We start from the raw sequence: 54,347 nt of genomic DNA on the forward strand, positions 1-54,347 counted from the left end.
TCTGGGTGGTGGCCAGAAACGCATCGACAACCAGCACAGCAAGGGCAAACTGGCCGCCCGTGAACGTATCGAGCTGTTGCTCGATTCCGGCTCTTTCGAAGAGTGGGACATGTTCATGGAGCACCGCTGCACCGACTTCGGGATGGCCGACCAGTCGGTCCCGGGTGACGGCGTGGTCATCGGCTGCGGAACGATCAACGGTCGCCTGATGTTCGTCTTCTCGCAGGATTTCACCGTTTTCGGCGGGTCGCTCTCCGAGGCGCATGCCGAGAAGATCTGCAAGGTCATGGACCACGCGATGAAGGTCGGCGCACCGGTGATCGGCCTCAACGACTCCGGAGGTGCGCGCATCCAGGAAGGCGTGGCCTCTCTGGCCGGCTACGCCGAGGTCTTCCAGCGCAACGTGCTCGCCTCGGGAGTGATCCCGCAGATCTCGCTGATCATGGGACCGTGCGCTGGAGGCGCCGTGTACAGCCCGTCGATGACCGACTTCATCTTCATGGTCAAGGATTCCTCTTACATGTTCGTGACCGGTCCCGACGTCGTGAAAACGGTGACCCACGAGGACGTTACTGCCGAGGAACTCGGTGGGGCGGTGACGCACACGACCAAGTCCGGAGTCGCCGACCTCGCCTTCGAAAACGATGTCGAAGCGCTGATGATGCTGCGCCGCTTCATCAGCTTCCTGCCCTCGAACAACCGCGAGAAGCCGCCGCACGTTCCGGTGCAGGATCCCGCCGAGCGGCTCGACTTCTCGCTCGACACGCTGGTCCCTGACAACCCCAACAAGCCGTACAACATCAAGGAACTGATCATCAAGGTCGCCGACGACGGTGACTTCTTCGAACTGCAGAAGGAATACGCCAAGAACATCGTCATCGGCTTTGCGCGCATGGAGGGTTCGACCGTCGGCATCGTCGCCAATCAGCCTCTGGTCCTCGCTGGCTGCCTGGACATCAGGAGTTCGATCAAGGCGGCGCGCTTCGTCCGTTACTGCGACGCGTTCAACATCCCGGTGATAACTTTCGTCGACGTCCCGGGCTTCATGCCCGGCACCGCCCAGGAATACGGCGGGATCATCAAACACGGCGCCAAGCTGCTTTATGCCTACGCCGAGTGCACGGTACCGAAAATCACCGTGATCACCCGCAAGGCCTACGGCGGAGCCTACGACGTGATGGCCTCCAAGCACCTGCGCGGTGACGTGAACTTCGCTTGGCCGTCGGCGGAGATCGCCGTCATGGGTCCGAAGGGCGCGGTCGAGATCATCTTCCGCGAGGAGAAGAACGACCCGGCCAAGCTCGCTGCCCGTGAGGCCGAGTACAAGGCCAAGTTCGCCAACCCCTTCGTCGCCGGCGCGCGCGGTTTCATCGACGACGTGATCATGCCGCATGAGACGCGCAAACGCATCTGCCGCTCGCTGGCCATGCTGCGCAACAAGAAACTGGAGAACCCGTGGCGCAAGCACGGCAACATTCCGCTCTGATACCCGGGGAGAAACCGAGATGTTCAAGAAGATTCTGATCGCCAACCGCGGCGAAATCGCCTGCCGGGTCATGAGAACCGCCAAGAAGTTGGGCATCCGGACGGTTGCCGTCTACTCGGAGGCCGACAAGGACTCGATGCACGTGCTGATGGCCGACGAGGCCGTGTGCATCGGACCGGCACCCTCCAAAGAGTCGTACCTGGTGATCGACAAGATCATCGACGCGTGCAAGCAGACCGGCGCCGAAGCGGTCCATCCCGGCTACGGCTTCCTCTCCGAGAACGAAGAGTTCTCGCGCCGCCTCGAAGAGAGCGGCGTCGTGTTCATCGGACCCAAGCACTACTCGGTCGCCGCGATGGGCGACAAGATCGCCTCGAAGAAGCTGGCCCAGGAAGCGAAGGTCAACACGATTCCCGGCTACAACGCCGAAATCGCCGACTCGGCTCAGGCGGTGACCATCGCCCGCGGAATCGGCTACCCGGTGATGATCAAGGCCTCGGCCGGCGGCGGCGGCAAGGGGCTGCGCGTCGCCTTCAACGACCAGGAAGCCGCCGAGGGCTTCGACTCGTGCCGCAATGAAGCTCGCAACAGTTTCGGTGACGACCGCGTGTTCATCGAGAAGTTCGTCGAAGGGCCGCACCACATCGAGATCCAGGTCATCGCCGATTCGTTCGGCAACACGGTCTATCTCTTCGAACGCGAGTGCTCGATCCAGCGCCGTCACCAGAAGGTGCTCGAGGAAGCGCCTTCGCCGTTCATCGACGAAAGCATCCGCAAGGCGATGGGCGAGCAGGCAGTCGCCCTGGCCAAGGCCGTCAAGTACCAGAGCGCGGGTACCGTCGAGTTCGTCGTCGGCTCGGACAAGTCGTTCTATTTCCTCGAGATGAACACGCGGCTGCAGGTCGAACACCCGGTCACTGAAATGATCACTGGTCTCGACCTCGTCGAACTGATGATTCGCGTCGCCGCCGGCGAGAAACTGCCGTTCACCCAGGACGATCTGAAAATCAACGGCTGGGCGATCGAGTGCCGGATCAACGCCGAAGACCCGTTCCGTGGCTTCCTGCCGTCGGTCGGCCGGCTGGTCAAGTACCGGCCGCCCGAGAACGTCGAAGGCCAGGTGCGCGTCGATACCGGCGTTTTCGAGGGCGGCGAGATCTCGATGTATTACGACTCGATGATCGCCAAGCTGATCTGTCACGGCGCGACACGCGATCAGGCGGTCAGCCGCATGCGTGACGCGCTGAACGCCTTCGTGATCCGAGGCATCGACTCGAACATCCCCTTCCAGGCGGCTTTGATGCAGAGCCCTCGCTTCCTCTCGGGGATCTTCACGACGTCGTTCATCGCCGAGGAGTTCCCGAACGGCTTCGACGCCAGCAACGTCGTGCACGACGACCCAGGCCTGCTCGCGGCGATCGCCGCTTTCGGGCGTCGCCGCTACATCGATCGGGCAGTCAAAATCAGCGACCAGATGCCCGGACACGAGCGCAAGGTGGGGACCGGCTGGGTCGTGCAGATGGAAGGCAAGGACTATCCGGTCTCGCTCGTACCGATTCCAGGCGGCTACTCGGTAACCCACGGCGTCGACCGCTACGATCTCGTCTCCGACTGGAAGTTCGGCGAACTGGTCTTTCGCGGCACGTGCAACGGCACGCCGATCTGCCTGCAGCTCGAAAGGATCGGTCTGCTCTATCGCGTCGTACACTTCGGCAAGCACGTCAAGGTCACCGTGATGACCGCCAACGCCGCCCGGATGCTCGCGCTGATGCCCAAGAAGGTGCCGCCGGACCTCTCGAAGTTCCTCCTCTCGCCGATGCCCGGCCTGCTGCGCGAGATCGCCGTAGCCGAAGGACAGGCGGTCAACGCCGGCGAGAAGCTGGCGGTCATCGAAGCGATGAAGATGGAGAACGTGCTCAAGGCCGAACGCGACTGCAAGGTCAAGAAGGTCGTCGCCGCTCCGGGCGACAGCCTGTCGGTCGACCAGGTGATCCTCGAATTCGACTGAGCCTGGCCCTGACCGGGCTCTCCGGCAGCTGGAACGCCCACCGCCTGGTGGGCGTTCCTGTTTCAGCCTGATGCCTCCGCGTGCTCGCTGAACTGCATCGCGTGCAGGCGCGCATAGTAGCCGTCTGCGGCGAGCAGATCGGCATGGTTGCCACGTTCGACGATCCTGCCCTGGTCCATGACTACGATCAGATCTGCCCTTTCGATCGTCGACAGGCGGTGCGCAATGACCAGCGTGGTTCGCTTGGCCATCACACGGTCGAAAGCATTCTGGATGTGGCGTTCCGATTCCGTATCGAGCGCCGAGGTCGCCTCGTCGAGGATCAGGATCGGCGCGTCCTTGAGCAGAGCCCGGGCTATCGCCAGCCGCTGGCGCTGTCCGCCGGAGAGCATCACCCCGTTCTCGCCGACAAGCGTGTCGAAACCGTCGGGCAACAGGTCGATGAACTCGCACGCGTGCGCCGCCGCAGCTGCTTCCCGGACGGCTTCGTGCGGCGCGTTGGCCAGGTCACCATAGGCGATGTTGCTCGCCACCGTGTCGTTGAACAGAACGACCTGCTGGGTCACGAGTGCGATGTGCCGCCGCAGGTTGCGCAGTGTGTAACTCTCGACGTCGATCCCGTCGATCAGAATCTGCCCGGAATCATGCTTGTAGAAGCGCGGAATCAAGCTCGCCAGCGTCGACTTGCCGCTCCCCGAGCGGCCGACGAGAGCCACCATCTGCCCCGGCGCAACCGTGAAGCTGATGTCCTCGAGTACCGGCTGGCTGCTGCCCGGATAGGCAAAGGAGAGGTGTCTGACCTCCAGGTGGCCGGCAACGCGGTCGCGCTCTATCGTCCCATGATCCTCTTCGGGCTCTTCGTCGAGCTGGGCGAAAATGCTCTCCGCGCCGGCGAGACCGCGCTGGATCGTCGAACTGACCTCGGAAAGCTGGCGGACAGGTTTCGGCAGCATCCCCGCCGCGGTCAGGTAGGCGACCAGGTCGCCCGCCGAAGCGTCGCCGCGCAAGAGCAGGACGAGCATCAGCAGTGCGGCCATCGCGCTGAAGGTGACCAGTTGGAGAATCTGCGTGTAGCCGGCCGTCGTACGCACCATGCGCAGTTGCTTCGCCGTGTTCTCCGCGCTCGCCGCGTGAAAGCGTCCCGACTCGTACTGCTCGCCGCCGAAGCTGCGCACGACCCGGTGCCCCTGGATCATCTCGGAAGCGACGTGGGTCAGGTCGCCCATCGCCGCCTGGATCTTCCGACTCTGACGGCGATATTTGCGGCTCGCGCGGATGACCACCGAGCCGATCAGCGGCAGGATGGCGACGAGGACCAGCGTCAGCTTCCAGTTCATCCACAGCAGGTAGCCGAAGAGGAAGCCGATCGTCAGCCCTTCGCGTATGACGACCTTCAGCGCATCGGTCGACGCGCCGGTGACCATCGTCACGTCGTAAGTGATGCGCGAAATCAGGTGACCCGAGTTGTGATGGGCGAAATACGCGTCGGGCAGGCGCAACAGCGCGTCGAAGAGCCTGCACCGGAGGTCGTCGATCAGCCCGAGAGAGACTTTCGCGAGATAGTAGCTGCCGAGGAACGAGCCGATTCCCTGCCAGGCGATGACCACCACGACGAGCAGCGGAACGGCGTGCATGAGGTCCAGGGGCCCGAGCCAGGGAACCGCCTGCCTCGTCGCTCCGGGGGCGGCGAGGCCATCGACGAAAAACTTTAGAATCCCCGCGAGCATCGGTTGCGAGGAGGCGAAGATCAGGTAGCCGACGATGCTGACCGAAAACAGGCCAACGAGCGGCCGCAGATGGCTCAGCAACCGCAGATAGATGCGCAATGAAGGGAGAGGGCCAGGATCTACTGGCGACATGGCTGAACGGGGGGCGGCCTCAGGGCGTGATGGCCGAGTGTACCATGCCGACGGGATCGGACGCCGTGCTGAACGGGTCAATAACGCTCTGAGACACGTTTTGCTGGTCGCGTGAGCAGGCTCGCAGCCGCGGCGCTGCTGGCTCTTTCCCGATCCCTGCGGCCCGGAGGTTGGTTACGGACTGGCCGGGCGCGTTCCGCTCGCACGAAGCACCAGCAGGCCGGCGAAGAGCAGATAGAGATACAGGGAGAACTGTTTCGACGCATACGAGAAGCTGAGCAGACCGGCAGTCAATAGCGCCGCAACCGCAGCAAGCAGCGCCGCAGCAGCACGACGGTTTTCCGTGTCCAGCTTCGGCCAGACGCGGGACACGTGACGGATGACGACGGCAAGGAGGACGAGAAAGGCGGACAGGCCGACGAGGCCCGTTTCGAACCACGCGTCGAGCACGAAGTTGTGCAGGTGTTTCACAGCCACCTCGTCTATGTCGATTCGCGTTCGCAGGATGTCGAGATGGCTCGAAAGATTGCCAAAACCAACGCCGAGCCAGACGTTGTCGGGCGGACTGCTTAGCGCCTGCCACCAGATGCCGGCCCTCCCCGAGAAGAACCGGTCGACGGTCGCAAAGTTGAAACCGATCGCCGTACGGACACGAAAGAATCGCTGTCCGAGGAGAATCCCGATCACCAGAATGCCGACGCCGGTGATCACCCAGTAACGCCTGCGCATCGGGAAGCCCAAGGCCGAAAACACGGCCAGCGCGACGAGCATGGCAAGAAGAGCAGCGCGCCCCTGCGACAGACCGATATAGACGGCAAAGGCAACGATCGTCGCCCCGATCAACCAGCGGCGGTACCCACGGTTCGCCAGGGCGAGCAGGAGAAATGGCAACAACCAGGGCAGGTTGTCCTCGCGAAGCTGCATCGTCGGGTCGAAAGGGACGGCCCACAGGTAGTAAGGCAACTCGAGATAGAGCAGCACGATCAACAGTAGCGCTGCCAACGCCAGTGCACCAGCCAGCCGGGCCAACTGCCGTGGACTCTGCTGCAGGGCGACGAGCGTAAACACACCGGTCAGGCTGAACTGGACGTAGCGCAGCAGGTGGTAGGCTCCTCCGCCCGCGTCGGCTGCCTGGGTGAGGCTCAACACCCAAGCCAGCAGCATCAGCGCATAGGCGACGAGAAACGCTCGCTGCTCGCGGAAATGAGCGGCGAGCCCCGGGGTCGCGGCCATCGACGCGGCCGCCCAGAGGAAATAGATCCCGCTGACGACATTGAAGGCCGCGCGACCGGCGACTCCTGCCAGCGGCAGATAGACGGCGATCAGCCATCCCCACCGATAGAAGCCGTTGCGCAGAGTTTCGCCGACCGACTGTCCGATCATTCAAGGACTCCTAGCCTTTCGATCGCCTGCAGGACGAGCTGCGGCCTGATCTGTCGAACACCTTCAGTCGACAGGCCTGCCGGCGGATACACGGGATGGATGCACGGCGAACTGCTCGCCACCCAGGCGGAGATCGGATGACCGAAGAGGCCGATGCTCGGCACGCCGCAAGCGGCGGCGAGATTGAGCATGCCTGTATCGTTTCCGACGAACAGCCGTGCTTCGGCGAGCAGCGCGATGATCTCTTGCAGAGGCTGCTGGATCAGCGGCACCACGGCGCCCTGGCTGATCGCCGAGTGACGAATGCTTGCGGCCATGTGCTCTTCCGAACGGCCGCCGAGCAGGAAACAGCTTCCCCCGTAGCCATTGAGCAGCGCGCCGGCCAGCATCGAGAAGTTCTCGGCACCCCATTGCTTGTACGCTTCGCTGCTGCCGATGCCGAGGATCAGCCACGGCCGGGCGAGGCCGCTGAAGCGCAGGCGAACCTCCGCACGACTCTGCTCCGGCGGCACGACCAACGGCACCGGACGGCTGATCTGCAAGCCCAGCCCCTGTAGCAACCGGTTCGCCCGTTCGACGCTATGAACCCCGGCCGGTACCGGTCGCGCCGGGCGATCGGTCAGCAGAAGACGCTGCCAGCCAGAAGCGATGCCCGCCCGGTGGGGAATTCCCGCCAGCCACGCGGCGATCGTATAACGGCTGCTGTCGTGGAGGATCCACACCTTGCGGTAGCGCCTGCCACGCAGCTCCGAGGCCAGTCGCAGCAACCCGCGAACTCCGTCGTGCCGACCGGGCTTGCGTTCGACCCAGAGCACTTCCGACACCTCGGACAGTCCGGCGAGCAGCTGATCGGACAGCGATCGAGCCTTGGTCAGCACCGAAACACGACCCTCGGGTTCGTGACGTGCGATCGCCAGCAAGTGCGGCACGTGCCAGACCATGTCGCCTATGCCCGGCAGCGGCTGGACGACCAGAACTCCTTCCCGGACAGACGGCTCGCTCATCCCGGACCTCGTCTGCCGGCTGGTCGACGGCCCCGCCGGGCAGGCGCCTCGCGCGGCGAAGCCGATTGCCCCGCCGATCTTGCCGCGAAGGACCGCGGCCGGCAGAGGACCAATTCAGCCCGCCACCGCGCGACGTTCATCAGCCCCCCCGATCGATCTGTTGATCGAGCAGGGCGACCACGTCTTCAGGAGTGATCGCCTTCATGCACGAATGGTGACTGCAGGTCTTCAGATAGCAATTCCGGCAAGGCAAGTCCGCCTGGATCGCGACCACTCCGTCTCCGACCGGCTTGACCCGTCGCGGATCGGTCGGACCGCAGATGACCAGCATTCGCGAACAGCTGGCCGAGGCGAGATGTGCTGTCCCGGTGTCGTTGGCCACGACGAAGCGAGCGGCTGCGGCAATCGGCGGCAGCTCGAGCAGCTTCGTCCGGCCGCAAAGGTCGACGACGCGCTCCTCGAGTCCGCGTGCAATCGCCGCGCACTCGTCGATCTCGTCGGGCCCGCCGAGCAGAACGATACGACCCAGACCTCGCCTGGTCAACAGTAGGGCGAGCCGGCGGTAGTTGTCTACCCCCCAGCGTTTGGTGAGCCCGGCCGCATGGCTGCCGGGAAGAAAGAGGGCGAACTCCCCGGGTACGACGCCGTGTTCGACGAGGATCGCGCGCGCACGCTGGCTCTCCTCGTCGGACCAGTGAACAACCGGTCGCGCGGTCAGCGCGGGAATGCCCGCCGCCGCGAGACAGGCCCGCAGGCGCTGAAAGACGTGCGTCTCCTGCGGCATCCTCGCTGCCGAGAGATTGTACGGAAAGACCGGCAGATTGCCGATCCGCCAGCACGTTCGGCACTTCGAGCAGATCAGCGCGGACAGCAGCAGGCGCGTGCGGTCGTTGCACTGCAGGTCGACGATGAGATCGTAGTCCCCGCCACGCGCGAGCTGCAGCCAGCGCCAGGCGCCGCGAATACCCCGTTCGCTCCTGCGCAGGTCAACCGTCCAGACTCTCGAGAAGCGTGGGTCGCGGGCGAACAGCCGGTCCCACGGCGGCATCGCGTTGAGGTCGAGCTCACGGCCAGGGAACGCTCTGCAAATGTCCTCGATGATCGCCGTGCTGATCACCACGTCGCCCATACCGCCCCACTTGACGATCAGGATTCGCCTGATCTCCGTGCGGGCCGGCAGATTCTCGATCGGCGGAGCCCCCTGCACCGGGGTCGACTCGCGGAACAACAGAACAGCCGGACGCGATGACTCAGGCATCAGCCGCACTTCCCGCCAGCTGGCGGTAAAGCGCCCTGTACTGATCGACGACCGCTTGTCGGCCATGGTGAAGCCGAACCGTCGAGCGGCCGGCTTCACCCAGGGAAGACCGCGTCCGCTCGTCGGCGGTCAGCAACTCGCGCAGGGCACTCGCCAGATCGTCAGGTCTGGCGCAGGGAACGATCAGTCCATTGTGTTCATCGATCACGATCTCGAGAGCCCCCTGGGTTGCTGTCGATACGACGGGTTTTCCGTGAGCCCAGGCCTCGAGGATCACGTTGCCGAGCGTTTCCTGACGCGACGGACAGACGACGATGTCGGCGATGTCGAGCACCTGCCCGATGTCGCGCTGCCAACCGGCCCAGCACAGGCGTTGACCTATGCCCAGATGCCCGGCCTGATCACGCAGCGCAAACGCCATCTCGCCAGCTCCGGCGATCAGCAACCAGACCGGTCGCTCGCCGACCGATGGCGGCAACACTGAAAAGGCTCCGAGCAGATCGGAGAAGCCCTTGATCGGGTGCAGTCGTCCGGCAGAGACGATCAGCATCGCCTCCTCCGGAACACCGTATTGCTGGCGCAGATCGAGTCTGCGGAGGGGATCCACGTCTTGGGCGAGATCGACGAAATTGCCGACATGGTGCACGCGACCGGCAGGGAAGCCGTTGCGCACCAGGTAGTCGCAGACTCCGGCGGTATTCCCGACCCAGGCATGCGCGTGGCGATACCCGCGCAGATTGTAGTAGCCTCCCAGCCTGGCCAGGTGAATCGGACGCCTGCCCCGTGGCAGCGAGACCAGCCGCGTCGCTCGACCCATCCAGGTCTGCACGATGGCTGGCTGGACCTGCCCGATGATCCGTTTCAGGCACCACCGCGCCCACAAGTCCCACACCCCGCGCATCCTCACATGCTGCTGCGGCAGGCCCGGCAGCAGTTCTCCGGCAACCTGGCTACACGGCTGACTGACCGCGACAAGATTCTCCCCAGCCTCGTGCAGGGCATTCGACAGCCGGACGAAGAACGCCTCGGCACCGCCCCCACCGGTACTCCCGATGACCTGGATCACGCGCATCGACCCGGACGATGCCTCAGACCTGGCGGGCAAGTCCGCTATCCTCTTGTTGGCGACCCGGCGCCCGACCGGGCAGGCTGGCCGCGCAACCAGCGCTCCGCCTGCCGTCGCCCGCGAGCGCCTCATAGACGGCTAGCGTCCTGCGCAGCATGCAGGCCAGCGTGAAGCGCTCGGGGAGAGCGGTAATCACCGGTGGCTGGCTCAGAAAGCGCAGGCAGACTTCGTGCAGCCTGGCCAGATCATTGACCGGAACGGCACCCGAGGGAAGCATCGCGGCCATGATCTCGCCGACCCCGCCATGAGCGTAGGCGACGACCGGCACGCCGAGCGCCAGCGCCTCGGTGACCGTCCGCCCGAACGACTCGGGCCTCGACGACAGCGACACGACCAGCGACGAGACGCTCATGATCTCCCTGAGATCCGCGCGATGGCCGGTGAAGCTGATCTGCGATTCGAGCTGGCGCCGGGAGATCGCCCGCTCGAGCTCGGCAACGTATCCGCGGTGCCTCTCCTCCTGCCCGCCGACGATCAGCCCATGGACGTTGGGCACGGCGCTCTTCAGGCGGGCGATCAGCTCGACGAAGTCGTGATGTCCTTTGAGCCGGCTAATCCTCCCCGGAAGCGTGACGAGGCATTTTCCGCGCAGCCGGGGGTACTCGTCGGCCCAGGCCTGCGCCCATTCTTCGGCTGGACGATAGCCTGCCGGGTACTCCGCCGGGTCGATGCCACGATGGATCGTCGTCACCGGAGCCTGAGGCCGGTACTCTCGGGCGACGTGCTCGGCGATGCTCTCGGACACGGCGATGATCTGCTCGCTGCGGGCCATGATCGAACTGTAGCGGCCGACCGAGTAGAAGCCGTGAAAGGTGCTGACCAGATGCGGCCGCACTGCCGGATCCATCGCCCGCCAAGCGAGGTAGACGAGCCAGGCGGGCAAGCGCGAGCGCACGTGCACGATGTCGATCTGCTGCTCGGCCAGGAAGCGGCGCAGGCGCGGAATCAGCAGCAGCGTGCGCGGCGCCTTCTCGCCGACCGGCCAGCAGAAGTGCTCCGAGCCCTCGGCGATCAACGTATCGACCAGGCGCCCGCCTGCCGACATGACCAACGAGCGATGCCCCTGTCCGGCGAGATGGCGCCCAACCTCCAGCGTGCCGCGTTCGACCCCGCCGCTCTCCAGAGAAGGCAGGACCTGCAGGACGCTCAGCGATCGGGAAACCATCTCTGCCTTATCCAGCGCGCACAGCGTGCGGCCTCGTCGAATTCTTCCGCCGGTCGCTGCAGGCGCCGGCCCGCCAGCCAGTCCGCGTAGCCGGTCACCTTGCCGTCGCGGAGCAGATCGTTCACTCCCCGGACGACCCGTCCGTTCCCGGTCGGCTGCAGGTCGAGCACACCGACCGCAGCACCGGAGGTCAGCGCTTCGTAGAGCATCGACACGCTGTCCGGCGAAACCCAGACCTGCCCGGCCTCACGCAACTGGTTCGTGAGCCAGTCGAGAGGAGCCTCGTCGAAGGCCGTCAACTGCAAGTTGCCGATCTCGAGTCCGCGGAGCAGCGCTACGGTGGCCTCCGGCGTTCGCGGAGAAGTCGTCGCCCGCCAAGTCACTTGTGCGGCCGCACGGCACAGGGACCGGACTTGCCCCGCGACCGCCGCGTCGTCCCAGCGATAGTGGGCCGAGCGCCCACCGAGCAGGATCAGGCCGATTTTCAGGTCGAGTTCGCGCGAAGGCTCTACCGCATTGAGCGCGCCGACGGTGAGCAGCACGTTCGCCGCCTCGAGCACGTCGTCGTGCCGCGGGACGATGCACAGATCGAAGCACGAACGGGGCAGGCTCGGGTTCATCAGGACAATGGTCCTCCCACCCCGGGCGCGTTGCGCAGCGAGCATCGTCAGGTGGGTACGATGACCGGCGCCGACGATCAGGTCCGGCGCTTGAGCGCCTTCTGCGCAGGATGGCCAGCGCCCGGTGACGAGCGACCACAAGGCCCGTCCGCGCGGAAGCGCGTGGACTTCCCGCACGATCACCGGCAGCAGCCGCGCCAGCGCCCGAATCAGGCCCTCTGTCTGACGCTCGTGGCCCCGCTTCCCGTCAACGACACGCCAGATAACGCAGGGTAGGGACATGGCCCTCTTCGGTGAGTTCGGCCCGGAATGCCCGTCCCGGCCGACGGTCGTCCCGGCTATTGTGAGCGGCGGCAAGTATAGCCGCTTTCCCGACTGCCCTGTGGCGCCGTTCGGCCGAACCGGCATGCGGCTACGGATCAACGGCCGCCTTGCTCGCTCAGCCGAGGATGATCACTTTCAGCTTGCCGAGGAAGCTGAGCTCCGACCACCAGCGAATCCCGTTCTCGCGAAAGCGCAGGCCCGCGGGAGTCAGGGTCAGCTTCCGCGCACCAAAGTCGGTCCGCCCGGTCTCGGCGATGAAGCCCTGGGCCATCAGGTAGCTGGCGATCGCCGGCTGAACCTGTTGCCCGCTGAGCGTCCAGCGCGTGCCGTAGCCGTCTTCGTCACCGGGAAGCATCATGATCGGCTCGCGACGGCTCATCAGACGCAGCACTTTCAGCGTCTCCGCCCTTGCCGGAATCGGTGTCCCCCGATCGCTGTTCATCGAACCACCTGGCCACCTGCGCCAGCGCCGTTCCGGCTACTCGTCACCCGGGTGGGCGACGAGGTTGCGCAACATCAGCGCAAAGAAGCGATCGTAGAACTGCCCGGCGGGAATCGTCTCGCTGGCCACCCTGACCAGCGAATCGTCGCTCGCGGTCAACGGGATCGACAGCGAGCCGAGGGCAGCGACGCCGACGCTCGCCGAGTTCGGGCTCTTCTTGAGCACGTAGCGATCCTGGACGGCACTGACGTAGGCCGTCGTCACGCTCCCGGCTGGCGAGGGTTCCGGGGCGCAGACGACGTTGAAGACGATCTGCACATGCACGTCGCCTTCGGGCTGGAAGTTCTTGGTCGCGCTGAGCGAGTCGGGCCGCACGGCAGTCAACAGGTAACCCTGGCCAAGCAGGGCGCGGCGTGCCGCCTCGCAGGTCGCCTCGACGCTGGCGTCGAACAGGCGCGAAAAGGTCTCGCTGGGCTCGAAACGTTCGTTCTGATAAACAGTGACGCTGCGCGGCGCGCCGCCGCAAGCGAGCAGCATGCTGATCAGTCCGAGCAAGGCAGGCCACGTCAGTAGACTCCGCCGGCGGCGTCCTGCGATCGTCCAGGCGTGTTCAGGAATCAATGCGCCTCGTCCCAGTTGGCGCCGTCGCCGACATCGACGACCAGCGGAACGCGCAGGCTCGCGACGGCGCTCATCAGCCGCGGCAATTCGGAACGGACCCCGGACAACTCGCCTTCGGGAACTTCGAGAACGAGTTCGTCGTGCACCTGCATCAGCAGACGCGAGTGCAGCCGATCGCTGTCGAGCCAGCGCTGAGTGGCGATCATCGCCGACTTGATCAGGTCGGCCGCAGACCCCTGCATCGGCGCATTGATTGCCGCGCGCTCGGCCGCCTGACGCCTGGCGGTCTGGCCCGAACGGATCTCTGGCAACCAGAGACGCCTGCCGAAGACCGTCTCGACGTACCCGCGGCTCCTCGCCTGCTCGCGGGTTCTCTCCATGTACGCCCTGACCCCCGGGTAACGTGCGAAGTACCGCTCGATGTACGCCTGCGCCGCTCCGCGTTCGAGATCCAGCTGCCGGGCGAGACCAAAGGCGCTCATTCCGTAGATCAGGCCGAAGTTGATCACCTTGGCCACGCGCCGCTGGTCGGGACCGACTTCAGCCGGCCGGACACCGAAGATCTCCGCCGCCGTCGCCCGATGGACATCCTCGCCTCGCGCGAAAGCATCGAGCAGGCGTTCGTCTTCCGAGAGATGAGCCATGATGCGCAGTTCGATCTGTGAATAGTCGGCCGAGACGATTCGGCATCCCGGCGGAGCGATGAACGCAGCACGAATCCTGCGCCCTTCGCTCGTGCGCACCGGGATGTTCTGCAGATTCGGCTCGCTCGAGGCCAGCCGGCCGGTGACCGCGACCGCCTGCGCGTAGCTGGTGTGCACCCGACCCGTCGCCGGATTGACCATCTTCGGCAGCTTGTCGGTGTAGGTTCCCTTGAGCTTGGCAAGCTGCCGCGCTTCGAGGAGGATTTTCGGCAGCGGGTAATCGAGCGCCAGTTCGGAGAGAACTTCCTCGTCGGTCGACGGCGTTCCTGAGGGTGTCTTCTTCTTCACCGGCAGACCGAGCCGCTCGAAGAGGATCTCGGCGAGTTGCCTTGGCGAGTTCACGTTGAATGGCTGACCGGCCGCGGCGTGTGCGCGGCGCTCGAGCTCGACGAGCCGCTGCCCGATTTCGTGGCTCTGCCGGACGAGAAGTTCGGCGTCGATCAGCACACCCGTCCGTTCCATGAGGAAGAGGACCTCGCGCACGGGAATCTCGATCTCCTCGTAGACCCGGGTCAGGCCGGAGTCCGCGAGGATTTGCGGATGGAGCGCATGGTGCAGGCGCAGGCAGAGGTCGGCGTCTTCGGCAGCGTATTCGGCAGCCCGCTCTATATCCACCTGGGCAAAGCCGATCTGGCTCGCTCCCTTCCCACAAAGAGTCTCGTAGGCGATCGCCGGCAAGCCCAGATGCCGTTCGGCGAGCTGGCCGAGATCGTGCCCGCGGACCCCCTCCTTGCCTGATTCGAGCACGTATGACTGCAGCAGCGTGTCGTGGCGCACGCCGGCCAGGCGAATGCCGTGATTGGCCAGGACGTGCTGATCGTACTTGAGGTTCTGACCGACCTTGGCATGCGCGGCCGACTCGAGCCAGGGCTTGAGAAGCATCAAGACCTCGCCGGCAGGCAGTTGCTGTGGCGCACCGGGATAGTCATGGGCCAACGGCAGATAGGCCGCTTCGCCGGGAGCGACGGCCAGCGAGAAGCCGACGAGCCGGGCGGCGAACGGATCGAGGCTGGTCGTCTCGGTATCCAGCGCGGTCAGCGGACTGGCCCCTATCTTCCCGAGCCACTCGTCGAGGCTTGGGCGGTCGAGGATCGTCGTGTAGGCCTGGCGGTGGGCGCAGTCGGACTGCTCTGCGGGCTGGCGCTGCAGGATCGTTGCCGGGCCGGCGCCCGCGTCCTTTTCGTCAGCGCCCTGCTGACCCTGCTGAAGCTCCCTGAGCCAACTGCGCATTTCGTAATGCGTGAACAGTTCGCCGAGTCGCTGTCGGTCGACTGGGCGTGGCACGAGATCCTCGGGCGCGACCGGCAGATCGAGGTCGCGGCGCACGGTCACCAGACGCCGGGCGACCGGCAGGAAATCGAGCGACCGGCGCAGGCTTTCGCCGACCGCTCCACCGATCCCGGCTGCCGCCGCGCACAGGCCGTCGAGCGAGCCGTACTCATTGAGCCACTTCGCCGCGGTCTTCGGGCCGACCTTGGCAACCCCGGGAACATTGTCCACCGGATCACCGACCAGCGTCAGGTAGTCGACGATTTGCGAGGCGGGGACACCGAACCTGGCGACAACCCCCGCCTCGTCGAGCACTTCGCCGCTCATCGTATTGACCAGTGTGACGTGCGGGCCGACGAGTTGGGCGAGGTCCTTGTCGCCAGTCGACACGATCACGCAGATTCCGCGTGCAGCTGCCCGGGTCGCGAGAGTGGCGATAACGTCGTCGGCCTCGACACCCCGCTCGATCAGCAGCGGCCAGCCGAGCGCGGCTATCGCCGCGTGGAGTGGCTCGATCTGCCGAACGAGGTCGTCGGGCATCGGCGGGCGATTGGCCTTGTACTCCGGATACCACTCGTCGCGGAAGGTCCTGCCCGGGGCATCGAATACGCAGGCCTTGAGCGTGATCCCCCCTGCCTGATAGTCGTTCTCGAGACGGCGCAACATGTTCAGTACGCCATGTATCGCCCCGGTCGGCTCGCTACGTGTCGTCCGCAGGTCGGGCAGCGCATGGAAAGCGCGATAGAGGTAGGAAGAACCGTCGACGAGCAGCAGCATGGGCATCGTAGGCCGCGATATGGACCGGAGCGAGCCATGTGGCACCCGGGACAACCCGGCCGCGGCTCTGAATCAGGCGGCGCTCGGCTCCGCGAAAGTCGATTATGGCAGACTTCGCCTGCGCGGCTGCGGTTCGTCTCCCCAGGCGCCGCTTTCTATGACGCGTGCCGAGGCCGCTCGCCAACTTGTACTAAAATGTTTGCTTGATGGCGCAGATCGCCCGTCAATCAACCCGGACCTGACCCCATGCCTCGTTTGCGTGTCCTGCTCGCTGCCTTTGCTCTGGCCACCGTGCCGGCGCTCGCCCAGAACCGGACGGATTTGCAGCCGTTGCCTGCAACCCCACCGCCACCGCCGGACATGGCCCCACTCGACGCCGCGCTGGAGCCGCAGGTGACGATCACCAAGCGCGAAGGCGAGACTGTCGAGGAGCACCGGATCAACGGCAAGCTCTACCGGATCAAGGTGACTCCCGAACACGGCGTACCCTATTACCTCGTCGACCGCGAGGGCGATGGCAATTTCACCCGCGAGACGATGGGAGCACCCGACGTCAGCGTCCCGATGTGGGTGATCGGAACTTTCTGAAACCGACTGACTGGCCGCACCGGCGTTCGAAAGCGATCGACGGCCGCTGAGACGTCTTCGCCGAAGCTCGCCCGATGTCGGTGTTTACGCAACTCGACGACAAAGCGACGGCAGTCTGGCTCGAAGCCTATCGGCTCGGCCGGCTTGACAGCATCGAAGGAATCGCCGAAGGAGTTCAGAACTCGAATTTCTTTCTCGGCACGGCGAAAGGCGAGTACGTGCTGACGCTTTTCGAGGAGGCCACCGGCGAGCAGATCGCGTTCTACGTCCGGCTGATGCTCCATCTCGCCGGTCGCGGCATTGTGTGTCCGGTGCCCGTCGCCAACTCCCGGGGCGAGTTCCTCGGCGAACTCGAGGGCCGACCGGCGGCAGTGTTCACCCGCCTTCCCGGAATTTCCAGGCGGCTGCCGACTCCGCAACAGTGCGCGGCGGTTGGCGCCCTGCTTGGCCGGTTGCACGTTGCTGCGAGTTCCTTCCCGGAATACCGGCCACATCCGCGCAACCTGGACTGGTGCGTGCGTGCCGCGGAACGGATCATGCCGTGTCTGGAGCAGGGGGAAAGCCAGTTGCTTGGCGACGAGATCAGCCATCAGCAGGCGAGTCGGCCGACATCGCTGCCGCGCGGCATCATCCACGCCGATCTGTTTCGCGACAACGTCCTGTTCGTCGCCGGCGAGGTCAGCGGGGTGCTCGATTTCTACTTCGCCGGCACCGACGATCTTCTGTTCGACCTGGCCGTCACGGCCAACGACTGGTGCCTTTCGGCCGACGGGTCGCTGGACAGCGAGCGCACCGTCGCCCTAGTATCGGCGTATCACCGCCAGCGGCCCCTGCTCGCCAGCGAGCGGACGGCGTGGTCGACGCTGCTGCGCGCGGCGGCGCTGCGCTTCTGGGTCTCGAGACTCGTCGACCGGCATTGCCCACGAACCGGTGACCTAGTAGTCAGACGCGATCCAGACTGCTTCAGGGCGATCCTCGGCGCGCGCATCGCCGGCGCCGACCGCGAGCCGTGGCCAGCCGAGGTGGCGCCGCTCGAACCGTCGCCAGCAACGCTCCGCAACTCCCCGTCAGCGCGGAACCATCGGCGTTGAATGCCTGCCCACAGCGGACGCACCATTGACGGCCGATCGCTTCCCGATCCCTGCCCCGCCGTTTGGCGCACGCAGTCGTCGCGTAGGCCCTGGAAACGCCTTCGCGTGGCTGAGACAGGGCTGGGCGATCTACGTGGTCAATCCCGCTGCTTGGAGCGCGATGACGATGATCCTGATCGTCATCTACCTGGGTCTGGCGATCGTTCCGTGGATCGGCCAACTGGCCGCGCATCTGTTGAGCCCGATTCTCGCCGCGGGCATGCTGCTCGCGGCACGCAAGGCAGTCGAAGGGCAGGCCCTGTCGGCAAGCGACGTCTTCGCTGGCTTCGAGCGCAGCACGAGTCCACTCGCCACACTCGGCCTCGCCTACCTGGCGGCGATGCTGCTGGTCGTCGGCGTGGCGCTGCTGTTCGCCGGTGGCGGGGTCGCCGGTGGCCTCGCCATCGGCTCGGCGACCGGCATCACTCTGGCACTCAGCGGCATCCTCCTCGCGGGCGGAAGCTGGCTCGCGCTCTCTCTGCCCGTCCTCATGGCGCTATGGTTCGCGCCAGCACTCGTCGTCTTCAACGAGGTCCCGCCGGCGAGGGCTCTCGCGGCCAGCTTCACCGCTTGCCTGAAAAACACTTTCGTCCTGCTGGTCTATGCGCTGATCGTGCTGGTTCTCGCATTTCTAGCGGCACTGCCCTTCGGACTGGGCTTTCTGGTTCTCGGTCCGGTAGTCGCTGGCTCGATGTATGCTTCATATCGTGATATCTTCATCCACGCCTGAATACGACGACCACACTCATGCAAGCATTCACCCTTCCGGCTGCCCAGGGCTGGCGCTGGCTGATCGACGGCTTCCGCATCTTCCGCAAGAGCCATCTGATGCTGACCTTCCTGGTGGTGAGTTACTGGCTGCTCATGGCGCTGGCAAACGTCATTCCCTTTCTCGGAACGATCGCCACGACGCTGTGTATCCCCGCCTTTTCGGTCAGCCTGATGAACGCCTGCCGGAACATCGACCGGGGGGCACCTGTGCGGCCGCAACTGCTCTTTTCGGGATTTGCGAGCAATCTGCGCACGCTGCTGGTCCTTGGCGGGATCTACCTGATCGCCACCGTCGCCATTCTCGCCGTGTCGTCCCTGGCCGACGACGGCGCCCTGATGCGCCTGATGCTCGCCGGTCGCAAGCCCGACGACGAGGCGGTCGAGAGCGGCGCCCTGCTGCTCGCCACGCAGGTCTCGCTGATCCTCCTCTGCCCGGTGATCATGGCCTACTGGTACGCTCCTGTTCTCGCCGGGTGGCATGGTGTCCCGGCAGCCAAGGCGCTGTTTTTCAGCTTCGTCGCCTGCCTGCGCAATTGGCGGGCCTTCCTCGTTTACTCGCTGGCCATCGCTCTGGTGGCCACGCTGGCTCCGGCGCTGCTGATTGGTCTGATCGCTGCTCTGCTGCCTGACGGAGCGGCAGTGATGACCGGTCTGGCAACCATCCTGATCGCCCTCGTGCTTGCACCGACGCTGTTCGCAAGCTTCTACGTCAGTTACCGGGACGTCTTCGTCAGACCGGAACGCGATGTCTGACCCGTCCTGCGGGCAGCCTCTGGGAATCTTCGGCGGCACTTTCGACCCCATCCACTTCGGGCATCTGCGCCTTGCCGAGGAAGCAACCGAAGCACTCGATCTGGCGGGGATCCGCTGGATTCCAGCCGGACGGCCAGCGCTGCGCCGGCCGCCCATGGCCAGCGCCCGGGACCGGCTGGCGATGGTCGGGCTGGCGACCAGCGACAATCTCCGCTTCGAGGTCGACTCGTGCGAAGTGGACACCGACGCGCCGAGTTATAGCGTATCGACGCTCGAACGCCTGCGGCGCGACGACCATTGTGGTCCACTGCGGCCACTCGTCCTGCTCGTCGGTGCCGACGCATTTGCTGGCCTGGCGGACTGGTATCGCTGGGAAGCGCTGTTCGAACTGGCGCACGTGGCGGTCGCCCATCGTCCAGGCTTCCCTATCCAGCCTGAGCGTCTCCCGCCGCTGCTCGCCGAGTGCTTGCGCGATCGCCTGTGTGCCCAACCCGAGCTTCTCGCCAGCTCACCCTCGGGGCGGATCGTCGTCTTCGCCATGACTCCGCTGGCCATCTCGGCGACCCATATCCGCGATCTCCTCGCCAGGCACCGGAGCGTGCGTTACCTCCTCCCCGAAAGTGTCATCGGCCACATTCGAAGGGAAAACCTCTACCTGGAGTGCTGACCCAGCCATGAAGCTCGCTCAACTGGAAAGACTAGTGATCAACGCGCTTGAAGACATCAAGGCCCGGGACATCGAAGTCATCGACACCACTCGCCTGACCGCGCTGTTCGACCGGATGATCATCGCCAGCGGTGACTCGAACCGACAGGTCAGGGCGCTGGCCCGCAACGTGCAGGAAAAGGCGCACGCAGCGGGGGCCCGGATTCTCTCGTGTGAAGGCGAGGATGCCGGCGAGTGGATTCTCGTCGACCTCGGTGACGTGATCGTCCATCTGATGCAACCGGCCGTCCGAAGCTACTACGACCTCGAAGAACTGTGGGGAGGCAGGGGGCCCTGGCGAGCGCGCGAAGCGGCCACCGAGGAACTCGTGGCCAGCGGATGAAGCTGCGCATCCTGGCCGTCGGGCACAGGCCACCGGCCTGGGTCGACGACGGTTGTCGCGAGTACGTCAGGCGCATGCCGCGCGAACTGCCGACGTCGATCGTCGAGATCCGGCCCGAGCCGCGCGGCTCGAAGACCCGGGAACAGTTGCTGGCTGCCGAAAAGGCGCGCCTGCTGGCCGCGGCGCCAGCAGGCCAGCGAATCGTCGCCCTCGATGAACGCGGCGTCGACCTGACGAGCGCCCGGTTCGCCGAGCGTCTCGACAGCTGGATGCACGACGGTCGCGATACGGCGCTGATCATCGGCAGCGCCGATGGGCTCGATGAGAGCCTGATCCGGCAGGCCGACGACAGCATCCGCCTGTCGAGCCTGACCCTGCCCCATGGGCTGGCCCGCCTGCTCCTCTGCGAGCAGGTTTACCGGGCGGCGTGCATCCTGCGCAAGCATCCCTACCACCGGGAGGGCTGATGTTCGCCGATGGGTTGCCCAGCATCTACCTGGCTTCGCGCAGCCCGCGCCGGTGCGAACTGCTCGCGCAGATCGGCGTGCGCTTCGCGACGATCATCTTTCGCGATCCACCCCGCGAGGATGCTGCCGTAGACGAAACGCCGTTGCCCGGAGAGGACGCACCGATCTACGTCGAACGGCTGGCCCGGAACAAGGCAGCGCACGGCTGGCGACTCGTCGCCGCGAGGCGGCTCGCCGCTCATCGGCCGGTACTCGCCGCAGACACGACGCTCGAGCTGGCCGGGGAACTGATCGGCAAACCGCGCGACGGACCGGACGCCGTGCGCATCCTGCAGCGGCTTTCGGGGAAGACGCACCGGGTGCTGACCGCGGTAGCAATCGGGTCCGGCGAGCGCCTCGAAGTCGCGTTGTCGATCAGCGAGGTCCGTTTCCGTCGGCTCGACGAGCGGGAAATCCGTCGCTACGTCGCCACCGGCGAGCCGATGGACAAGGCCGGGGCGTACGCCATCCAGGGCCGTGGCGCCCTGTTCGTCGAGTATCTCGCGGGGAGCTACAGCGGCGTGATGGGTTTGCCGCTCTGCGAGACCGGGAGGCTACTCCGGCACTTCGGCTGCCTCCTCTGAGCAACCCGACCGCCACCAGTGGCGGCAGGTGTTCGGCAAGAAGACAAGCACCTGCAGAACGTTTTCTTGAGAGAGCCTGCCGCTGGTGCGGCGACAAGTCGGGCGACAGCCGGGATCCGTGGATCGGATGGGACGATGGCGAACTTTCTGGCCGATTAGCACTCAAACGCAGCGAGTGCTAAAATTGTCCCTGAATCTTGAAGGAGGATCGACCGACATGGCTCGTGCGCTGGCATTACCGACGGTATCTGCGGTCGGAAGCATCGACGCCTATATCCAGGCAGTCAGGCAATTCCCGCTGCTCAGCGAGGAAGAGGAGCTGACGCTGGCCACCCGCTTTCGTGAGGAAGATGACCTCGACGCTGCGCGGCAGCTCGTCCTGTCGCATTTGCGCCTGGTCGTCGCCATCTCGCGGGGCTACCTGGGTTACGGCCTGCCGCATGCCGACCTGATTCAGGAGGGCAACGTCGGCCTGATGAAGGCGGTCAAGCGCTTCGACCCGCGGCGCGGCGTGCGGCTCGTCTCCTTCGCCATCCACTGGATCAAAGCCGAGATTCACGAGTACGTGCTGAGGAACTGGCGAATGGTCAAGGTGGCGACGACCAAGGCCCAGCGCAAGCTGTTCTTCAACCTGCGCAGCCTCAAGGGGGACAGCGAGGTTCTGACGGCACCACAGGTGGCCCAGATTGCCCAGCGGCTGAGCGTGAAACCCGACGAGGTCGTCGAAATGGAAGCTCGCTTCTCAGGTCATGAACTGGCCATCGACGGCAACGCCGAAGACGACGAGGGATTGGCGCCCATCGCTTATCTGGCCGACCATTCGTCGGGCCCGGAAGAGGTGTTGCAGGCACGCGCCAGAGACCAGCTGCAGGGCGAAGGGCTGCAGAGCGCTCTGGTCAGCCTCGATCCGAGGAGCCGGCGCGTGATTGAAGCCCGCTGGCTGGCCGAGGACAACCCGGCGACGCTCCATGAACTCGCCGCCGAGTACGGTGTATCGGCCGAACGAATTCGCCAGATCGAGGTCAGGGCATTGCAGAAGATGCGCGCCACTCTGCAGCCGCTGGCCGAAACCCGCTGATCAGGCTGGCCACGGGCAACGGCCAAATCCGATCGACGGCAGGCTCCCGGGATCAGAGTACCGCAGCGCGTGCGCCGACTCCCAGACCGGGGAGCGCAGTGGCTTGCACCCCGGTCGCACCCCGTGATGACTAGCGGCTGCGCGTCGCCGCGTACTCGGCGACCGCGACGATCTCCTCGTCGCTCAGTCGCCGGGCGATGTCGCGCATGACCCGCGCTTCGTCGTTGTTGCGGCTGCCGTCCTTGTAGGCCTTGAGCTGATTCTCGAGGTAGTTCGCGTGCTGCCCGCCGATCGCCGGCGCCAGCACGGTCGGCGCCCGGCTCATCAGCTTGGCCCAGTCCCGATTCCCCTCGCCGTGCTGTCCGTGGCAACCGACACACGCCGGAACGACATCCGGACGTCCCTTGCCCTTGAGGAAGATCTGCTGACCCTGCGCGAGCAGCGCCTTGTTCGACACTTCCTCGGCCCTGATCTGCTGTTTGGCGAAGTACGCGGCGATGTCGGGGAGATCGACGTCGGCGACGGCCTGGGCCTGCGGCTGCATCTGCTCGTTCTTGCGCCGGCCGGCCTTGAAATCGTGGACCTGCTTGATGATGTATTCGGGCACCTGGCCGGCCAGCTTCGGCCATGGGTCGGCGGGTGGTGGCAGCGCAATGCTGTTGCCATCGGCACCGTGGCAGGCCGCGCAAACTGCCGACTTGGCCTGCCCGAGTTCGGCATTTCCAGCGGCAAGCGCGACACCGGTGACCCCGAGAAATGCCACGCCGAGCATGGACACGGTCTTGAACATGTTCCTTCCTTCCTCCCCACGGGGCAAAATTGGACTTGGCATAACGGCATCCATTCTGTCATAATCCTGCGACAGATTGTCGCAGGCAGGGTATTATGAAGAGTCATTACTCTGCTGGCAACCGGGCTTGCCGAGAGCAGGCGATCAACCAGGAACACGAAGGGGAGGAGTCGCGATGTCCCAACATGATGTTGCCCATCACCATGCCGGCCATGCCCACTGGGATACCAGCATCTGGCCTGCGATCATCAGTCTCGGCATCCTCGCGTGGGCCCTGGCCTTCTCGTTCCACTTCGTCTATCACCAGAGCTTCACGGCGCTGATCGTCTTCGGCATTGGCCTGCCGATGATCGTCGGCGGCATCGCCGGATGGACCAGCGAATCGATGGGCAAGGGAGAAGGCCTCGCCTACGGCGCAATGGGCTGGTTCATCCTCGCCGAGGCGATGATCTTCGTCACGTTCTTCGTCTACTACTGGTACATGCGCCTGATGGCCCCCTCGTGGCCACCGCCCGGCACGCCGCAACTGCCGGTCGTCTTTCCGCTGGTGATGACCGCCGTCCTGGTCACTTCGTCGGTGACCATCCACATGGCTGAGGAGCACATGCACGATGGCAACAAGGCAGCCTTCCTGAAATGGCTCCTGCTGACCATCGCCCTCGGCGCGACCTTCCTCGGCATGTCGGTCTATGAATGGAACCATCTGATCCACAGCGGCTTCACGATCGCCACCAACAGCTTTGGCACCACCTTCTACTCGATCACTGGCCTGCACGGCTCGCACGTCGTCGTCGGTCTCGGCATCTTTCTCGCCGGGCTCCTTCCTGCGCTCAAGGGAAACATTTCCGAAAGCTTCTGGCGGACCGCCAGCCTCTATTGGCACTTCGTGGACATAATTTGGTTCTTCGTCGTCTCGCAGGTCTACTTCTGGTAGCCGTCCCCGCCCTGGCCTACGCGATCGGCGAGCCGACCCGCTACAGTTCGCCGGACACGTCGATCATGCGCATCGACGAGCCCCGCTACCTCGGCGCGCGCCTCGACGGCGAGCTCGGTTTCACCGACAGTGAAGGGCAGGTCTTCCGCCTCGGTGAACTGCTCGGCAAGCCGATGATCCTCCTGCTCTCATACTACGGATGCGACGGAACCTGCCCGACGATGAACAGCGAACTGGCCAAGGTTCTTGCGAAAGTCGATCGCTTCCGGCTTGGCGAGGACTACCGCGTGCTCACCGTCTCGTTCGACAAGCGCGACTCGTCGGCCAGCGCGGCGGCGTTCCTGAGCAGGACGGGCGGCATTCCCGACGCGTGGCGGGCGGGTTGGCGGCACGCCGTGCTCTCCGGACAGGACGTCGAGGACTTTGCCGGCGGCGTCGGCTTCCGGTTCTTCTGGTCGGATGCGGCAAAGGCGTTCCTGCACCCGAACGTCCTGGTCTTCCTGACGCCGGAAGGCAGGGTGGCGCGCTACATCTATGGCACGCGGATGGACGCAGCGGCGATCGAGCTGGCACTGACCGAAGCCGATTGGGAACGCATCGCCAACTCGACTGCCGTCTTCGACATGGTCACCGGCGCGTGCTTCAGCTACAACTATGAAGAAGGCAGGTATCAACTGAATTACTCGCTGCTCGCGGGTGTGGGTTCTCTGCTTCTCGGCCTGAGCCTGATCGGACTGGGAGCGTGGGCTTATCGGAGGAAGATCGGGAGGTTGCATGAATAGGAAACTCAAGCACTGGGCAGGGTCGGCCTTGATCGCGTTGCTCTCTGGCGGCGTCATCGCCGCGGCTGCGGCGGCTCAGTCCAGCGAGGCGGTGTCGGAAGCGGGAGGCAAGTCGCTGGTGCAGTATCTGCAGAAAGGTGAAGGTCGGATCACCGACCCGGCTCCCGGTTGGGACTACCTGTGGACGGAAGTGATCATCGACATCACGGTGATCGGCATCCTCTTCGCCCTGATGACTGCCTACTTCATCTGGCGCTACCGTCGGGTACCGGGTGGCCCGACGGTGGGCAGTGGTCCGACGCTGTCGACGGCCGCGGCCGTCGGTTGGGTCGTCATTCCGACCTTCGTCTTCATGGCCGATGACTTCTTCATCGCCGCCAACGGCTGGGTGCTGTGGAACAAGTACCGCGACGTTCCCGCCGAGCGGCTCGAGGTGCAGCTCGAATCGGGCATGTACAGCTGGGACTACACGTATCCCAACGGCGCGCGGACGCAGAACGAGCTGATCGTTCCGGCAGGCAAGCCCGTTCTGCTGCGCATGACCAGCCGCGACACGCTGCACAGCCACTTCATCCCCGATTTCCGGGTCAAGGAGGATTCGATGCCCGGCCGCGTGACCTACCTCTGGTTCCTGCCTCGTGAAGCAGGCAAGGAGCACGTGATCACCTGCGCCGAGTACTGCGGAGTGATGCACTCGTACATGGCCGGACGCGTGATCGTCAAGACGCCGGAAGAGTTCAAGGCATGGTACGACGCGACTGGTGATTCCACCAGGAAGAGTAGTTGAGTGACCGGAGGACGCGAGACATGAATCTGAAAGAATGGATCTTCACCACCGACCACAAGCGGGTGGGGGTGCTCTACCTGATCGGCTCGATCGCCGCCTTCATCGTCGCCGGGGTCATGGCGCTGCTGATGCGGCTGGAGCTTTCGGCGGTTGGCCCAACGATCACCAGCAATCCGACGAGCTACAACGTCTGGCTCTACGCCCACGGCGCCGTGATGATCCTGGGCTTCCAGATCCCGGCGCTCACCGGCTTCTTCGCCAACTATTGCATTCCGCTGATGATCGGCGCCAAGGACGTCGCCTTCCCGCGGGTCAACGCCCTGTCGGTCTGGCTGTTCTACGTCGGGATCGTCCTCGCCCTGCTGACCTTCTTCGTACCTGATCCTCCCGACGTGATGTGGACCGGCTACCCGCCGTACTCGACGATCACCACCGGTAACACGGCGCTATACACCTTCACCGTGCTGATCCTCGGCTTCGCGTCGATCATCGGCGGCGTCAATTTCCTGACCACCATCGCCTACATGCGCGCGCCGGGTCTGACCTGGAACAAGCTCAACATCTTCGTCTGGTGCACGCTCGCCGCATTCGTCCTGCAGCTCATCTTCGTGCCGGTTCTCGGGACCGCGGTGACGCTGATCAGCATGGACAAGTACCTTGGCACGCACTTTTTCGACCCGACTCGCGGCGGCGATGTCCTGACCTATCAGAACCTGTTCTGGTTCTACTCGCACCCGGCCGTGTATGTCATCTTCCTGCCGTTCTTCGGCGTCCTCTTCGAGATCGTCGCCACCTTCGCCAAGAACAGGGTATTCAACTACAAGGCCGTGGTCTTCGGTGGAATCGGCGGCATAGTCCTGCTCGCCGGCGAGGTCTGGGTGCACCATCTCTATGTTTCAGGGATGGTCGACTGGATCCGCGTCGGCCAGATGGTCACCACGCTGCTGATCTCGGTTCCCGTCGGACTGATGCTCATCGGACTCGTCGGAACGCTGTACAAGGGGTCGATCACCTTCGAGACGCCGATGCTCTACGCGCTCGGAGTGCTCTTCCTGTTCCTGATCGGTGGGCTGACCGGCATTCCGCTGGCCGTCACTTCGCTGACCCTGCACCTCTCGGACACGTATTACGTCGTCGGCCATTTTCATTACGTGATGGCCGTCGCCGGGACGTTCTCGATCTTCGCCGGGGTCTACTACTGGTTCCCGAAGATGACCGGCAGGATGTACAACGAGTTCTGGGGCAAGCTCGGCTTCTGGATCACCTTCGTCGGCACCAACATCGTTTTCTGGACGATGATGGACATCGGCGTCAAGGGAATGCCGCGGCGCTACTACGACTACGCGCACTTCGCGCAGTTCGAGCCAGCGCACAAGCTGATGACCATCGGCGCGGTGATCCTCGGCGTCGGCTTTGCGATCGCCCTGCTCAACTGGATCATCGGCGCGATCAAGGGCAAGCCGGCCGGCAACAACCCATGGGGGTCGATGTCTCTGGAGTGGACGACGGTTTCGCCGCCGCCACACGGCAACTGGCCGTCGCCACCCAGCGTCAGCGAGGAGTGGACGCCTTACGCCTACGGCAGGCGCTGAGCGCGGCGAGTCACGGGGCGCCTTCGGGCGCCCTTTCCTTTTCCAGCCTCTGCCTTCCGAAAGGCCGATGAACAAGGATCGAACCTGGCTGATCTTGTCGATCGCCGGACTGGCCCTGTCGCTGGCTGCCGCGGTCCTGATCTGGCATAGCCTACCCGGAGAGCGACTGCCGGCCCTGGATCCCCGCCAGTCGCGTCTCGCGTCGGCGACGCTGCTTGACGACTCGCGACCGCTGCCGCCGTTCTCGTTGCTCCGGGAGCATGGCGGTTTCACCAACGGTGATCTGGCTGGCCGCTGGACGCTGCTCTTCTTCGGCTACACCTTTTGTCCGGATGTCTGCCCGACCACGCTGCTGCTCTTGCGCGAAGTCAAGACCCGTCTCGTCGCGGCCGGAGTCGCTCCGGCCCAGGTGGTGATGATCTCGGTCGATCCCGATCGGGATCTGCCCGAGACGCTGACCCACTACACGAGAGCCTTCGACCCCGAGTTCATCGGCGCGACCGGTGACGACGACAGCCTGCGCGCATTGGTCAGTCATCTCGGCGTCTACTACCTGCGCCATGCCGAAGGAAAGAAGTCGGCTTATCTCGTCGACCACTCGGCGGCCATCTACCTGATCGACCCGCAGGGCAGGCTCAAGGCCGTCTTTTCGCCGCCACAGAATGTCGACGGGATGGTCGGCGACCTGCTCACGCTGATCCGCTGAAGTACCGCGAGTGATGCGATGGCCAACGGCTTCCGGTGATAAACTGGCGCATCGACCGGCCAGCGTATCCGTTCAATGAAGGCTACGACCCAACCTCCGATGCATTCGACCATCCAGCGCCTGCAGGCCTTCGCCGCTCTGACCAAACCGCGCGTCGTATCGCTGATCGTCTTCTGCGCAGTGATCGGCATGTTCCTCGCCTCGCCCGGGCCGGTGCCGCTACCGATTCTCGCTTTCGGAACCGTCGGCATCGCGCTCGTCGCCGGCGCCGCTGCCGCGATCAACTGCCTGATCGAGGAACACATCGACGCACGCATGGCGCGCACCAGGGCCAGACCACTGCCGCGAGGCACGATCGGCGTTTTCGAGACCTTCTTCTTTTCCGGAGTGCTCGGTGGCATCGGCCTGTCGCTGCTCTACCGCTTGGTCAATCCGTTGACCATGTGGCTGACCCTGGCCACCTTTGTCGGCTATGCGCTGATCTACACGATCTACCTGAAGCCGCGCACCTCGCAGAATATCGTCATCGGCGGTGCCGCCGGAGCGATGCCTCCGGTGCTTGGCTGGGCTGCGGTTACCGGACAGGCGCCGGCCGAGGCCTGGCTGCTCTTCCTGATCATCTTCGTCTGGACGCCGCCACACTTCTGGTCTCTGGCGCTCTACCGTGCGCGTGAGTACGCCGCGGCCGGACTTCCGATGCTGCCCGTGACGCACGGCGCCGAGTACACGCGCCTGCAGGTCTTCCTGTACACGGTGGGCCTGACGCTGGTCACGCTCGTCCCGTGGGTGATCGGGATGAGCGGTCTCCCCTATCTCGCCGCGGCCGTCGTCCTCGACGCGATCTTCCTCGGCCATGCGTGGATCGTCTGGCGACACTACTCGGACCAGGCTGCGCGCAGGACCTTCCGCTGGTCGATCATCTACCTCACGCTACTCTTTGCGGCGCTGCTCGTCGACCACGCGCTCTGACCGAGCCGCGACCCCGGGGAGAGCGAAGCCTCATCGGCAGCGACGCTCGGTTGCCTGGTCACCGGGCGACGATCGATTGCCCGGCCTCCTTCCCGGACGGCGCTCAGCGATCGAGCGCGTTGAGAAGCTTTTCGTGGATTCCACCAAATCCGCCGTTGCTCATCACCAGCACCTGATCTCCGGGACGGGCCGCGCCGCTGATGCGCGCGACCAGTTGTGCGAGATCGTCCTCGACGATCGCCTTGCTGCCGAGCGGCTGTAGGGCCTCGGCGACGTCCCAGCCGAGGTTCGCCGCGTAACAGAAGACCTGGTCCGCCGGTTCGAGGCTCTCGGCCAACAGTCCCTTCATCACTCCGAGTTTCATCGTGTTCGAACGCGGTTCGAGCACGGCGAGAATCCGGGCATCGCCGACACAGGCGCGCAGCGCCGAAAGGGTCGCCTTGATCGCCGTCGGATGATGCGCGAAATCGTCGAAGACGCTGACTCCGCTGGCCACCCCGCGCAGTTCCATGCGCCGCCTGACGTTCCTGAAGCGGGACAGCGCCGAAAGGGCACGCTCAACCGGCACACCGGCGTGCCGGGCGGCCAGCACGGCAGCCAACGCGTTACTGCGATTGTGCTCTCCGCTCAACTCCCAGTGCACCGAGGCGATCGCCCGCTGGCCTTCGAGGAGGTGCAGCACCCGCTCGCGATCATCGCCGTCGACCCGCCAGCGTTCGCTGCAGTTGAAACGCTCGACAGGCGTCCAGCAGCCGCGCGCGAGGACGCGCTCGAGGCTCGTCTGGGTGGCGTTGGCGACGATCAGACCGTTTCGTGGCAGCGTACGCACGAGATGGTGAAACTGGGTCTCGATCGCCGCCAGGTCCGGGAAGATATCCGCATGGTCAAACTCGAGGTTGTTGAGAACCAGCGTTCGCGCCCGGTAATGCACGAACTTCGAGCGCTTGTCCGAAAACGCGGTGTCGTACTCGTCGGCCTCGATCACGAAGAACGGAGAACGCGTGTTGGCGCCCGAAAGACGCGCCGAGACGCCAAAGTTCAACGGTACCCCACCCACCAGAAAGCCCGGACTCAGGCCGGCATCCTCGAGAATCCAGGCGAGAATCGACGACGCGGTCGTCTTGCCGTGGGTACCGGCGACCGCGAGGACCCAGCGCCCGGCGAGGATGTGTTCGGCCAGCCACTGCGGACCTGAAACGAAGGGCAAGCCGCGATCGAGGATCTCTTCGAGCAGTGGATTGCCGCGCGAGATCGCGTTGCCAATGACGTAGCAGTCGGGCTCGAAGGCCGTCTGTGCCGCATCGTAACCCTCAATGACCTCGATTTCCGCGCTGGTCAGCTGCGTGCTCATCGGCGGATAGACGCCGCTGTCGCAGCCCGTCACATGGTGTCCCGCGGCCCGCGCGAGCAGCGCGACGCCGGCCATGAAGGTGCCCCCAATGCCGAGGATGTGGATATGCATGCCCTGAATCCGGGTAGAATCAGCCAGAAGAGGCGCGATTGTACTCCCCGCGGAACCCCGCCAGTGCCTCGGCGACAGCCGGCCCCCTTGCCCGCCAGCCGATGAACGACCGATACCAACGAAAGCACAACGCCCGGCAACGCGCCCGCATCGCCGCCCTTGCCGGACGCCTGATCGCCGAGGACGGGATAAACGATCCGACGCTGGCCAAGAGAAAGGCGGCACGCCTTCTGCGTCTTCCCGATCGCGCGTCGCTGCCCGACGACCTCGAGGTCGAGGCCGAACTGCGCACCCATCAACGGCTGTTTCAGGGGCAGGAGCAACAGGACCGCAATGCCTTCCTGCTGCGCACCGCGGCGCAACTGATGTCGAAGCTGCTTCGCTTCAACCCCTACCTCACCGGATCCGTACTCGAAGGCAGCGCGGGGCGGTACGGTGAAATCGACATCCAGCTGTTCACCGATAGTGCCAAGGATGTGGAGATCTTCCTGCTCAACGAGTCGATGGACTTTCGCCACAGCGTTCCGCGAACCGATCGCGCCGAAGCCGTCCTGACCCTCGTCGGCGCAGCAGCAGTGGCCAACCTGATCATTTACCCCCGAGACGAGGAGAGGGTCAGCCCGCGCACACGCGACGGCAGGGTCCGCGAGCGCGCACGCCTCGATGCGGTGAACCGGTTGATCTCGGACAGTCTCGATCGCATCGGCTGAGGCGCGAGCCCCGGATCGGGTGGTCAGGTGGGCGGCGGAGCGCCTCGCGCCCGGTTCCGACGAGTACTCGCCAACGGCTCGCCTCGGTCGCTGCGCTGCCGATGTTCTGCTGGACAAGATGCCGTCATCTGCGGCAAACTGCCGGCCATGAAAAAGGAAAGAAACGCGTCGTCGGAAGCCAGCAAAGCTCCCGGCCGGTCTGGCGTGCTCGTCCTTCACGGCCCCAATCTCAACCTTCTCGGGACACGCGAACCTCACCACTACGGATCGACCACGCTGGCAGAAATCAACCGCGCACTCGCGCATCGTGCCGAAGCCGCCGGGGTCCTGCTCGAGGCATTTCAGAGCAACCACGAGGGAGCCCTGATCGAACGCGTCCACGCCGCCAGCGCCCAGGGAATCGGCTATCTGATCATCAATCCCGCCGCGTACACGCACACCAGCATCGCGCTCCGTGACGCCCTCGCAGGGACCGGCATCCCCTTCGTCGAGGTGCACCTGTCCAATGTCCATGCCCGCGAGCCCTTCCGCCATCAGTCGTACTTCTCCGACCTGGCGATCGGAGTAATCAGCGGTCTGGGTAGCGACGGCTACCTGCTGGCCCTCGAATACATCCTGCGCAGGATGGCCAGCGAGTGAGCCACCTTCAGCAACCCGGCGTGACCAGAGGGAAATCCGGTGAGCGCTGTTGAACAGAGCGTTGCGAGCGGACAGCGCTAGCGCACGGGCACGCCGCGTGGAATCGCGTATCGGTCGCCCTGACCGGCAACACGGCTACGGGCAGGGGTGATCCGGGAGCAGAACGAATATCGGGAGGGAACCTAATGGACCTGAGAAAACTCAAGAAAATCATAGATCTTGTCGAGGAGTCGAGCATCACCGAGTTGGAGATCAACGACCCCGAGGAAAAGGTGCGCATCGTTCGCTACGGTTCACCGCTGGCGCCGCCTAGCCATCTGCCGATGGTACACGTCGCCCAGCCCGCTGCACCTGCCGCGCAGCCCGCGAGTGCTCCGGACCAGCCACCACTGCCCGACGGCGAAGTGATCAAGGCGCCGATGGTCGGCACCTTCTACCGTGCCGCGAGTCCCGGCGCCGAGCCCTTCGTTCAGGTCGGCAGCATGGTCAAGGCCGGCGATACGTTGTGCATCATCGAAGCGATGAAACTGCTCAATGAGATCGAGGCCGAGCGCGCCGGGACGGTCAAGGCGATCCTGATCGAGAACGGACAGCCGGTCGAGTACGGCGAGCCGCTGTTGGTCCTCGGCTGAGACGACCTCGCCGTCGCCGGTTGTCGCGTTCAGGTCGCCCGCCCCGCACGCGAGGCCCGGAACACCGGCCCCACGGGGATCGCCGCCAGCCAGAAGTCACCTCAAGGAGCAGTTCCCTCATGTTCGGCAAAGTCCTCATCGCCAATCGTGGAGAAATCGCACTGCGTATCCAGCGTGCCTGCCGCGAGCTGGGCATCAAGACGGTGGTCGTCCATTCCGAGGCCGATCGCGAAGCGAAGTACGTGCGGCTGGCCGACGAGTCGGTGTGCATCGGTCCCGCGCCTTCGGCGCAGAGCTACCTCAACGTCCCGGCGATCATCTCGGCCGCCGAAGTCACCGATGCGCAGGCGATCCACCCGGGCTACGGCTTCCTTTCGGAAAACGCGGACTTCGCCGAAAGGGTCGAGTCGTCGGGGTTCGTGTTCATCGGGCCGCGACCGGAGACGATCCGTCTGATGGGCGACAAGGTTTCGGCCAAGGAGGCGATGCGCATCACCGGCGTCCCCTGTGTCCCGGGTTCGGAGGGCGCGCTGCCCGAGGACCCGGCTGAGATTCTGCGTATTGCCCGGGACGTCGGCTATCCGGTGATCATCAAGGCCGCCGGTGGCGGCGGCGGGCGAGGGATGCGCGTCGTACACACCGAAGCGGCGCTGGTCAATGCGGTGACCATGACCCGTAGCGAGGCGCAAAGCTTCTTCGGCAATCCGAACGTCTATCTCGAAAAGTATCTCGAGAATCCGCGGCACGTCGAGATCCAGGTGCTCGCCGACAGCTACCGCAACGCCGTTTATCTTGGCGAGCGCGACTGTTCGATGCAGCGCCGCCATCAGAAGATCATCGAGGAAGCACCGGCACCGGGGATCCCGACGCGCTACATCCCGCGGATCGGCGAACGCTGCGCCGAGGCCTGCCGGAGGATCAACTACCGTGGTGCGGGAACCTTCGAGTTCCTCTACGAGAACGGTCAGTTCCACTTCATCGAAATGAACACGCGCATCCAGGTCGAGCACCCGGTCACCGAACTGATCACCGGGATCGACATCGTCGCCGAACAGATCCGCATCGCTGCCGGCGACAGACTGCGCTTCCGGCAACGCGATCTGACCTTCCGCGGACATGCGATCGAATGCCGGATCAATGCCGAGGATCCGTTCACCTTCGTTCCCTCTCCGGGCAGGATTCTCTTCTATCACCCGCCGGGCGGACCGGGCATCCGCGTCGATTCGCACATCTATCAGGGCTACACGATCCCGCCGCACTACGACTCGATGATCGGCAAGGTCATTGCCTACGGCGACAGCCGCGAGCAGGCGATCCGCCGCATGCGCACGGCCCTCTCCGAAATGAGCATCGACGGAATCCGGACGAACATCCCGCTGCACCAGGATCTGCTGCAGGACGCACGCTTCGTCGAGGGCGGCGTCAGCATCCACTACCTCGAGCAGCGGCTCGCCGCCAAGGGCGAAGTCAAGCAAGCCAGCTGAGCGGCACCGAAGGTCGATGGCCTGGCTCTCCCTCAGCATTCAGACCGACTGCCAGCACGCCGAGAAGCTCGCTGACCTGCTCCTCGAAGCCGGGGCGCTCGCCGCGAGCATTGAGGACGCGGACGCCGGAACGGCCGAGGAACGCCCGCAGTACGGCGAGCCCGGATCGATCAGCACCCCCGGCTGGCAAAGGTCGCGAGTCAGCGCGCTGCTCCCCGCCGAGGCCGACGCTCGCGAGCTGCTCGGAACCTGCGCGCGTCTGGCCGGTCTCGAAGCGCTTCCCGCGTATGCCGAGGAGGAGATCGCCGAGCAGGACTGGGTTCGCCTGACCCAGTCGCAGTTTGAGCCGATCCGCATCTCGAGCCGCCTGTGGATCGTTCCATCATGGCACGAGGCCCCGGATCCCGAGGCGACGGTCCTCGTCCTCGACCCGGGGATGGCTTTCGGCACCGGTTCCCACCCGACGACCCGGCTGTGCCTCGAATGGCTCGACCGACATCTCGTCCCGGGCGCGTCGGTGCTCGACTACGGCTGCGGTTCGGGCATTCTCGCGATCGCTGCAGCGCGCCTCGGCGCAGGCAGAGTGCTCGGCGTCGATATCGACGCCCAGGCGCTCACCGCGGCGAAGCACAATGCCGACCTCAACGCTGCGGTGGTGAGCATCCAGGACTCGGCCGAGGCCGTCCGGGGCCAGTTCGACGTCGTCCTGGCGAACATCCTGGCCAATCCGCTCAAGGTCCTCGCCCCGGCGCTTTGCGGCCACCTGCGCTGCGCGGGCCAGTTGGTCCTCTCCGGGATCCTCGTCGAGCAGGCCGAAGGCCTCGTCGCCGCCTACGCGCCGTATCTCCGTCTCGAGGTCGCCGGAACACGCGAGGGCTGGGTCTGCCTGACCGGGGTCAAGGGTTGAAACGATGAAAGCCCGTTGCCCGGCTTGCCGGACGACCTTCCGGGTGACCTCCGAGCAGCTCAAGGCGCGCGCCGGCAAGGTCCGCTGCGGGCAGTGCCGCGCGGTGTTCAACGCGCTCGATTCGCTGCTCGACGACGAAGGGGCGGACGGCGAGCAGCCCGCAACTCCCTCGCCAGCCCCCGAGAGGCGCCACCCGACTGACGCCGCGCTGCTTCCGCGATCAGCCGAGGCCAGTGCGGCCCACCCGCGCGAGGCCCGCACTACGCCGGGCCCGGCCGTGGAAAGCTCCGCTCCACCACCCGCCTCCGTGGCGTTGACGCGCCAGGCCGTCGATCTCGCCGACCAGTCAGTCGGCTCGCCCGCGCGCACCTCCCTGCTGGCCAGCGAGTCGGCCTTTCCCGAAGCGGAAGCGCCGCTGGCGCGCGAGCCAGCGCCGGCCGCAGACAACCGGCCGGCAATCGAGACCAGCCGGAGCGAAGCGCCTTCCGGAGTTCACCCCGAGTCCGGGACATCGGCCGAAGCGATCGCGCCGCAGCGGCCGTACCGGCTCGCCGCGGGTCTGCTCGTCCTGAGCCTCGCCGCCCAGATCGTCTTCCACTTCCGGACGCCGATCGCCAACTCGGCACCCGGCCTGAGACCCGCATTCGAAGCGCTGAGCGAGGCACTCGGCAGCGACATGCCCCTCTCACGCCACGCCGACCTGCTGAGCATCGAAAGCTCCGACCTGCACGCCGACGATACCGCACGCGACAGGTTGCTCGCGCTGCAGGCGACACTGCGCAATCGGGCAAACTATGCCCAAGCCTATCCCGCGCTCGAACTGACGCTGACCGACACCAGCGACCGGGCGATAGCCCGGCGAGTGCTGCTACCCGACGAGTACCTCCCGGACTCGGTCGCCGGCGAGAGTGGGTTTGCCGCACGGTCGGAGGTCGAAGTCCGCCTCTGGCTGGAAGCCAGAGAAATCAGCGCCGCGGGTTACCGGCTCTACGTGTTCTACCCGTGATCCGGGCGCCTGCCCGGCGACTGCGGCCGGCCAGCGTGCTACGCATCGGTGCTATACTCGCGCCCCTTCGACCGTCGCCGGGAGGCTGCCGCCTGACATGTCCATCCTGATCTGTGGCTCGATCGCTTTCGACAACATCATGGTCTTCCATGATCGTTTCCGGAACCACATCCTTCCCGAGCAGATCCATATCCTGAACGTGGCTTTCCTGGTTCCCGAGATGCGCCGCGAGTTCGGCGGCTGTGCTGGAAACATCGCCTACAACCTCAAGCTGCTCGGTGGCGAACCGGCGATCATGGCCACCGTCGGCGACGATGCCGATGCCTACCTGGCTCGGCTCGATGAACTCGGGCTGTCGCGAGCGTACGTTCGCCGAATTTCCGGCAGCTTCACGGCTCAGGCCTTCATCACCACCGATCTCGACGACAATCAGATCACCGCGTTCCATCCCGGGGCGATGAGCTTTTCGCACCACAACCGGGTTGCCGAGGTCGACGGCGCGACGCTGGCGATCGTCGCTCCAGACGGGCGCGACGGGATGCTCCAGCACGCCGTCGACCTCTCTGCCGCAGGCGTACCCTTTGTCTTCGATCCTGGCCAGGGTCTGCCGATGTTCTCCGGCGACGATCTGATGAAGTTCATGCGCCTGGCGACCTACGCGTGTTTCAACGACTACGAGGCAAAACTGCTCTGCGACCGGACCGGCCGGCCGCTCGATCGGCTCGCCAGAGAGGTCGAGGCGCTGGTCGTCACCCGCGGCGGAGCGGGATCGCACATCCACGCGAACGGGCGCCGCCACGAAATCCCCTGTGTTCGGGCCGAGGCCGTCGTCGACCCGACCGGCTGCGGCGACGCGTACCGCTCGGGGCTGCTCTACGGGATTTCGGCCGGCTGGGACTGGGAGAAGACGGGACGTCTGGCGGCGCTGATGGGAGCGATCAAGGTCGCCCATCGCGGTGGCCAGAACCATCGGCCGACTCGCGACCAGATCGCCGACGCCTTCGCCAGGAACTTCGGCAGCAGGCTCTGGTAGAGCCGGAAGCGTCGCGGCCGCATCCGCCGCAGCCCGCAGACGACAGTCAGCCGTCTGCCGCCCGCTCGCGAGCGAGCTTGCATTCGTTGGCCAGCGGCCGGCCGGTGTTCGTGTCCATCAGCACGCTCTTCCACGGCAGATCGATCCACAGCAGCCCCACTCGGCCATCCTCGTAACGCGGCAGACCCGAAGCCGACGCTTCACGCTGCAGCGTATGCCGGTTTCCCTGCCAGCCGATCTCGATCTGGCCGGGTGTTTCGCTTACCCTCCGCACGTCGACCGTCTGTCCGAGTTCGCAGCGATACAGGCCGCTGCCCAGACGGAAGCTCAGCTGCTTCTGTCGCTTTTGCCTTGCCTCGGATGATCGATCGCCGGATACTTCGCGGCCATCCGGCGACCCGGCCGTCGCGCAGGCAGCCAGGAAGGCCGACGCGAGGATCGCGGCACTCAGACGGTGTCCAGTCATCAGCCCGGTCTCCGGTTGTACGAGAGGGCCAAAGATACCACAGGCGGCGCACGCAATCGCCCTGCGCCGGCCTGTCGCGGGCACCGCGGGGGGCGATTGACGACGCCGATCGCCAGCCGGATACTGTCCACAGCGTGCTCTGGCAACCGCCCGAGTGCTGATGCACGACGCGAGACCCGCCGACCCCTGAGGAACAAGAGCGATCATGCCCGCCGACGACCTGCCGCGTTTCCTGACGCTCACCGGTTCTTACGAGCCTTCGGGGATACGCCAGCTTCCCGACGGCGCGTTCATCGTCGTCGAAGACGAAGAGGAGCAACCCTTCACCCTGCTGCGGATCGGCGACGGGGCGGTCAGCTGCAGCCGGCTCGAACCGATGCCAGGAGTTTCGGACGACGAGGAATTCTGGAGCCTCGACGACCTCGAAGCGGTGACCGTCGATGACCACGGTTACGTCTGGGCGCTGACTTCGCACTCGCGAAGCGGTTCCGGACAGACCCGGGCCAATCGGGAAAGGCTGCTGCGCTTTCGCGTCGCCGATGGGCGTATGCTCGAGCCAGCACTGATCGTCGGCCTGAAGGAGGCGCTGACCGCGGCTCATCCGCTCCTCGCAGACGCCGCCAAGGTTCGCGACGTCAAGGCGCGAGGCGGTCTGAACATCGAAGGCCTCGAGAGGCATGCGCGTCTCGGAGTGCTGATGCTCGGTTTCCGCAGCCCGCTGATCGATCGGCAGGCGATCATCGCGTGTGTCGAAAACCCCGAAGCGTTGCCCGCTGGCCGGGAAGAGCCAAGAATCGCGCGGCACCTCTGGACGATGAACCTCGACGGCAACGGCATTCGCGACATCGCCCACGTCCCCTGTCTCGACGGCTATCTGGTGATCGCCGGGCCGGTGGCCCGCGAGCGATCACACTTCCAGCTCTGGTTCTGGAGCGGTGTCGCCGGGGAGAGGACGCGCCGCGTACTGGTTCCCGGCCTGCCCGGCCTCGAGCGCGCCGAGGGCGTATGCCCGGCGATCATCGATGGCCGGCAGCGAATCGTGATCGTCAGCGACGATGGCAGTCGCGACGAGCGCCGCTGCGCACACTATCTGGTCCTCGACCCCACCGAGCTGCGCATCGAGCCCTGGTAACGCGTCGGCCGACTGACGGGCGCTGAACCGCCTGGCGACCCGCGACACCCTCGAGCCGCTCACCACGATTGCTCGAACATCTCCTGCCGGTCGCTTCGCTGGCCTGATGCGGACGCGACCTGTCCACATCCATCGCCCCCGCCAATCGACAGTGCGTCGCGGCGCGAATGCCAAGTATTTCCCTGTCAGATTTTTTTACACCGCGAGCTTTTGGGCCGCGCGGAACGTCACGCTTCCTCAAGCAAGCGACTGATAAATACATACAATTGATGCCTCGGCATAACCTTTGCTTATCTTGATCCACCCGAAGACAATCCCGAGACGGACGCCGGGTAGCGGCCACGCCCCGACCACCGGCTTTGTGAAGCCAAGGAAGAACTGCTGGGACCAGCAATGGCCTGGCAGATCGCCCTGCCACACTGGGAAAAACTGATACGCCGCTGCACACTCGTCCGCGAACCGTCCCACCGGTCGTCGGATGCCGGCAGCGCAGCAGTCGGGAATACGCCGTCCGACAAGCCGTCGACCGGCTTCAGATGATCAGTATTGTTTCTGGACTCGCGAATGGAATCCTTGTCTTTCCCTCGGGCGCCAGGCCTGTCTACCGATCCTGGCGACCCGCACGGGCGGTCGTCCGAAGGGCAGATCGAGCCGTCCCTGTACGCCGCAGCCGGCGCCACCAGAGCCCGTCAGGATCCCCTGCCACCCGCCCGTGCCGACACCCCCGCGACTACGCCACGGCCGGCGCAGTCGCCGGAAGCCGCTCCGGGCGGAGACACCAAGGTCTGCGTCAAGTGCAAGCAGGAGAAATCGGTGCTCGACTTCCACAAGAACTCGCGCAGCGCGGACGGCCTGCACTCGTACTGCAAGGAGTGCAACAAAGCGCAGGCACTGGCCCACATCAGGGCCGAGAAGGCCCGCAAGGCGCTGCTCAGAGCAGCCAGGAAGGCCGCCGCGGGCACCACCGAGTGAGCGCTCGCGCGCCTTTCCCCGACCGCAGCGCGCCTTGCAGCCGGGCCCGATCGTCAGCCCGGACCTGACCAGTAGCGCGGATCGCCGAAGGTCTGCCTGAGTTGGTCGATGAACAGGCGAACGCGCAGCGGCAGGTGACGTCGTTCCGGAAACACCGCGTGGATGCCGACCGGCGGCGCAGCGTAATCGTCGAGCAGCGAAACCAGCCGGCCACCGCGCAGGTCATCGCCGACTTCCCAGATCGATCGCCAGGCCAGCCCCTTTCCGGCGAGCGCCCATTCGTGCAGCACGGCGCCGTCGTTGCACTCAAAATTTCCCGAGACCTTGCGGCTGCTCACCACGCCACCCGGCGTATCGCGCAACATCCAGCCGCGCTGGCGGTCGAGCGACAGGCAGTTGTGCGCCGCGAGATCGCCTGGTGATTCGGGAACACCGCGCGCCGCAAGATACGCCGGGCTGGCCACGACCACCCGGCGCATCTCGCCGAGCTTGCTGCTGGCCAGACTCGAATCCGCCATTTCGCCGATGCGCACCGCGCAGTCCACCCCTTCGTTGACCAGATCGACGACCCTGTCGGTCAGATCGAGGCATACCGTCACCCCGGGGTTCGCATCCATGAACGCGGCGACCAGCGGTGCCACGTGACGGCGTCCGAAGCCCGCGGGTGCCGACACCTTGAGGTGTCCGCTGGCGCGGATCCCGCCGAGCGAGACGGCCGCTTCGGCGTTCGCCAGATCGGTGAGCAGCCGCTGGCAGTCTTCGAGAAAGGCCTGCCCCTCGAAGGTCAGCGACAGGCGCCGGGTCGTCCGCAACAGCAGCCTGACGCCGAGGCGCGCCTCGAGCGCGTCCAGGCGGCGACCGATCACGGCCGGCGTGACCCCTTCGAGTTGCGCTGCCGCAGACAGGCTGCCGCGGGTTGCCGAATTCACGAAAGCCTGGAGCTGTCTGAGGTGATCCACGGGGTCGATTCGATACTGCAAGTAAAAGATACTTTGATGCCCTTCGCTATTCTCTTTCGCCAGCGGGTCCAATAGAATTCTTGCACTGCATCATAACCCATCGACAGGAGTCCCCGCATGAGCCTCGACCTGCCCGCCGGAATGCAAATCAACGCGCCGATCAAGCCTGGCTACGAAACCATTCTCACCCCCGACGCGCTGGCTTTCGTCGCCAAGCTGCACCGGGCCTTCGAGGGCCGCCGGCAGGAACTTCTGCAAGTGCGCATCGCCCGCCAGGCGCGGATCGACGCCGGTGAGCTGCCCGATTTTCTCCCCGAGACCCGGCACATCCGTGAGGGCGACTGGAGGATCGCCCCTCTGCCGAAAGCGCTCGAGCGCCGCCACAGCGAGATCACCGGCCCGGTCGAGGCGAAGATGATCATCAACGCGTTCAACTCGGGCGCCGACTCGTACATGACCGACTTCGAGGACTCGAACAGTCCGAAGTGGGACAACCAGATCCAGGGCCAGGTCAATCTCTTCCAGGCGATCCGCCGCCAGCTCTCGTTCACCAATGAAGTCGGCAAGCAGTACGCGCTCAACGACAAGATCGCCACGCTGCAGATCCGGCCGCGTGGCTGGCACCTCGACGAGAAGCACGTCACCGTCGACGGTCAGCGGGTCTCCGGCGGCATCTTCGACTTCGGCCTCGTCTTCTTCCACAACGCCAGGGAACAGATCGCACGCGGTGCCGGCCCGTTCTACTACCTGCCGAAGATGGAGTCGCACCTCGAGGCCCGGCTGTGGAACGACATTTTCATCATGGCTCAGGATCACGTAGGGCTGCCACGCGGAACGATCAAGGCCACGGTGCTCGTCGAGACGATCCTGGCGACCTTCGAGATGGAGGAAATCCTCTACGAACTGCGCGAGCATTCGGCGGGCCTCAACGCCGGGCGCTGGGACTACATCTTCTCGTGCATCAAGAAGTTCAAGAAGAATCCCGATTTCTGCCTCGCCAACCGCGGCGCGATCACCATGGAAGTTCCGTTCATGCGCAGCTACGCGCTGCAGCTGGTCAAGGTCTGCCACAAGCGCGGAGCGCCGGCGATGGGCGGGATGAGCGCGCTGATCCCGATCAAGAACGACCCCGTGGCCAACGAGAAGGCTCTCGCCGGAATCCGCCACGACAAAGCGCGCGACGCCAACGACGGCTTCGACGGCGGCTGGGTCGCGCATCCGGGCCTCGTCGCAATCGCCGCCGAGGAGTTCCGCAAGGTGCTCGGTGACCGCCCGAACCAGTGGGACAAGCAGCGCGACGAAACCTTCACCGCCGCCGACTTCCTGAACTTCCAGCCGTCGCAGCCGATCACCGAGGCGGGGCTGCGCAACAACATCAACGTCGGCATCCACTACCTCGGCAGCTGGCTCGCCGGCAACGGGTGCGTGCCGATCCACAACCTGATGGAAGACGCGGCCACGGCCGAGATCTCGCGTTCGCAGGTCTGGCAGTGGGTCGTTTCGCCGAAGGGCATCCTCGACGACGGGCGCAAGGTCACCGCCGAGATGGTGCGCACGATGATCGGCGACGAACTGGCCAAGGTCAAGGCGACGGTCAGCGCCCAGGGCGAGGACACGGCGACCTACGACCAGGCAGCGGTGATCTTCGACCGGATGTCGCTGACTCCCGACTATCCCGAGTTCCTGACACTGCCGCTCTACGAAGCGATGGACTGAGCGGTGCCGGGCCTGCCGATGTCCAGGCCCGGCACCCGGTCCGCGGCGCGACGGCTGCGCGCGACTGACGGATCGGAGAGCGTCGGCTCAGCAAGACGCGCCGAGCGCCTTCGCGCGCAGCGCGCTGAGTTCGAGCGCCGCGGGGTCGGCATCGCTGCGCGTCGGCCAACCGGCCAGGTGAGTCGCCGCGAGGTCGGCCAGCGCGTGAATCCAGTCGGCGCGCTCGTTGAGACACGGGATCATCCGGAACTCCATTCCCCCAGCGCGGAGGAACTCGGCCTGGCCTTCGATGGCGATCTCCTCGAGCGTCTCCAGACAGTCGGCGGTGAAGCCCGGGCAAATGACGTCCACCCGCCTGACGCGCTGCTCGCCAAGCGAGCGGATCGTCGCCGCGGTGTACGGCTGCAGCCATTCAGCGCGGCCAAAGCGCGACTGAAAGCAGACGACGCACGCGTCGTCGGCAAGGCCGAGCGCCTCGGTCAGCAGCCGGGCGGTCTTCCGACACTCGCAGTGGTACGGGTCCCCGCGGTCGAGCGTGTAGCGCGGCAGCCCGTGGAAACTGATCAGCAGCCGGTACGAGCGGTCGGGCTTGCCGTGGCTCGCCCAGTGTTCACGGACGCTCGCTGCGAGCGCCTCGATGTACCCGGGATGGTCGTTGAACCCCCTCACCGTGCGGACCTCGGGCTGGTTGCGTACGCGCTTCAGCCAGTCGCCAACGGCATCGAGCGCGCTGCCGGTCGTGCTCGCCGAATACTGCGGGTAGAGCGGGAGCACGAGAATCCGCGTGCAGCCCGCCGCCTTGAGCCGCGACATCGTCGCCGGAATCGACGGCTCGCCGTAGCGCATCGCGTAATCGACGAGCACCCGGTGCCCCGACTGGCCGAGAAAGCCGCGCAGCAGCTTGGCCTGGCGCTCGACATGCACCTTCAGCGGCGAGCCGTCGACGGTCCAGATGGCGGCGTACTTCCCGGCCGAACGGCGCGGCCTGAGCGGCAGGATGATCGCGTTGAGAATCAGCCACCAGAGCGGACGCGGTATCTCGACGACGCGCGGATCGGCGAGGAACTCGCGCAGGTAGCGCCTGACTGCCTGCGCGCTCGGCTCGTCGGGCGTCCCCAGGTTGATCAGCACGATGCCGGTGTGCGCCGGCGAGCCGTGACGATACGCCGGTTCGGCGATGAAGCGCGACATCAGCACCTCGCCTGATAGGTCAGCGCCGAAGACAGCAGCCTGGCGGTGATGTCGACGATCGGGATGATCCGCTCGTAGGCCATTCGCGTCGGCCCGATCACCCCGACCGATCCGACGACCTGGCCGTCGACCTCGTACGGCGCGGTGATCACGCTGCACTCGTCGAGCGGAGCCAGACCCGATTCGCCGCCAATGAAAATCTGCACCCCCTCCGCACGGCGCGAAAGGTCGAGCAGCTGCATCAGCGCGGTGCGCTGCTCGAACAGGTCGAAGAGCTCGCGCAGCCGCTTCATGTTCGACGCGAACTCCTCGACGTCGAGCAGGTTGCTCTCGCCCGAAATCACGTAACGGTCGGCCGGCGCCTTCATCGCCTCGTCACCCGCCGCAAGCGCCGCCTGCATCAGCACCTGCAGGTCGCCGCGCAGCGCCTCGAGTTCGTCATGGACGCGGCAGCGGATCTGTTCGAAGTCCTGTCCGACGAAGTGCTGGTTGAGGTAGTTCGTCGCCACCACCAGCTCGGCCGACGTGTAGGCGCGCGCCGGAAAGAGCAGCCGGTTCTGCACGTCCCCGTCGGAGGTGACCAGAATCAGCAGCACGCGACGGTCGGAGAGGCTGACGAACTCGATCTGCCGGATCTTCGGCGCGAGCCGGCGCGGGGCCAGAACGATTCCCGCGAAATGGGTGAGTTCGGACAACAGGTGCGAAGCGTTGCTGATCAGCTGTCTCGGATCCGACGGCACGAGCTGCCCTTCGATCGCTTCGAGCTTCTCCTTGGCCAGCGGCTGGACGGTCAGCAGGCTGTCGACGAAGAAGCGGTAGCCGCGTGCCGTCGGCACCCTGCCTGCAGAAGTATGCGGACTGGCCAGCAGACCGATCTCCTCGAGGTCGGCCATCACGTTGCGCACCGTCGCCGGAGACAGATCGAGCCCCGAATAGCGCGACAGCGCGCGCGAGCCGACCGGCTGGCCTTCTGCGATGTAGCGTTCGATCAGGGTCTTGAGCAGCGTCCGGGCGCGATCGTCGAGCATGCCTTCGATTCTACAAAAAAACGTCATTCCCGGGGCCCGGCGGCAGGATGCTGATTTGTGGTTTAATTCGCTCCATGAACACCGTCCTTTCCGACGCGTTGGCCGATGGCACTCAGTTGCCCCGGACGATCGCGCTGATCGGCAAGTACCACAGCCCGGAAATCGCCGAATCGCTCCGCCTGCTCGTCAGGCACCTCCACGAACGGGGGATGACCGTCCTGATCGAGGAAGAAACTGCCCGCAACGTTGTCTCGCGACTCGAACTCGGCAGTTGGGCCAGCGGCAGCTTCGCCTGGCTCGGCGCGCATGCCGACCTGGCGATCGTCGTCGGCGGCGACGGAACGATGCTCAATGCGGCGCGACATCTCGCCCGCTACCGCGTACCCCTGGTCGGGGTCAACCAGGGGCGCCTGGGCTTCATGACCGACATCGCGCGCGCCGACATGCTGACCTGCATGGACGAACTGCTCGACGGTCGCTTCGTCCCCGAGACGCGAATGCTGCTCGACGCCGAAATCGTTCGTGACGAGCGCACGGTCTTCTCGAACCTCGCGCTCAACGACGTCGTCGTCGACAAGGGTGCGATCGGCCGGATGATCGAACTCGAACTGTTCATCGACGGCGAGTTCATCTATCACCTGCGTTCCGATGGTCTGATCGTCGCCACCTCGACCGGCTCGACGGCGTATTCGCTCTCGGCCAACGGGCCAATCATCCACCCGCTGGTCTCGGCGATCGCGCTCGTCCCGCTCTGCCCGCACGCGCTGAGCAACCGCCCGATCCTCGTCGGCGACCGCAGCGAGATCGAGATCCGCATCGTCCACGCGACCGACTCGCGAGCGCACTTCGACGGCCAGGTCACCGTCGATCTGCGCAACGCCGACAGGGTGCGCATCCGTCGCTCCGAATACTCGATCTGCCTGCTCCATCCGAAGACGTACAGCTACTTCGCGATGCTTCGCCAGAAGCTGCACTGGAGCGAGCGGCCGAAGGAACACCCCACCTCGAACTGAGCCGGCCGCATGCTCTGCAGACTGACCATCCGCGACTTCGTGCTCGTCGACCGGCTCGAACTCGATTTCGGGTCCGGGTTCGGCGCGCTGACCGGCGAAACCGGCGCCGGCAAATCGATCCTCGTCGACGCGCTGGCCTTCGCACTCGGTGACCGGGCCGACACGGCAATGATCCGCAGCGGCAGCGATCGCGCCGAAGTGACCGCCGAGTTCGACCTCAACCGCGCCCTGCCGGCCGCGCAATGGCTCAGGGAACACGACCTGGACGCCGAAGCCGGCCTCCTCCTGCGCCGAGTGGTCGACAGCAACGGGCGCTCGCGCGCCTACCTCAACGGCTCTCCGGCAACCGTACAGCAACTGCGCGAGGTCGCCGAGTCGCTCGTCGACATCCACGGCCAGCACGCGCACCAGTCGCTGCTCCGCAGCGACGCGCAGCGCGCACTGCTCGATGGCCACGCGCAGCTCGACTCGAGGGTCGCCGAACTCGGTTCCGCCTGGCGCAACTGGCGTGAGGCGCAGCGCACCCTCGACGCCGCGACGAGCGGCAGCGAAGCGCTGGCTGCCGAGCGCGAACAGCTCGAATGGCAGGTCCACGAACTGCAGGCGCTGGGCTTTTCGGCCGACGAGTGGCAGGCGCTCAACGAAGAACACCGGCGGCTGGCGCACGCGGCGAGCCTCGTCGACGGCGCGCAGTTCGCCCTCCAGGTCCTCGCCGAGAACGAGAACGCGTGCGAGATGCAGGTCGCCGCCGTGGCCGGCCGGCTCGAAGAGCTCGCCGATTACGACCCGGCGCTGTCCGAAGTCGTCGCCGTGCTCCAGGCCGCGCACGCGGAACTCGCCGACGCGATCTCGACGCTGCGTCGCTACGCTGGCCGCGTCGACCTCGACCCGCGCCGGCTCGCCGAAGTCGAACGGCGCATCGAGGCGGTCCTCGGCTGCGCACGCAAGTTCCGCTGCGCGCCAGACGATCTGGCGAATCTGCTCGCCGGCTGCCGGCAGAGGCTCGCCGCTCTCGGCGAGGCGACCGACCTCGCGGCGCTCACCGCCCGGGCTGCGGCCGCGCGCGCCGACTACGAACGGCTCGGCGGCGAGCTGTCGACGCGCCGCCGTGAAGCGGCCGAAGCGCTCGGACGCGAGGTCAGCGAGGTCATGCAGCAGCTCGCACTGGGCAGCGGGCGTCTCGAAGTCGGACTGATTCCGGTCGATGGAGGCACCGCCGCCGGCTTCGAGCAGGTCGAGTTCCGCCTGGGCGGTGTCGCCGGCAACGAAGCACGGCCACTGGCCAAGGTGGCCTCGGGCGGCGAGCTCTCACGGATCAGCCTGGCCATCCAGGTGGTCACCAGTCAGGCGGCGAGCGTCCCGACGCTGATCTTCGACGAGGTCGATGTCGGCATCGGCGGCGGCGTCGCCGAGGTCGTCGGACGACTGCTTCGTGAACTCGGGCGTGAGAGGCAGGTGCTCTGCGTGACCCACCTGCCACAGGTCGCCGCGCGCGCCGACTGGCAGTGGCAGGTCAGCAAGACCCGCGAAGGAGAAGAGCTGCGCAGCCGGGTCTCGGCTTTACACGGCGAGGCGCGGGTCGAGGAAATCGCGCGGATGCTTGGCGGGATCGAGATCACCGCGATCACCCGAGAGCACGCCCGAGAACTGCTCAAAACCGGCTGAGCACACCCCTCGGGGAATCAGGCAGGCTTCTTGAGCTTGTTGCGCGCGGCCTTCCTGAGCGTCTTGAACAGTTCGGGATCCTCGGCCTTGAGATACTCCGCGACTTCGAAGTCCTCGCGCTTGCACCGCTGGATGTCGATCTGCTCGACATGCACGAGACGCAGCAACTCGCGTACCGGTTTCGGCATGTTGCGCCCACTTTCATAGCGCGAACCGCCGCTCTGCGTGACACCGATTTTCGACCAGAACTGCTGCTGATTCATGCCCAGCTTGCGACGGATTTCCCGAGGATCAACTTTCTCGACGACTTTCGCGGTGCTCATCAGTATCCTTTCCGACAACTCCTGAGGTCAGTACGGCAGCATCGGCCACGGCCAGCCAGGATTTGGCCCAGTATGACTCTGGTAAGTAGCTACACTATAAGCATTTCCCGGGGAATTGCAAGGCACGCGGCAGGGCCGCGCGGAAAGCCGCGAGCGCTTTTGCCATGTCGGCGGAGATTCCCTAAAATGGCGCCCTTCCCGCTCTCCGTCACGGATATGTAATGGCAGTGATCGTCCAGAAGTTCGGCGGTACTTCGGTCGGCTCGACCGAGCGCATCAAGAACGTCGCCCGACGCGTCGCGCGCTGGCAGGCCCAGGGACACGAGATCATCGTCGTCCCGTCGGCGATGGCCGGCGAAACGAACCGCCTGCTGGCGCTGGCCAGGGAGATCTCCTCCTCGCCCGACCCGCGCGAACTCGACGTGATCGCCGCGACCGGAGAACAGGTGACCATCGGCCTGCTCGCCGTGGCGCTGCACGAACTCGGCCTCAAGGCGAAGAGCTTCACCGGCCCGCAGGTCCGGGTCCTGACGGACAGCACCTTCACCAAGGCCCGGATCCTCAAGATCGACCAGGAAAGGATGCGCAAGGCGCTCGCCGACGGCAACGTCGTCGTCGTCGCCGGGTTCCAGGGTGCCGACGAGCACGGCAACATCACCACCCTCGGCCGCGGCGGGTCGGATACTTCGGCGGTCGCTCTGGCGGCGGCGCTGAAGGCCGACGAATGCCAGATCTACACCGACGTCGACGGCGTGTACACCACCGACCCGCGCGTCGTTCCCGAAGCACGCATGCTGGAGAGCATCACTTTCGAGGAAATGCTCGAAATGGCCAGCCTGGGCTCGAAGGTCCTGCAGATCCGTTCGGTCGAGTTCGCCGGCAAGTACAAGGTCAAACTCCGTGTCCTGTCGAGCTTCGCGGACGAGGGAGAAGGGACGCTGATCACTGTTGAGGAAAAACGGAACATGGAACAAGCGATCATCTCGGGTATCGCCTTCAATCGCGACGAAGCCAAACTGACCATGCTCGGAGTTCCGGACCGCCCGGGGATCGCCTACCAGATCCTCGGCCCGATCGGCGAAGCGAACATCGACGTCGACATGATCATCCAGAACATCGGCCGTGACGGCACGACCGACTTCTCCTTCACGGTGAACCGCAACGACTACCGCAAGGCTCTCGGCATCCTCGACCAGATCCGGCAGTCGATCGGCGCGCGCGAGATCGCCGGCGACAACACCATCTGCAAGGTCTCGGCGGTTGGCGTCGGCATGCGCTCGCACCCCGGGGTGGCGAGCCGGATGTTCGGCGCCCTGGCCAAGGAGAACATCAACATCCAGATGATCTCGACTTCGGAGATCAAGATCTCGGTGGTCATCGAAGAAAGGTACCTCGAGCTCGCCGTGCGCGTGCTGCACAAGGCCTTCGGGCTCGAAAAGCCGCCGAAGGCGACCCTGGGTTTGACCGGTCGCGGCGAAACCGATATCATCTCGCCCGCTTAGGAGACGTGGCCGAGAGGTCGAAGGCACTCCCCTGCTAAGGGAGCATGCGGGCATAAACCTGCATCAAGGGTTCGAATCCCTTCGTCTCCGCCAGGACACTGGCCGCAAACTCTCTGCAGCAGCCACGAAGACCCCGCTCAACGCCATGTTTTGCGGGGTTTTTCTTGTAAACCTCCTGACCTCGCCTGCCCCGCAAATGTCATATCTGCGCTCTTAGCGTCCAATTCTCTCGTAACCTCCTGACTTCGCGAATTTGGTACGGATTTTTTAAGTGATTGTTTTCTCTTACAAATTTACGGGTGGTGGGCGGATTTCGAGTTGGCGTGTGCTTTGGTCTTGTCGGGTACGCCATCGCGAAATGTCTGGTTGGTGTGGGGCACACGGCCATGGAAGCTGGATGATTTCGTCCTGACGCGGTCACAGCTCTGGGGCAAGCCCTAGGCGTGGAGGTAGGGGACAAACCTGCGCTTTCCATATATCTTGCAGCCAGTGGCCGACTTTTCGCCTACCTAGCACACGGTCCTTGGCCAGAGGGTGCCTCACCCTTGTACTGTCGGCGGGCGTCTTGATGGACGCCATGCGAACTTTCTGGCACCATGACCCACGGCTCCGGCAGGCATCGAGACGGCAATGCGAGCCACATCTACTGGGCAAGATGCTAGGACAAATGCATTCCATCAACGCAGCCCTTGACTTACCGATGAGCTTTTTCGTGGGCGATCGCGCACAAGTCGTCAAGGACGAGTCGATTGTCGAACGCTGGCGGGACACTGTTCGTGGTATTCGTGATGAGTATCTAGATCCGAGCCACTGCTTCCCCTGGGTTGTCGGTTTCTCGGGTGGGAAGGATAGCACAGTCGTTGCACATGCTGTGTTCGACGCACTACTCGCCATTCCACCCTCGCAGCGTACCCGCGAAGTTCACATAGTGTCGAACGACACTATGGTTGAAAGCCCGCTGGTTATCGCTCACCTAGACGTAGTTACCAAGCACATTGAGACAGCGGCGCAGAATCTGAACCTGCCGGTCGTCGTGGCTCGCACGCGACCAGACTTGGACAAGACCTTTTGGGTTCTCCTGATCGGCAAGGGATATCCCAGTCCAAACATGACAATGCGCTGGTGCACTGATCGCTTAAAAATTCAACCAACCAGCGGCTACATCAAGCGCAACATCTCTGAATATGGTGCAGCGATTGTGGTTCTGGGTGTTCGGCGCGACGAAAGCCAGACTCGCCAGCGATCAATTGATAAATCCAAGAATGCCCGAGGATCTAATCTGACACCCCACACCGATCTGACCGGTGCCTTTATTTACCGCCCGATTGTTGACCTGACGACTGACGACGTATGGGAAATCTTGGGCTCATTCCATGCGCCTTGGGGCGGAAACCACCGGGACCTGTTTCAGCTCTACCGAGATGCTGAAGGGGGCGAATGTCCGGTCGTGCTAAGTCAGAACGAAGCAGCGGGGTGTGGTACGAGAAATAGTCGTTTCGGCTGCTGGACCTGCACCGTGGTGGAAAAGGACAAGAGCCTGCAAGGGTTTATTGACGCAGGAAATCACCACTTCAAGCCACTGGTGGACTTCCGCGACTGGTTGAAATCAATTCGGAACAACCCGGAAATGCGGCAGGCCCATCGTCGCAACGGTCGTCTCTCATTTGACGCTGCCGGCAGACACATCCCCGGCCCCTTTACGGTTCAGGCACGCAAGCAGATTCTGGAGTACCTACTCCGAGTTCAAGGCGAGTTGGGTGACCGCTTGATTACTGACGAAGAACTTGATCTGATCTACCAGTGTTGGACTATCGATCTGCAAAATGAAAAAGGATTAGCCAATGGCTGATGGACACTTTGAAGAGGCCTATTTAAGCGACCTGCCCTTGTGGGCAGATGACCGTGCCCGTGCGGCGATGGAAAAGGTTTGCGAAAGGCATGGTGTTCCCGTTGATGTGCTTACCGAACTCGTGATGGTTCAACGGGAGCGTCAACATCAGGAACGGGCGCACGGCATCTACCAACGCTTCGAAGAAATTCTCGGTCGCATCGAATAACAACACGCGGGGGGAGGTATGTGGATTTCAAGACTCGAGCTGACATGCTTCAAAGGCTATCAGCATCAGGTCTTTGTGTTCCCGGAACCAGCCGACGGCAGAAATATAGTGCTGATCGGAGGCATGAACGGGTATGGTAAGACATCGATTCTTGAGGCGCTCTATCTCTGTCTGTACGGCAAGGACGCGATGGTTCACCTGGCGCGGGCAGGGCTAAGGACTGACCACAAGAAGGGGTACCCCACCCTTTTGGAAAGCGCATTCAACGGCGAGGCACTGCGTAGCTCCCTCGACACCATGAGTGTTCGAGTCACTATCAACAAAACGACGACCAAGGCTATCGACATTGGCCGGAAATGGTACTTCAGAGCCAATGGAACCTGGACCAATGAGGAAGAAGCGGTAGTACGCGAAGTCGTTCGCGGTGTTCCAGACACTCCCAGACAAGACGGCCGAAAGGGGTTCCATCTGGCAGATTTGCTGGACGACATTCAGTTTGTTCCTGCCCACATTGCCCCGTTCTTCTTTTTTGATGGTGAGGAAGTGAAGAAGCTCGCTGACCAGTCACGGCTCGAACAAATAAAGCAGGGTCTTGAGGGTTTGCTTGGCGTGGTCTTGTTGCGCTCTTTGGCCGAACGCCTGAAGAGTTTCGAGGCAAACAAGCGGGGTGAGATCGAATCTGTCGATGAAGAAAATCTTGCAAGACTGCTCGATGCGCTGACGGCAAACAAAGAGCAGCTTAAGGCACTCAAGGAGGATGCCGAGCAAAATGAGGTCGAGCGGCAACGTCTGCGCGCCGAGCAGCAATCACTGATCGAGCGCATCACTGCAGCTGGTGGTGGTGGCGGGGAGATCGCCACGGTCAAAGACTTGGTGGAGGAGCGCGAGCAGTTGCGCAGCAAGCTTAGGGACAGTCGGCGAAGTCTAGAGGAGATTCTGTCAGGACGGCTGCCGTTTCACCTGTTACCGAAAGACCTGTTGGATGATTTCCGTCGACAACTGGTTGCTGAAATGAAGCTGGCTGAGTGGGATGCCGAAAAGCGCGCCCTAGAGCCACGCAAGGCTGAGTTTGAGGCTGCATTCATGGCGCAAACCACTCCCATAATCGAACCCGGCTTGACTCGCGATCAACTCAGCGCGATTAGGGGGCGTCTTGAGGCTGCTTGGGCTAGTCTCTTCTATCCACCACCTGAAGACTGCGCGAAAGAAGTTGTTCACGGCTGTCTGCGTGAAACCCTGCGGCAGAAGGCGTTGGACTTTATGGAGACCATCAATCTCGGGCAGCGCGAGATTCACGACCTACTTAATGATCAGCACGCCTTGCAGCAACGAATCGACGAGCTTGGTCGAAAAGTTTCGCGGCTTGAAGGTATAGACCGCGACGGTACTCTGGCAATTCTAAAAACTAGGCTCAATGACATTCTGAGTCAGCTGGATACTCTCGCAGAGCGTATTCGAACTGACAACAGGAAGTTCGATACCCTTCAATCCCAGGTGCAGTCGCAGACAGCCGAATACTGCCGCGAGAAGAACGAGCTCGACAAATCAAGTCCAGTACGCGCAACGATTGACAGGTCTGAACGTGTTCGCCGCGTCATTGACGAACTGGTTCCTGCGCTCTTCCCGCTTAAGGTGCGCGAACTGGCGACGGCGATGACTACCGTCTACAAGCAACTTGCCCACAAGGATCAAGTCGACAAGATCACCATACTTGACGATGGTACGACCCAAATACGTGGCAAGACTGGCAAGGAAATTACGTTCGAGCGGTCTGCTGGCGAAAACCAGATCTTTGCCACAGCACTGATTGCGGGCTTGGCAAAAGTGTCTGGGGTGAAGGCGCCGATGGTGGTGGATACGCCCTTGGGCCGGTTGGACAGCAAACATCGGGAGAACATCCTCAAGTTTTGGACCGGGGACAAGAGCCGGCAAGTCATCCTGCTATCGCAAGACGAGGAAATCGACTTCCATTTTTACAAGTCCATTCAAGACAGTGTAGGTAAGACCTACTTGCTTGAACACGTCGATGTCGGTGACGGAATTGGGCGCACCACGGCGATTGAAGATTTGTATTTTGCTAGGGGTCGTCGGTGAGCGAACTGAACATACAGCAAGTACTCAATTCGCGCTTCCGCACGAGTGCCGAGGCTGACCGGATTACCGTTGCACTGATGGGCAATCTTGGCCTTTCGACCAAGGCAAACGTGGCACGTCTGGCCATCGGCCGCTCCCTAGCTCTGGGCAGTTTCGCCGATGAAGGGATTGACGCGAAGGGACTTGAGATTCCAGCCGCATCCCTCTTTACTCAGGAAGACATTGGCGTGTGGGTGGGAGTGATTGTCACCCATGCCTGTCGACATGGCCTCGCTCCGATTGATTCGATGGACTCTTTTCGTGCGGCCGTAAGGAAGCATTGGCATCGGGGTGCGGCCTTATTGCTTCAGGACTGGGAGGCCGCCGATGGCGACTTCGACAAGTTCCTCGAGACGTTAATTGTCCGCCGCGCGGAGTTGCCGGAAGGTACGCCGCGTTCGGTTACGAAGAACCCGGAATCCGCGATGGTCGAAAAGCCGACTGATATCTCGGCAGCACTCGTGAGAGCGCTTGCGGAAATTGGAGTGACGGCGGAAGTTCGCGGATTCACGCACGGGCCGCGTGTGACGCGCTACAAGGTCTATCTTGCCGATGTTAACCAGAAACCAAAACTGGAAAGAGGCATGGATCGTCTGAGTCTTGTCCTTAACCTGCAAAAAGCGAAGCCGACGCTTGGTCCCGGCGAAGAAGCAAAAACCATCAGTCTCGATGTGCCGCGGCCCGAGGATACTTGGCAACCGGTGCTTTTCGCGCGCCTGCGCGAGTGGGCTGCATCAACGCCAGTTGAGGAAGGGAAGTTGGTGGTCTTTCCCGGAGTGGACGTGTTGGGCATTCCGTATTCGTTTGACTTGGCTGCGGCACCACACTTGCTGGTGGGTGGAACGACTGGTAGTGGCAAGAGTGTCTGCCTGCATTCGCTCATTCTGTCACTGATTCTACGCCTCCCGCCTTCGCTACTCCAACTTGCGCTGATAGATCCGAAACAAGTGGAGTTTGCCGTCTATGAAGGCAGCAGTTACCTCTATGGCGGTGACGTGGCCGTAGATGTTTCCATGGCGCGCGAACGCATTCTGGAACTTGTTGCCGAGATGGATTCCCGCTATCAGCGTTTCATGACGCTCGGCGTTACTAACATCACCGAGGCGCGGCGGCGCGGAATGGCATTGCCATACATCGCGGTTTTCATCGAGGAACTCGCCGACCTCATCCTGCAAGACCGCGATATTGAGGAGCACATCGTTACCGTGAAAGCCCCCCGAGGTAGCGACGTGCCTATGCCTGCTGACGAGCA

51 protein-coding genes and 1 tRNA gene are annotated in these 54,347 nt (G+C 64.4%); 35 read left to right on the forward strand and 17 right to left on the reverse strand.

The annotated features are described in order from the left end of the window. The first annotated feature begins 1 nt into the window (after position 1). Entirely contained in the window at positions 2-1,486 is a 1,485-nt protein-coding gene (locus NFW05_RS17735; RefSeq protein WP_295309997.1) for an acyl-CoA carboxylase subunit beta, read from the forward strand. Between the two features lie 19 nt (positions 1,487-1,505). Beyond that, entirely contained in the window at positions 1,506-3,494 is a 1,989-nt protein-coding gene (gene accC, locus NFW05_RS17740; RefSeq protein WP_295310000.1) for an acetyl-CoA carboxylase biotin carboxylase subunit, read from the forward strand. 62 nt (positions 3,495-3,556) lie between these two features. On the opposite strand, the gene msbA is transcribed toward accC (NFW05_RS17740), so the two are convergent. The 10 genes from msbA to polA form a co-directional block, all read right to left on the reverse strand. Next, positions 3,557-5,353: a lipid A export permease/ATP-binding protein MsbA gene (msbA, locus tag NFW05_RS17745; protein ID WP_295310001.1), complete on the reverse strand. Its 1,797-nt coding sequence runs from the start codon at positions 5,351-5,353 to the stop codon at positions 3,557-3,559. A gap of 174 nt (positions 5,354-5,527) precedes the next feature. After that, on the reverse strand, positions 5,528-6,736 hold the full coding sequence (locus NFW05_RS17750; RefSeq protein WP_295310003.1) for an O-antigen ligase family protein: 1,209 nt from the start codon (positions 6,734-6,736) through the stop codon (positions 5,528-5,530). Further along, positions 6,733-7,740, reverse strand: a complete 1,008-nt coding sequence (locus tag NFW05_RS17755; RefSeq protein ID WP_295310005.1) for a glycosyltransferase family 9 protein — start codon at positions 7,738-7,740, stop codon at positions 6,733-6,735. Before NFW05_RS17755 ends, NFW05_RS17750 begins: the two co-directional genes overlap by 4 nt. Before the next feature lie 139 nt (positions 7,741-7,879). Further along, positions 7,880-8,998, reverse strand: a complete 1,119-nt coding sequence (locus NFW05_RS17760) for a glycosyltransferase family 9 protein (RefSeq protein ID WP_295310007.1) — start codon at positions 8,996-8,998, stop codon at positions 7,880-7,882. Next, positions 8,991-10,103 (reverse strand): glycosyltransferase, encoded by a 1,113-nt coding sequence (locus NFW05_RS17765; protein WP_295310010.1) that lies wholly within the window; start codon positions 10,101-10,103, stop codon positions 8,991-8,993. Before NFW05_RS17765 ends, NFW05_RS17760 begins: the two co-directional genes overlap by 8 nt. After that, the gene (locus NFW05_RS17770) at positions 10,087-11,289 is read right to left on the reverse strand and encodes a glycosyltransferase family 4 protein (protein ID WP_295310012.1); all 1,203 of its coding nucleotides are present in this window, start codon (positions 11,287-11,289) and stop codon (positions 10,087-10,089) included. The genes NFW05_RS17765 and NFW05_RS17770 overlap by 17 nt, the downstream gene beginning before the upstream one ends. Continuing rightward, positions 11,271-12,191 carry a mitochondrial fission ELM1 family protein gene (locus NFW05_RS17775; protein WP_295310014.1) on the reverse strand — a complete coding sequence of 307 codons (921 nt, stop codon included), beginning with the start codon at positions 12,189-12,191 and terminating at the stop codon, positions 11,271-11,273. The genes NFW05_RS17770 and NFW05_RS17775 overlap by 19 nt, the downstream gene beginning before the upstream one ends. A gap of 157 nt (positions 12,192-12,348) precedes the next feature. Next, positions 12,349-12,675, reverse strand: coding sequence for a hypothetical protein (locus NFW05_RS17780; protein ID WP_295310015.1), 327 nt, complete (start codon positions 12,673-12,675; stop codon positions 12,349-12,351). 36 nt (positions 12,676-12,711) lie between these two features. After that, positions 12,712-13,230, reverse strand: a complete 519-nt coding sequence (locus NFW05_RS17785; protein ID WP_295310017.1) for a DUF2242 domain-containing protein — start codon at positions 13,228-13,230, stop codon at positions 12,712-12,714. Positions 13,231-13,292: 62 nt separating this feature from the next. Continuing rightward, positions 13,293-16,052, reverse strand: coding sequence for a DNA polymerase I (gene polA, locus NFW05_RS17790; RefSeq protein ID WP_295310019.1), 2,760 nt, complete (start codon positions 16,050-16,052; stop codon positions 13,293-13,295). Positions 16,053-16,292: 240 nt separating this feature from the next. On the opposite strand from polA, the gene NFW05_RS17795 reads away from it, so the two are divergent. The 9 genes from NFW05_RS17795 (at position 16,293) to rpoH (ending at position 22,505) form a co-directional block, all read left to right on the forward strand. Next, positions 16,293-16,634, forward strand: a complete 342-nt coding sequence (locus NFW05_RS17795; protein WP_295310021.1) for a DUF2782 domain-containing protein — start codon at positions 16,293-16,295, stop codon at positions 16,632-16,634. Between the two features lie 74 nt (positions 16,635-16,708). Then, on the forward strand, positions 16,709-17,725 hold the full coding sequence (locus NFW05_RS17800; RefSeq protein WP_295310023.1) for a homoserine kinase: 1,017 nt from the start codon (positions 16,709-16,711) through the stop codon (positions 17,723-17,725). A gap of 25 nt (positions 17,726-17,750) precedes the next feature. Beyond that, positions 17,751-18,494, forward strand: a complete 744-nt coding sequence (locus NFW05_RS17805) for a BPSS1780 family membrane protein (RefSeq protein ID WP_295310025.1) — start codon at positions 17,751-17,753, stop codon at positions 18,492-18,494. Between the two features lie 17 nt (positions 18,495-18,511). Beyond that, positions 18,512-19,288 carry a BPSS1780 family membrane protein gene (locus NFW05_RS17810; protein WP_295310027.1) on the forward strand — a complete coding sequence of 259 codons (777 nt, stop codon included), beginning with the start codon at positions 18,512-18,514 and terminating at the stop codon, positions 19,286-19,288. After that, the gene (nadD, locus tag NFW05_RS17815) at positions 19,281-19,955 is read left to right on the forward strand and encodes a nicotinate-nucleotide adenylyltransferase (RefSeq protein ID WP_295310029.1); all 675 of its coding nucleotides are present in this window, start codon (positions 19,281-19,283) and stop codon (positions 19,953-19,955) included. The genes NFW05_RS17810 and nadD overlap by 8 nt, the downstream gene beginning before the upstream one ends. A 7-nt stretch (positions 19,956-19,962) precedes the next feature. Then, entirely contained in the window at positions 19,963-20,337 is a 375-nt protein-coding gene (gene rsfS / locus NFW05_RS17820) for a ribosome silencing factor (protein ID WP_295310030.1), read from the forward strand. Continuing rightward, positions 20,334-20,804: a 23S rRNA (pseudouridine(1915)-N(3))-methyltransferase RlmH gene (gene rlmH, locus NFW05_RS17825; RefSeq protein WP_295310032.1), complete on the forward strand. Its 471-nt coding sequence runs from the start codon at positions 20,334-20,336 to the stop codon at positions 20,802-20,804. The genes rsfS and rlmH overlap by 4 nt, the downstream gene beginning before the upstream one ends. Then, positions 20,804-21,427: a nucleoside triphosphate pyrophosphatase gene (locus NFW05_RS17830; protein ID WP_295310035.1), complete on the forward strand. Its 624-nt coding sequence runs from the start codon at positions 20,804-20,806 to the stop codon at positions 21,425-21,427. The genes rlmH and NFW05_RS17830 overlap by 1 nt, the downstream gene beginning before the upstream one ends. A gap of 217 nt (positions 21,428-21,644) precedes the next feature. Continuing rightward, on the forward strand, positions 21,645-22,505 hold the full coding sequence (gene rpoH / locus NFW05_RS17835; protein ID WP_295310037.1) for an RNA polymerase sigma factor RpoH: 861 nt from the start codon (positions 21,645-21,647) through the stop codon (positions 22,503-22,505). Between the two features lie 130 nt (positions 22,506-22,635). On the opposite strand, the gene NFW05_RS17840 is transcribed toward rpoH, so the two are convergent. Beyond that, positions 22,636-23,295: a c-type cytochrome gene (locus NFW05_RS17840; protein WP_295310039.1), complete on the reverse strand. Its 660-nt coding sequence runs from the start codon at positions 23,293-23,295 to the stop codon at positions 22,636-22,638. A 175-nt stretch (positions 23,296-23,470) separates the two neighbouring features. Between NFW05_RS17840 and NFW05_RS17845 the strand changes: the two genes are divergently transcribed. The 6 genes from NFW05_RS17845 (at position 23,471) to cyoE (ending at position 29,065) form a co-directional block, all read left to right on the forward strand. Beyond that, positions 23,471-24,229 carry a heme-copper oxidase subunit III gene (locus NFW05_RS17845; RefSeq protein WP_295310041.1) on the forward strand — a complete coding sequence of 253 codons (759 nt, stop codon included), beginning with the start codon at positions 23,471-23,473 and terminating at the stop codon, positions 24,227-24,229. Then, on the forward strand, positions 24,193-25,011 hold the full coding sequence (locus NFW05_RS17850; protein WP_295310043.1) for an SCO family protein: 819 nt from the start codon (positions 24,193-24,195) through the stop codon (positions 25,009-25,011). The genes NFW05_RS17845 and NFW05_RS17850 overlap by 37 nt, the downstream gene beginning before the upstream one ends. Continuing rightward, complete coding sequence (locus NFW05_RS17855; protein WP_295310045.1) at positions 25,004-25,798, forward strand: cytochrome c oxidase subunit II; 795 nt, start codon at positions 25,004-25,006, stop codon at positions 25,796-25,798. The genes NFW05_RS17850 and NFW05_RS17855 overlap by 8 nt, the downstream gene beginning before the upstream one ends. Positions 25,799-25,818: 20 nt before the next feature. Then, the gene (locus NFW05_RS17860) at positions 25,819-27,390 is read left to right on the forward strand and encodes a cbb3-type cytochrome c oxidase subunit I (RefSeq protein WP_295310047.1); all 1,572 of its coding nucleotides are present in this window, start codon (positions 25,819-25,821) and stop codon (positions 27,388-27,390) included. A 67-nt stretch (positions 27,391-27,457) separates the two neighbouring features. Beyond that, the gene (locus tag NFW05_RS17865) at positions 27,458-28,096 is read left to right on the forward strand and encodes an SCO family protein (protein WP_295310049.1); all 639 of its coding nucleotides are present in this window, start codon (positions 27,458-27,460) and stop codon (positions 28,094-28,096) included. Between the two features lie 75 nt (positions 28,097-28,171). Next, on the forward strand, positions 28,172-29,065 hold the full coding sequence (gene cyoE / locus NFW05_RS17870) for a heme o synthase (protein WP_295310051.1): 894 nt from the start codon (positions 28,172-28,174) through the stop codon (positions 29,063-29,065). Positions 29,066-29,168: 103 nt separating this feature from the next. Here the strand turns inward: cyoE and mpl are convergent, their stop codons facing one another. Then, on the reverse strand, positions 29,169-30,527 hold the full coding sequence (gene mpl / locus NFW05_RS17875; RefSeq protein WP_295310053.1) for a UDP-N-acetylmuramate:L-alanyl-gamma-D-glutamyl-meso-diaminopimelate ligase: 1,359 nt from the start codon (positions 30,525-30,527) through the stop codon (positions 29,169-29,171). Between the two features lie 101 nt (positions 30,528-30,628). Between mpl and NFW05_RS17880 the strand changes: the two genes are divergently transcribed. The 7 genes from NFW05_RS17880 to NFW05_RS17910 all read left to right on the forward strand — a co-directional run bounded on the left by NFW05_RS17880 (position 30,629) and on the right by NFW05_RS17910 (position 36,938). After that, entirely contained in the window at positions 30,629-31,237 is a 609-nt protein-coding gene (locus NFW05_RS17880; RefSeq protein WP_295310055.1) for a hypothetical protein, read from the forward strand. A gap of 147 nt (positions 31,238-31,384) precedes the next feature. Further along, on the forward strand, positions 31,385-31,876 hold the full coding sequence (gene aroQ, locus NFW05_RS17885; RefSeq protein ID WP_295310057.1) for a type II 3-dehydroquinate dehydratase: 492 nt from the start codon (positions 31,385-31,387) through the stop codon (positions 31,874-31,876). 185 nt (positions 31,877-32,061) lie between these two features. Continuing rightward, a complete protein-coding gene (gene accB, locus NFW05_RS17890) occupies positions 32,062-32,508 on the forward strand; it encodes an acetyl-CoA carboxylase biotin carboxyl carrier protein (protein WP_295310059.1) in 447 nt (148 codons plus the stop codon). A 119-nt stretch (positions 32,509-32,627) separates the two neighbouring features. Further along, complete coding sequence (accC, locus tag NFW05_RS17895) at positions 32,628-33,992, forward strand: acetyl-CoA carboxylase biotin carboxylase subunit (RefSeq protein WP_295310061.1); 1,365 nt, start codon at positions 32,628-32,630, stop codon at positions 33,990-33,992. Between the two features lie 16 nt (positions 33,993-34,008). Then, positions 34,009-34,899, forward strand: coding sequence for a 50S ribosomal protein L11 methyltransferase (gene prmA / locus NFW05_RS17900; RefSeq protein ID WP_295310063.1), 891 nt, complete (start codon positions 34,009-34,011; stop codon positions 34,897-34,899). Positions 34,900-34,903: 4 nt separating this feature from the next. After that, entirely contained in the window at positions 34,904-35,905 is a 1,002-nt protein-coding gene (locus NFW05_RS17905; RefSeq protein ID WP_295310065.1) for a DUF3426 domain-containing protein, read from the forward strand. A gap of 97 nt (positions 35,906-36,002) precedes the next feature. Then, entirely contained in the window at positions 36,003-36,938 is a 936-nt protein-coding gene (locus NFW05_RS17910) for a carbohydrate kinase family protein (protein ID WP_295310067.1), read from the forward strand. Between the two features lie 46 nt (positions 36,939-36,984). On the opposite strand, the gene NFW05_RS17915 is transcribed toward NFW05_RS17910, so the two are convergent. Beyond that, positions 36,985-37,404 (reverse strand): MliC family protein, encoded by a 420-nt coding sequence (locus NFW05_RS17915; protein ID WP_295310069.1) that lies wholly within the window; start codon positions 37,402-37,404, stop codon positions 36,985-36,987. A 205-nt stretch (positions 37,405-37,609) separates the two neighbouring features. On the opposite strand from NFW05_RS17915, the gene NFW05_RS17920 reads away from it, so the two are divergent. Both NFW05_RS17920 and NFW05_RS17925 read left to right on the forward strand, forming a co-directional pair. Then, on the forward strand, positions 37,610-38,536 hold the full coding sequence (locus NFW05_RS17920; RefSeq protein ID WP_295310071.1) for a DUF3616 domain-containing protein: 927 nt from the start codon (positions 37,610-37,612) through the stop codon (positions 38,534-38,536). Positions 38,537-39,100: 564 nt separating this feature from the next. Then, complete coding sequence (locus NFW05_RS17925; RefSeq protein WP_295310073.1) at positions 39,101-39,508, forward strand: hypothetical protein; 408 nt, start codon at positions 39,101-39,103, stop codon at positions 39,506-39,508. Between the two features lie 53 nt (positions 39,509-39,561). Here NFW05_RS17925 and NFW05_RS17930 read toward each other — a convergent pair whose 3' ends face one another. Next, positions 39,562-40,467 carry a LysR family transcriptional regulator gene (locus NFW05_RS17930; RefSeq protein ID WP_295310075.1) on the reverse strand — a complete coding sequence of 302 codons (906 nt, stop codon included), beginning with the start codon at positions 40,465-40,467 and terminating at the stop codon, positions 39,562-39,564. Between the two features lie 117 nt (positions 40,468-40,584). Between NFW05_RS17930 and aceB the strand changes: the two genes are divergently transcribed. Next, positions 40,585-42,183 (forward strand): malate synthase A, encoded by a 1,599-nt coding sequence (gene aceB / locus NFW05_RS17935; protein WP_295310077.1) that lies wholly within the window; start codon positions 40,585-40,587, stop codon positions 42,181-42,183. A gap of 87 nt (positions 42,184-42,270) precedes the next feature. On the opposite strand, the gene hemH is transcribed toward aceB, so the two are convergent. Together hemH and hrcA are read right to left on the reverse strand one after the other, a co-directional pair. Then, a complete protein-coding gene (hemH, locus tag NFW05_RS17940) occupies positions 42,271-43,374 on the reverse strand; it encodes a ferrochelatase (RefSeq protein ID WP_295310079.1) in 1,104 nt (367 codons plus the stop codon). Continuing rightward, entirely contained in the window at positions 43,374-44,402 is a 1,029-nt protein-coding gene (gene hrcA / locus NFW05_RS17945) for a heat-inducible transcriptional repressor HrcA (protein ID WP_295310081.1), read from the reverse strand. Before hrcA ends, hemH begins: the two co-directional genes overlap by 1 nt. Before the next feature lie 74 nt (positions 44,403-44,476). Here hrcA and NFW05_RS17950 point away from each other — a divergent pair, with 74 nt between their 5' ends. Next, positions 44,477-45,415 carry an NAD kinase gene (locus NFW05_RS17950; protein WP_295310083.1) on the forward strand — a complete coding sequence of 313 codons (939 nt, stop codon included), beginning with the start codon at positions 44,477-44,479 and terminating at the stop codon, positions 45,413-45,415. A 9-nt stretch (positions 45,416-45,424) separates the two neighbouring features. Further along, a complete protein-coding gene (recN, locus tag NFW05_RS17955; protein WP_295310085.1) occupies positions 45,425-47,080 on the forward strand; it encodes a DNA repair protein RecN in 1,656 nt (551 codons plus the stop codon). Positions 47,081-47,097: 17 nt separating this feature from the next. Here the strand turns inward: recN and NFW05_RS17960 are convergent, their stop codons facing one another. Beyond that, on the reverse strand, positions 47,098-47,403 hold the full coding sequence (locus NFW05_RS17960) for a helix-turn-helix domain-containing protein (RefSeq protein ID WP_295310087.1): 306 nt from the start codon (positions 47,401-47,403) through the stop codon (positions 47,098-47,100). 221 nt (positions 47,404-47,624) lie between these two features. On the opposite strand from NFW05_RS17960, the gene NFW05_RS17965 reads away from it, so the two are divergent. The 6 genes from NFW05_RS17965 to NFW05_RS17990 form a co-directional block, all read left to right on the forward strand. Beyond that, entirely contained in the window at positions 47,625-48,905 is a 1,281-nt protein-coding gene (locus NFW05_RS17965; protein WP_295310089.1) for an aspartate kinase, read from the forward strand. After that, positions 48,905-48,998, forward strand: a tRNA-Ser gene (locus NFW05_RS17970). Before NFW05_RS17965 ends, NFW05_RS17970 begins: the two co-directional genes overlap by 1 nt. 574 nt (positions 48,999-49,572) lie before the next feature. After that, positions 49,573-50,754 (forward strand): DNA phosphorothioation system sulfurtransferase DndC, encoded by a 1,182-nt coding sequence (dndC, locus tag NFW05_RS17975; RefSeq protein ID WP_295310090.1) that lies wholly within the window; start codon positions 49,573-49,575, stop codon positions 50,752-50,754. Continuing rightward, positions 50,747-50,962 (forward strand): DNA modification system-associated small protein, encoded by a 216-nt coding sequence (locus NFW05_RS17980; RefSeq protein WP_295310091.1) that lies wholly within the window; start codon positions 50,747-50,749, stop codon positions 50,960-50,962. Before dndC ends, NFW05_RS17980 begins: the two co-directional genes overlap by 8 nt. A gap of 18 nt (positions 50,963-50,980) precedes the next feature. Then, entirely contained in the window at positions 50,981-53,056 is a 2,076-nt protein-coding gene (gene dndD / locus NFW05_RS17985) for a DNA sulfur modification protein DndD (RefSeq protein WP_295310093.1), read from the forward strand. Beyond that, a partial coding sequence (locus NFW05_RS17990; protein ID WP_295310094.1) for a DNA translocase FtsK occupies positions 53,053-54,347 on the forward strand: 1,295 nt, incomplete at its 3' end. The genes dndD and NFW05_RS17990, both read left to right, overlap by 4 nt.

Origin of the sequence: Accumulibacter sp., assembly GCF_023806625.1 — a bacterium.
Lineage (GTDB): Bacteria > Pseudomonadota > Gammaproteobacteria > Burkholderiales > Rhodocyclaceae > Accumulibacter.

Excerpts from the sequence above, each read along its gene's own strand:
- accC (WP_295310000.1), top strand. The coding sequence starts at position 1,506 with ATGTTCAAGAAGATTCTGATCGCCAACCGCGGCGAAATCGCCTGCCGG.
- msbA (WP_295310001.1), bottom strand. The coding sequence starts at position 5,353 with ATGTCGCCAGTAGATCCTGGCCCTCTCCCTTCATTGCGCATCTATCTG.
- NFW05_RS17750 (WP_295310003.1), bottom strand. The coding sequence starts at position 6,736 with ATGATCGGACAGTCGGTCGGCGAAACTCTGCGCAACGGCTTCTATCGG.
- NFW05_RS17755 (WP_295310005.1), bottom strand. The coding sequence starts at position 7,740 with ATGAGCGAGCCGTCTGTCCGGGAAGGAGTTCTGGTCGTCCAGCCGCTG.
- NFW05_RS17760 (WP_295310007.1), bottom strand. The coding sequence starts at position 8,998 with ATGCCTGAGTCATCGCGTCCGGCTGTTCTGTTGTTCCGCGAGTCGACC.
- NFW05_RS17770 (WP_295310012.1), bottom strand. The coding sequence starts at position 11,289 with ATGGTTTCCCGATCGCTGAGCGTCCTGCAGGTCCTGCCTTCTCTGGAG.
- NFW05_RS17775 (WP_295310014.1), bottom strand. The coding sequence starts at position 12,191 with ATGTCCCTACCCTGCGTTATCTGGCGTGTCGTTGACGGGAAGCGGGGC.
- NFW05_RS17780 (WP_295310015.1), bottom strand. The coding sequence starts at position 12,675 with ATGAACAGCGATCGGGGGACACCGATTCCGGCAAGGGCGGAGACGCTG.
- polA (WP_295310019.1), bottom strand. The coding sequence starts at position 16,052 with ATGCCCATGCTGCTGCTCGTCGACGGTTCTTCCTACCTCTATCGCGCT.
- NFW05_RS17795 (WP_295310021.1), top strand. The coding sequence starts at position 16,293 with ATGCCTCGTTTGCGTGTCCTGCTCGCTGCCTTTGCTCTGGCCACCGTG.
- NFW05_RS17800 (WP_295310023.1), top strand. The coding sequence starts at position 16,709 with ATGTCGGTGTTTACGCAACTCGACGACAAAGCGACGGCAGTCTGGCTC.
- NFW05_RS17810 (WP_295310027.1), top strand. The coding sequence starts at position 18,512 with ATGCAAGCATTCACCCTTCCGGCTGCCCAGGGCTGGCGCTGGCTGATC.
- nadD (WP_295310029.1), top strand. The coding sequence starts at position 19,281 with ATGTCTGACCCGTCCTGCGGGCAGCCTCTGGGAATCTTCGGCGGCACT.
- rsfS (WP_295310030.1), top strand. The coding sequence starts at position 19,963 with ATGAAGCTCGCTCAACTGGAAAGACTAGTGATCAACGCGCTTGAAGAC.
- rlmH (WP_295310032.1), top strand. The coding sequence starts at position 20,334 with ATGAAGCTGCGCATCCTGGCCGTCGGGCACAGGCCACCGGCCTGGGTC.
- NFW05_RS17830 (WP_295310035.1), top strand. The coding sequence starts at position 20,804 with ATGTTCGCCGATGGGTTGCCCAGCATCTACCTGGCTTCGCGCAGCCCG.
- rpoH (WP_295310037.1), top strand. The coding sequence starts at position 21,645 with ATGGCTCGTGCGCTGGCATTACCGACGGTATCTGCGGTCGGAAGCATC.
- NFW05_RS17840 (WP_295310039.1), bottom strand. The coding sequence starts at position 23,295 with ATGTTCAAGACCGTGTCCATGCTCGGCGTGGCATTTCTCGGGGTCACC.
- NFW05_RS17845 (WP_295310041.1), top strand. The coding sequence starts at position 23,471 with ATGTCCCAACATGATGTTGCCCATCACCATGCCGGCCATGCCCACTGG.
- NFW05_RS17855 (WP_295310045.1), top strand. The coding sequence starts at position 25,004 with ATGAATAGGAAACTCAAGCACTGGGCAGGGTCGGCCTTGATCGCGTTG.
- NFW05_RS17860 (WP_295310047.1), top strand. The coding sequence starts at position 25,819 with ATGAATCTGAAAGAATGGATCTTCACCACCGACCACAAGCGGGTGGGG.
- NFW05_RS17865 (WP_295310049.1), top strand. The coding sequence starts at position 27,458 with ATGAACAAGGATCGAACCTGGCTGATCTTGTCGATCGCCGGACTGGCC.
- cyoE (WP_295310051.1), top strand. The coding sequence starts at position 28,172 with ATGAAGGCTACGACCCAACCTCCGATGCATTCGACCATCCAGCGCCTG.
- mpl (WP_295310053.1), bottom strand. The coding sequence starts at position 30,527 with ATGCATATCCACATCCTCGGCATTGGGGGCACCTTCATGGCCGGCGTC.
- NFW05_RS17880 (WP_295310055.1), top strand. The coding sequence starts at position 30,629 with ATGAACGACCGATACCAACGAAAGCACAACGCCCGGCAACGCGCCCGC.
- aroQ (WP_295310057.1), top strand. The coding sequence starts at position 31,385 with ATGAAAAAGGAAAGAAACGCGTCGTCGGAAGCCAGCAAAGCTCCCGGC.
- accB (WP_295310059.1), top strand. The coding sequence starts at position 32,062 with ATGGACCTGAGAAAACTCAAGAAAATCATAGATCTTGTCGAGGAGTCG.
- accC (WP_295310061.1), top strand. The coding sequence starts at position 32,628 with ATGTTCGGCAAAGTCCTCATCGCCAATCGTGGAGAAATCGCACTGCGT.
- prmA (WP_295310063.1), top strand. The coding sequence starts at position 34,009 with ATGGCCTGGCTCTCCCTCAGCATTCAGACCGACTGCCAGCACGCCGAG.
- NFW05_RS17905 (WP_295310065.1), top strand. The coding sequence starts at position 34,904 with ATGAAAGCCCGTTGCCCGGCTTGCCGGACGACCTTCCGGGTGACCTCC.
- NFW05_RS17910 (WP_295310067.1), top strand. The coding sequence starts at position 36,003 with ATGTCCATCCTGATCTGTGGCTCGATCGCTTTCGACAACATCATGGTC.
- NFW05_RS17915 (WP_295310069.1), bottom strand. The coding sequence starts at position 37,404 with ATGACTGGACACCGTCTGAGTGCCGCGATCCTCGCGTCGGCCTTCCTG.
- NFW05_RS17920 (WP_295310071.1), top strand. The coding sequence starts at position 37,610 with ATGCCCGCCGACGACCTGCCGCGTTTCCTGACGCTCACCGGTTCTTAC.
- NFW05_RS17925 (WP_295310073.1), top strand. The coding sequence starts at position 39,101 with ATGGAATCCTTGTCTTTCCCTCGGGCGCCAGGCCTGTCTACCGATCCT.
- aceB (WP_295310077.1), top strand. The coding sequence starts at position 40,585 with ATGAGCCTCGACCTGCCCGCCGGAATGCAAATCAACGCGCCGATCAAG.
- hemH (WP_295310079.1), bottom strand. The coding sequence starts at position 43,374 with ATGTCGCGCTTCATCGCCGAACCGGCGTATCGTCACGGCTCGCCGGCG.
- hrcA (WP_295310081.1), bottom strand. The coding sequence starts at position 44,402 with ATGCTCGACGATCGCGCCCGGACGCTGCTCAAGACCCTGATCGAACGC.
- NFW05_RS17950 (WP_295310083.1), top strand. The coding sequence starts at position 44,477 with ATGAACACCGTCCTTTCCGACGCGTTGGCCGATGGCACTCAGTTGCCC.
- recN (WP_295310085.1), top strand. The coding sequence starts at position 45,425 with ATGCTCTGCAGACTGACCATCCGCGACTTCGTGCTCGTCGACCGGCTC.
- NFW05_RS17960 (WP_295310087.1), bottom strand. The coding sequence starts at position 47,403 with ATGAGCACCGCGAAAGTCGTCGAGAAAGTTGATCCTCGGGAAATCCGT.
- NFW05_RS17965 (WP_295310089.1), top strand. The coding sequence starts at position 47,625 with ATGGCAGTGATCGTCCAGAAGTTCGGCGGTACTTCGGTCGGCTCGACC.
- dndC (WP_295310090.1), top strand. The coding sequence starts at position 49,573 with ATGCATTCCATCAACGCAGCCCTTGACTTACCGATGAGCTTTTTCGTG.
- NFW05_RS17980 (WP_295310091.1), top strand. The coding sequence starts at position 50,747 with ATGGCTGATGGACACTTTGAAGAGGCCTATTTAAGCGACCTGCCCTTG.
- dndD (WP_295310093.1), top strand. The coding sequence starts at position 50,981 with ATGTGGATTTCAAGACTCGAGCTGACATGCTTCAAAGGCTATCAGCAT.